This is a genomic window from Alcaligenes sp. HNGD-HTN06, assembly GCF_049932565.1.
GTDB lineage: Bacteria > Pseudomonadota > Gammaproteobacteria > Burkholderiales > Burkholderiaceae_B > Alcaligenes > Alcaligenes ammonioxydans.
On record NZ_CP187782.1, the window covers coordinates 283,056 to 340,376 of the forward strand.

Below are 57,321 nucleotides of genomic sequence, written 5' to 3' on the forward strand. Positions count from 1 at the left end.
AGACATGACTGAGCCAGTAGTTGGCAATCATTTTGCCGGAGCTGTTCAGAATCAACCCGCCCAGCGAATAGCCCTGGTTGGCATTGGCTTGTACGCGCCAGTCCTGGCGGTCCAGATACTCGGTAATGGAGCGGATGATGTCCAGCTGAGCAACGGGACGCGACGCGGTTTCCTGGGTAGCCATATTGTTCACCAAAACCTATATATAGTGATTTTTACGATTCACGACACTATATATGGTGGTTTTTGGTGGGGCTAGGTGATTGTTGTCCAGGCTTGATCTAGGTTAATTTTGTGCTCGGAGCGACAAGGTCAAGGGGTGGCGGAACGAAGTCTTTGGGCACACCTTACCCTTATCCTTCTTAGGTGGGGATTGTTGAAGGCGAGAGGGTCGTGTTGCCAGGCGTAAAGAGGGGCTATGCTCTGCTACGCAAGCACACTGTTTGCGTGCAGGTAGCGCAAGAGCGGCTTGGTTCCTGCCGGTGGAGTCGCGCAGTAGCGTGTTTAGTGGTCGAACCGGGCTTGCAGCGCAGTACGCAGTGCCTGCTGATACTCGCTGACTTGCTCAAGCAGGCGTGTCTCATGGGAAGCCCAGCCTTGTTTCTGTTCTTCCGTGCGAGGGGGGGCGGGTGACCAGGCAGAATCCGGAAAGAACGGATCGTCCTTCCAGCGAGGAATGAGGTGCCAATGCAGATGCGGAACCTGATTCCCGAATTGAGCCAGATTGATTTTGGCGACTCCCAGCTGTTCACGCTGGATTTGCTCCACCACATAGACCGCCGCCATGAGGTGCTGCCGCTGTGCTTCAGACAGGTCTGTCATTTCAGCCACATGCTCTTGCCAGATCACCCGTGTATAACCGGGAAAGGGGCTGTCTGTGACGGCCAGTACCTGCAGCCCTGCGCCCGACCAGAGCAGTTGATCGGGCGTCAAGGCGCACAGGGGGCAAGCGGGGGTGCTCATGCAGGCTGACCAAAGAACAGGTTCTGCAAGGCTACGCCTGGATCAGGTTCACGCATGAACGCCTCACCCACCAGGAAAGCCTGGACCTGGTTATCGCGCATCAGGGCGACATCCTCAAGGGTGTGGATGCCGCTTTCGGTGACAACGCGCTTTTCGCTGGGGATGAAGGGCAGCAGGTCCAGCGTGTTCTGGAGGTCGGTCTCGAAGGTACGCAGGTTGCGGTTGTTGATACCCAGCAGGCTGGTTTTCATTTGCAGAGCAATATCCAGTTCGGCGCGGTCATGTACTTCAACCAGAACATCCATACCCAGCTCGTGCGCCATGGCTTCAAATTCCATCAACTGATCTTGCTCCAGGGCTGCGACGATCAGCAAGATGCAGTCTGCGCCCATGGCTCGGGCGTGAATGATCTGGTAGGGGTCAATAATGAAATCTTTACGCAGTACGGGTAGCGCACACACGGCACGCGCCTGGCGCAGGTGATCGTAAGAGCCTTGGAAATACTGGATATCCGTCAGGACGGACAGGCAGGCCGCACCATGGGCGGCATAGCTGGCGGCGATTTCGGTGGGGTTGAAATCGGCACGGATCACACCCTTGGAGGGGGAGGCTTTTTTGACTTCCGCAATAATGGCTGGCTTGCCTTGGGCAATCTTGTCTTCAATGGCGCTGGCAAAGCCGCGCAGGTCGTTCCGGTTCTTCGCCTCGCGCAGCAGGTCGGACTCGCTGCGCAACTGGCGGGCGGTAACGACTTCAGCTCTTTTGGTGTCGAGGATCTTGGCCAGAATGTCGTTCATGGGTTTAACTTCCTTGTATAAGCGCGGAATTGTTCGAGTTTTTCGCGGGCGGCACCGCTGGCAATGGCCTCAAAAGCCATGCGCAGGCCTTGTTCAATGGAGTCGGCGTGGTTGGCAGCATAGATGGCCAGACCAGCATTGAGGCCAACAATATCACGAGCGGTGCCCTCTTGGTTATTGAGGGCTTCCATAATCATTACGGCGGATTCTTCTTTGCTGGAGACGCGAATGCTGCGGTTGGAGGTCATCGCCATTCCGAAGTCTTCGGGGTGAATCTCATACTCGCGCACTTGCCCGTCCTTGAGTTCGCCCACCAGGGTGGCCGCTCCCAGGGAGGCTTCATCCATGCCGTCCTTGCCGTGCACGATCAGCACGTGTTTGGCCCCCAGGCGTTGCATCACGCGAACCTGAATGCCTACCAGGTCGGGGTGGAACACGCCCATCAACTGGTTGGTGGCACCGGCCGGGTTGGTCAGAGGACCCAGAATATTGAAAATGGTACGTACCCCCAGCTCCTTACGCACGGCAGCGACATTTTTCATGGCGCCGTGGTGAGCGGGGGCGAACATGAAGCCGATATTGGTATCGGCAATACTTTGCGCCACTTGCTCGGGTGAAAAGGTCAGGCGCACGCCCAAGGCTTCCAGCACGTCTGCGCTGCCTGAGGAGGACGATGCGCTGCGGTTGCCGTGTTTGGCCACTTTGACTCCGACGGAGGCGGCTACAAACATGGCAGCGGTGGAAATATTGAAGGTATTGGAGCCGTCCCCGCCTGTACCGCACATATCCAGCAATTCGTCGGGGTTAGGGGTAATCACAGGGGTCGCAAATTCGCGCATGACCTGGGCAGCGGCGGAAATCTCACCGACGCTCTCTTTTTTGACACGCAGGCCCATCAACAAGGCGGCTGCGATCTGCGGTGACATTTCGCCACGCATCAGCATGCGCATCAGATGCAGCATTTCATCGTGGAAGATTTCCCGGTGTTCGATACAGCGCACCAGTGCTTCGGTAGGAGTGATGGTGTTCATGATATTAGAGGTCCAGAAAGTTCTTCAGTAAGGCGTGGCCATGCTCGCTGAGCACCGATTCGGGGTGAAACTGCACGCCATAGACGGGCAGGTCGCGGTGGCGTACGCCCATAATCTCGCCATCTTCGGTTTGGGCTGTCACTTCCAGGCAGTCGGGCAGGCTGTCGCGCTCGATGGCCAGGGAGTGATAGCGGGTGACATTAAAGGGCGAGGGCAAGTTGCGGAACACATCCGTGCCCTGGTGGGTGATGGGGGAGACTTTCCCATGCATGATCTGTTGCGCACGGATAATGCGCGCACCAAAAGCATGCCCGATGGCCTGATGCCCAAGACAAACGCCCAAAATAGGCAGTTTGCCGGCAAAGTGCTGGATCAGGGCGACAGACAGGCCTGCATCCGCAGGGGATTTGGGGCCGGGCGAGACGCACAGATGGCTGGGATTCAGGGTTTCAATCTCTTCCAGCGTGACCTGGTCGTTGCGTCGCACCACTACCTCCTGCCCCAGTTCTCCAAAGTACTGGACCAGGTTATAGGTAAACGAGTCATAGTTATCGAGCATGAACAGCATGGGAATACTCCGGCAAAAAGAAAGTGGCAGTGGGGCGATTAAATAGGCTCGTCCAGACCGAATTGCACTTGTTCGGCAGCGCGGATAACCGCCCGTGCCTTGGCTTCGGTCTCTTGCCATTCTTTTTCTGGATCGGAGTCGGCCACAACGCCGGCCGCGGCCTGCACATACAGCATGCCGTCCTTGATGACACCGGTGCGAATGGCAATAGCCAGATCCATTTCGCCCGAGTAGCTCAGGTAGCCTGCAGCGCCACCGTAAACACCACGGCGTACGGGTTCCAGTTCATCAATGACTTCCATGGCGCGTACCTTGGGAGCGCCCGTCAGGGTGCCCGCCGGAAAGGAAGCACGCAAGACGTCCATCTGACTCATGCCGTCTTGCAGTTCCCCGCAAACGTTGGAGACCAGATGCTGTACGTGCGAATACCGCTCGATGGCCATGGTGTCAGTGACCTGGACTGTGCCGGTTTTGGCGATGCGGCCAATGTCATTGCGGGCCAGATCGATCAGCATCAGGTGTTCGGCGCGTTCTTTGGGGTCAGCCTTGAGCTCGGCGGCCAGTGCTGCATCGGCCTCAGGGGTGGCGCCGCGTTTGCGGGTACCGGCCAAGGGACGAATGGTGACGCGTTCTATATTGCGCCCATCCTGACGGTGCTCTTCTTGCCGCACCAGAATTTCTGGCGATGCACCTACCACCTGGAAGTCGTCAAAGTTCCAGAAGTACATGTAGGGAGATGGGTTGAGCGAACGCAGGGCACGGTACAGGGACAAGGGGGAATCACGGAAAGGCTTGGTGATGACCTGGCCAATCTGCACTTGCATCAGGTCGCCAGCGGCAATGTAGTCCTTGGCGCGGGCGACGGCTTTCAGGTAATCCTCTTTGTCGAAATCGCGCTCGCATTCGGTCTGCATGCTGGCGTAGGCGTAGGGAATCACCACAGGCGAGCGCAGTTTTTCACGCAGCTCTTTCAGGCGGCGCTTGGCCAGCACGTAGGCCTCGGGTTGGGCGGGGTCGGCGTAGACCAGCAAATAGGTGCGTCCGGCCAGGTTGTCCACAATCACCAGTTCGTCCACCTGCAGTAGCATGATGTCGGGCACGCCCTCTTCCTGATCGGCGGGGAAGGGCTTGCGGTTGGCGCCCAAAGACGGTTCGATGTGGCGAACGGTGTCGTAACCGAAGTAACCGGCCAGGCCACCTGCGAAACGGGGCATGCCAGGACGCAGAGCGACTTTGAAGCGGGCCTGGAATTGTTCGATGAATTCCAGTGGATCGCCTTCGGCAGTCTCCACCGGCTTGCCATCGTGCAGCACTTGGGTGTGACGCCCGTAGCTGCGGATGACGGTACGGGCAGGCAAACCAATAAAGGAGTAGCGACCGAATTGTTCGCCGCCCACAACCGATTCCATCAGGCAGCTATAACGTCCACCTTCGGGTCCGTTGTGCGCCAGTTTCAAATAAATCGACAGGGGTGTATCCAGGTCGGCGTAGGTTTCCGCAATCAGGGGGATGCGGTTAAAACCTTCTGCTGCTAGGGCATTGAATTCTATTTCTGTCATTGGGATCTCGAGGGTCAGTGGGTACGACGAGCCGGACAGAAACAAAAAAAGCCCGGTCGTTGCGATTACCGGGCTTATTTCCTGGTGGCGCTACGCTGTGTACTACTTTGCAGGCGCGCCAGACTTCAAGGTTATATCTACCCGATACACGAACGCCACCAGCGCCAATAAGCGCCGTAGATGGTGGATGCGTGAGTGCGAGTAGACATGAATTTTATGACGTAAATATGGTGTTTCGTTGGTTGCGCAGCCAGATAGCCGCATCAGCAATAGAGGCAACTATACCATCGGAATCCAGGCTTTGCACATCCTTGCCTTCGTTATAGCCGTAAGGAACCAGCAAAACCGGGATGTGCGCCGCACGTGCCGCCTGGGCATCGTTCATGGAATCGCCGATGACCAAAGCCTGCTGGGGGCTGAGATTCATCTGTTCGCACGCATGCAGAAAGGGCAGGGGATCGGGCTTTTTGCGTGGGCAGGTATCGCCGCCCACAAGCAGTTCGAAATACGAGGCCAGCCCAGTCTGTTCCAGCAAGGGGCGGGCAAACTGTTCCGGTTTGTTGGTGACGACGGCCAGACGCAAGCCCTGATTTTTGAAATCTTCCAATCCCTCTAGTACCCCGGAATACAGGCGGCTGTGTTGGCCATTGCACAATTGGTAATGGTAATAAAATGATTCCAGTGCCTGAGAGGGGTCGGCCAGCGGTTCGGGCAGGTCCGTCAAGGCGCGCTGCACCAGATTTTCCGAGCCTTTGCCCACGAAGGTGGCGATGCGTTCCTCCGGGAGCACAGGCAGACCGAAGTCAATACGCATGGCATTACACGCGGAGGCCAGGTCCGGAATGGTATCGAGCAGCGTGCCATCCAGATCAAACAGTACAGAGAAAATATTCATCTTTTTGTAGCGAACTTGTGACAAAATATTGTCAAATTCCTGTTAAGGTCGAGCAGAAAAGTTTTCGGAACATCGGGTTTTCATTTCGTTTGATTCATCATGTTAAAGCTCCTTACTGCGCGCGGGCTTATCAATTTAGTGAGCAAACCGTATTTTGGTACAAGATTGGCTTTCGATAGTCCGTTCAGTCAGGTCCTAGGAGCGGAAAGATGATGCTCGATACATTTCATCAGATTCTCGTAGAAAAACAAGTTACGCCGGTTTTTCAACCCATTGTGGATTTACAGTCGGGCTTGATTCTGGGCTACGAAGGCTTGATTCGGGGGCCGAAAGACACCAGTTTTTATTCGCCGCTGGCCCTGTTTGATGCGGCCCGGCAGTGCGGGCGTTTATGGGATCTGGAGGAGCTGTGCTGCCATACCCTGGTCAGCAGTTTTAATCGGCAGGGTCTGGCGGGCAAACTGTTTTTGAACTCCAGCCCGGATGTGGTGATGCGCATGTTGCCTTCGGCCCGTCTGGAGCCGCGTACCGGCATGCCGCAACTGCATGGTATTGACTGGAGCCGGGTGGTGGTGGAGCTGACCGAGTCCGAGCGCACCGACAGTTACGATTATCTGAACCAGGCCCTGGAGCTGTATCGGCAGGAAGGGCTGCAGTTTGCCATTGATGATCTGGGCGAAGGCTATGCCTCGCTGCGTTTGTGGTCCGAGTTGCGACCCGAATACGTCAAGATCGATAAGTATTTTGTACGCGATATTGATACCGATGTGCTCAAGCAGCAATTGGTCCGTTCCATTTGCGATATCGCCAGCCACGCGCAATCCACGGTGATCGCCGAGGGCATTGAGACGGGGGCGGAGCTGCGCACCTTGCGCTATTTGGGCGTGACCTGTGGTCAGGGGTATTTGCTGTGTCGCCCCCAGCCCAATCCACCTCCTCAGTTGGAGCCTGCCCAGGCTGCTTTGTTTGGCCCGTCCAGCCTACAGGTTCAGCGGCATGTGCATGGCCGCAATTCCATGAGTGTTCGACGCTTGCTGCGTCCGGCGCCAGCCGTGCCGGACAATACGCCGACCAACCGCGTGTATGAACTGTTCCAAAGCCACCCCGATTTAAGTGCGGTGGCTTTGCTTCGAGGGGACAGGCCGACGGGTATTTTGCGTCGTAGCCAGCTCTACGACCAGCTTGCCCGGCCCTATCACCGGGAGCTGTATGGCAACAAGCCTTGCTCCCTGTTCATTGATACACCGCCGTTGATTGTCGATTGCGACACCAGCGTGCTGGAGTTGGGGACCTTGATGACACAAGGGGCGGGTGATGCGCTCAGTGATGGCTTCATTATTACGGGTGCGGGCGAATATTTGGGCCTGGGCTCCAGCGTGGAGCTGATGCGCGAGATTACGCAGATTCAGATCATGACCGCCCGGTATGCCAATCCCCTGACGCAATTGCCGGGCAACGTGCCGATCGACGAACATATCGATGGTTTATTGCGCAACCGGCAAAACTTTGCGGTCTGTTATGCCGATCTGGATCATTTCAAACCTTATAACGATCTATACGGTTATCGCAAAGGCGATGAGCTGCTTCGCTCGATGGCGGAACTGTTTACCCGCTATACCGTAGCGCGCATGGACTTTGTCGGCCATGTGGGCGGAGACGATTTTATTCTGGTGTTCACCAGTCCGGACTGGGCCGAGCGTTGCCAGGGCATTTTGGACGAGCTGGAAAAAGAGCTGGAGTCTCTCTATCGCCTGGAGCATCGGCAGGCAGGCGGTTATATGGCGGAGAACCGGCAGGGCGTGCTGGTATTTCATCCACTGGTGAGCCTGTCTTTGGGGGTAGTGACGGTTGATGAGCCCGAGTTGTACTCGGGCTCCTTGATTGCGGAGCTGGCCAGCTCCGCCAAAGCGCAGGCCAAGCGCGTGCAGGGCAATGCCTTGTTTGTGGAGCGTCGCCGCCCCGACAGCCTGGTACGGCAGGGCGGCTACAGCCGCAATGCGATGTTGCAATAAACGCGTGCTCGGCCCGTCCCTGAGCAGGCCGGGTGATCAGGCCTGTTCGGCCAAGGCGATTTGCGCACGCATGTCGCGGATGACCTGGGCGTAATCGGGCTGCCCGAAAATCGCAGATCCGGCGACAAAGGTGTCGGCACCGGCGGCACGGATGGCGCCGATATTGTCCACCTTCACGCCTCCGTCAATTTGCAGCAGGATGGGCTGGCCTCCTTGCGCGGTCCAGGCATCAATGCGGGCACGAGCCTGACGCAGCTTGTCCATGGCACTAGGGATGAAGGCCTGTCCGCCAAAGCCAGGGTTCACGGACATCAGCAGAACCAGGTCCAGCTTGTCCATCAGGTGATCCATCCAGTTCAAGGGGGTGGCCGGGTTGAACACCAGGCCGGCCTTGCAACCGTGGTCACGGATCAGCGCCAGCGTGCGATCGACATGGCGGGAGGCCTCGGGGTGAAAGCTGATGTAATCGGCGCCCGCTTTGGCAAACTGGGGAATCAGCGCGTCGACGGGCTCGACCATCAGGTGTACGTCAATGGGAGCGGTGGTGTGGGGGCGCAGCGCGGCACAGACCATGGGGCCGAATGTCAGGTTCGGGACAAAGTGGTTGTCCATGATGTCGCAGTGAACCCAGTCGGCACCGGCGGCAATCACATTGCGGACTTCCTCTCCCAAACGGGCAAAGTCGGCCGATAAAATACTGGGAGCGATACGAGTGGAGCTGGCTTGGGACATAATAGGTGCCGTAAAGATTAGACATCACGAAAATCGTGGCCATATGTCATCATTATAGTTTCAAGCCGGGGGGCCGTGCAGCGCCCCGTGTATGTACAGCCGTAACCTGGAATCCATCATGAAGCCTGACGATATTGAGGTGCAGATCACGCCCCAGTACCTGCCTGAGCAATCCGAGCCCGATAGCAATCAATACGTGTTTGCCTATACCGTCCGGATTACCAACCATGGACAACAGACGGCCCAGATTATCAGTCGTCACTGGATCATCACGGATGACAACCAGCAGGTTCAGGAAGTGCGCGGTCTGGGCGTCGTAGGCCAACAGCCGGTTCTGGCTCCAGGCGAAACCTTTGAGTACACCAGCGGCTGCCCCCTGAACACGCCGTTTGGCACCATGCGCGGTAGCTACCAATGTGTTGGTGAAAATGGTGTGCCCTTTGAGGTCGCCATTCAGGAGTTCATCCTTTCTTCTCCCCGTACCTTGCACTAAGGGTCACCCCCAGCCATGAAGATAAAGTATTGCGTGCCAGCCGTTCTGCTGGCCTTGGGCGCCTGTTCCACTACGCCTGTGGACCGGGGTGCTTCGCCAACGGCTCCGGGTACTGCCGAAAGCGGGCCGGATATTGCACTGCAGCCGTTGCGCGTGCCGTCCCTGTCTGCCTTGCCCGAGACCCCGGCGCGTGCGCTGGCCGGGCGCTATCAGGCCGTGAACTGGTCGAGCCTGCCGGGCTGGCAGGCAGACTCGCTGGATCATGTCTGGAAAGGGTTTATCAATAACTGCAAGGGCCTGATGCGTCCTGTCAGTGGTTCGCTGGCCATGCCTGCTCGCGCCAACCCGCGAGCCTGGCAGCCGGTATGTCAGGCGGCGGCGTCCGCTGGACTGGATGCCAATACCCGGGATACGGCCGCGGTGCGCAATTTTCTGCAACAGCACCTGCAACCCTGGCGCCTGCTGACCGGCGAGGGCCAGGTGGCACAAAACACGGTCACAGGCTACTACGAACCCTTGCTCAAAGCCGCGCGCTCCCGTAGCTCCGGCTACCAATGGCCGCTTTTTGCCGCGCCCGATGATTTGCTGACGATTGATCTGGGGAGCTTGTATCCCGAGCTGGCAGGCAAGCGTATTCGTGGCAAGCAGGTTGGCAAGCGCATCGTGCCCTACGACACGCGTGAGCAGATCATGGCCCAGCCGGAGCGGCAGCCGCCTGTGATTGTCTATGCACAAGACCCGGTAGAAGGCTTCTTTCTGCAGATTCAGGGCTCAGGCCGCGCTATCTTGCCCGATGGGAGTGCGGTTCGTCTGGCCTACGCAGACCATAATGGCCGTCCATATGCCTCGGTAGGCCAATGGCTGGCCAAGCAGGGCGAGATGCCTTTGGCACAAACTTCCATGCAAAATATCAAGGCCTGGGCCAAGCGCAACCCGCATCGTGTCCAGGAAATGATGAACGTCAATACCGCCATGGTCTTTTTTAGGGAAGAAGCCATTGTGGACCCGGATCTGGGCCCCAAGGGCGCTTATGGCATCCCCCTGATCGGCTTGCGTTCCGTGGCCATTGATCCGACCTATGTGCCTTTGGGCACGCCGGTGTATCTGGCGACCTCGCAACCTGCCAGCAGCCAGCCCTTGCAACGGCTGGTCTTTGCCCAGGATACGGGGGCTGCCATCAAAGGCCCTGCTCGAACGGATCTGTACTGGGGCACCGGCGATGAGGCGGGTGCGCAGGCCGGACGCATGAAGCAGCAGGGGCAAATGTGGCTGTTGTGGCCACGTCAGGCAGGAGCACCAAGCGCGCGATGAAGAAAGAACGAATTGTTGTGTGTGGTGGCGGCCTGGCCGGGATGGCCAGTGCTCTGGGGCTGCGCAAGGCCGGATTTGAGGTCAGTATTTTGTCTCCGGCCTATAAGCCCATGCCATTGGCGGCCGGACAGTACCACCCCCGCGTCTATGCTGTCTCCGTAGCCAGCCAGCGTTTTCTGGCGCAGCTGGGGGCCTGGAATCTGATGTCAGCCCAGCGCATCTCGCCAGTCCAGGCCATGGAAGTGCATGGGGACGGCGGCGGTTGCCTGAATCTGCACGCCTGGCAGGATGCTCAGGACTGTCTAGCCTGGATTGTGGAGTCGGGCCAGATGGAGCAGGCGCTGTATCAGGCATTGCAAGTGTTTGGAGTGCCCTGGATTGAAGATCGCTTTGAGCGCCTGGAAGGCACTACCATGGTGACCGCCGGACAAAAGCGCATCAGCGCCGAGTTGTTTGTGGGGGCTGATGGTGCCCGCTCGGGCCTGCGTGCTGCCGCCGGCATTGAGCATCAGGGGCGTGAATACGGGGACGCAGGTCTGGTGGCCCATTTCAATGTAGAGCGCCCGCATCAGCACGTCGCCTTGCAGTGGTTTACAGGTGATTCGATTCTGGCGCTGCTGCCTATGCCCGATGTGGATGGCAAACCGCAAGTGTCCATGGTCTGGTCTGTACCGCAAGCGCAGGCGGACAAGGTATTGGCCCTGCCGCCGCAAGAGCAGGCCCAGTATGTACAAAACAGCCTGTTCTCCTTATCCAACGGCCGTCTGGGAGCGCTCGAACTGCGCAGTCCTGTCTACGGCTTCCCCCTGACTTTTGAACGCAGCGGCATGGTGGCGCCCGGTGTGGCGCTGGTCGGTGACGCCGCGCATCGCGTACACCCCTTGGCCGGTCAAGGCCTGAATCTGGGGCTGGGCGATATCGAAACCCTTATCAAGGTCTTGTCCGAACGTAGCTCCTATTACTCGGTCGGAGATATGCGCGTGCTCAATCGTTACAAGCGGGCCCGCGCCGAACCCATTGCTGCCATGCGAGCCGCGACCGATGGCCTGTATCGCTTATTTGCTGCGCCAGGGGCGCCGGTCTCCATGCTGCGCAATGTAGGCATGCAGGTCGTGGATCATTTGCCGTGGGTAAAACGCCGCCTGATTGCGCATGCTGCCGGAGTCAGCCCCGGTGCCCTCCTGTTTTAAGACCGCCCGAGTTTTGTCGATTAGCAAAGGATGTACGTCATGAAGTTGCCCCTTCGTTCTGTCTTGGCTCTGGCGCTCTTGTCGCTTGGCAGCCTGGTCCAGGCTGCCGGCCCTGCCAAAATAGACGCCCGTTTTGAAACGACACGCCAAGCCTTTGAGGCGGCTTTTCCGGGCGTGACGGTCGATGGCATCCGGGCCACTCCCTTTCCCAATTTACTGGAGGTAGAGGTAGGGGGGACCTTGCTTTATACCGATCCCCAAGCCAGTTTTGTGATGCAGGGCTCTTTGCTCGATAGCAAAAGCCGGGTTGACCTGACCGAGCAGCGCATGCAGGAACTCAATCGTGTTTCTCTGGATGAGTTGCCCCTGGATAAGGCGATCAAGCTGGTGAAGGGTGACGGCAGTCGTCAAATGGTCGTTTTTGAAGATCCCAATTGTGGTTACTGCAAACGTCTGCATACGACGTTGCAGGAGATCGATAACGTTACGGTCTATAGCCTGATGTTTCCTATTCTTGGACCGGATAGTCGCCGTAAAGCGGAAGATATCTGGTGCGCTCAAAATCCCGCCAAGACCTTGAGTGATTGGATGGGAGGGGGAGTGCGGCCCGAGAAGGCCTCGTGTGAGCATCCCTTGGATCAATTATTGGCCGTGGGACAGAAATTGCGTGTTCAAGGCACCCCGGCGATTTATTTCGCGGATGGCAGCCGCGCCGATGGCTGGCTTCCTGCCGCGCAGTTGCAGTCTCGTCTGCAGGCGGCTGCCCAGTAATTATTTCGCCCCGTCTTGCGCTAGAACAACCCGCTCTTGAGCGGGTTTTTTTATGTCATAGTGTTATGAAAACTATAATTATTTATGAGGCACGATTTTAAAAGAACCTTGGCTGGAAAATAATCCTGTCGGGGTTTGCGGGGTAAGGCTGACGTTATTTTGAAGACAAAAAATTTCAAACGCCACATTTGACCATTCTTTACTTTGTGCTCTGTATTCTAGAAGTGATAATTCCAACTATTGATAAAAATAGTACTGTCGGCTCGCGCTGGGTGCGTCGCGAGACTGCTAATAATTAAATAGTAGGCGCTTATGGAACATGCACGCTGCGTGTTGATTGTTTTGGAAGAAGGCGAAGGCTTGCATTATTGGCTGGAGCAATTGCGGGTTTTCGGTACCAAAACAAGCGTTGTCAGATCTCTGGAAAAGGTGGCCGAAGCACGTCAGGCCCGGGCAGAGCTGTTGCTGTTCCCTGTTGAGGCCGGTTATGTCCCCTTGATGGTGGCCAAGCTGCGTAATGATTTTGGCTCCCTGGGGATTGTGGTGGTTCAGTCCGGCCTGTCTGCCAGTGCCCGCGTGCAGCTTTTGCTGACGGGGGCCGACGCCTGTCTGGCACTGGATGTGCAAGTGTCTGAGCTGATGGCCTGGTGCCATGCCGTGCGCCGCCGTAATGTGTACGCCGCTATTCATACTACCCAGACGGTGGAAGAGCCCCAGGACCCGGTCGGGCAGGAATGGACCTTGCGCGATAAAGGCTGGACCTTGGTGGCTCCTAATGGCGTGGGCCTGGAGCTGACCCATAGTGAACGCCAATTGATGGACGCCTTTGTCCGTCATGCCGACGCTCGTTTCAGCCGTGAGGATCTGATGCGCGACAAAGGCTTGGCCGCCAGCGACAGCCGGGCGGTGGACTCTCTGATCAGCCGTTTGCGCCGCAAGGCCAGTCGGGCCGGAATCGCCTTGCCGATCAAGTCGGTGCACGGTTGGGGCTACACCTTCACGGGCAAGCTCCTGGCCCAGCCCGAACCCCAGGACACGGAAGTCATGGAGTTTTACGCCCCGCGTGACGAGCAGGAAGCTGCTCAGCCTACCCCGGTGGAGTTGTTGCGTGCCCTGGAAACGCTGGATGTACTTGACCCGCGGGCCAGTGAAGCCTTGTCCTTCTCGTATCAGTTACGGGTGGCCACCAGCACGGGCCAGTACAGCGGGGTCGATGCCCAGGTGTTCTGGACCTCGCCCACCGGGCTGAGACTGTCGTCCGACCTGATTTTGCGCCATATGCCCGACTCGATACACCGCCAGGCCTTGTGCGAGTGGATGCTGCGCACCCTGATGGCAGATGTGCGCCGTTGGTGGCAGGACTATTCGCTGCGCGCCAGTCACATCGGTCTGAAGTTGCCCGTAGACATGCTCTTGCCTATTTACAAGCGCATACCTGGCCTGCTGCGGCAGTTTGAGCTGCAGCCGTGTTGTGTGGAGCTGGATTTATTCAGTGAAGACGAGCTGGAAGAGACACCGGAGCTGATCCAGGCCTTGCAGTATCTGAAAGACCATGAGATTCAGGTGTGGTTGACCAGTGCTGATATTGAAAACTACAAACTTAACCGTTTGCGCGGCTGGCCGCTTACTGGGGTCAAGCTGGAGGCCGACATCATTCAGCGCGCCTGCCGTGAGCCCACCTTTAAGGCCTTGCTGGAGACCGCTTGTCACTTGTTGAGCGAGCAGGGTTTCGAGCTGGTCATCAAGGGGGTGGACAATCTGGAGCAGCGCGATCTGGCCTTGAATCTGGAGCTGGGTCATTACCAGGGCCGTCTGACTTCGGAGCTGATGTCCGAGGACGGATTCCTGCTGACGTTGGCCAGTAGCGAACCCTCTTTCGGACAAGGTCCCGACTCGTCCCGACGGGTGAGTGGCAGCATTTTGTAAGCTGCCTTAGCATCCAGTCATCTCTATATGTAACTTTAATTAAGTATTCAAGCCCTAAGCCGTTACCCAGCTTGTCCGATGGGGCCTTCTCAACAGGCCGGCCGCCTTTCAGCGGTCGGTTTTTTGCGTATCTGGGACCTGTCTTTTCAGCGTTGCTCGGGGAATATGATGCGTTTGGGCTTGAAACAGAAGTTGTGGTTGCCATTGATCTTGGGGTTGATGGCATTGGTGGCGGTTTTTGTATTTGTGAACTATCAACTCTATCAGGCACAGATGGAGGAGCGAAAAAGCAGTTTGCAGCATATCGTCAATATCGCCGTGAGCATTACGCAGGACTACCAGCAGTTAGCCAGCAAGGGCTTACTGAGCAAAGAAGAGGCGCAAAAGCAGGCATTGCAGCGCATCAGCAGTATCCGCTTCGGACAGGAGGGCTATGTGTCGGTGTTGTCCTCCAGCGTTGTGTCCATTATGAACCCGACCCGCCCAGAGCTCGATGGTCAGGACGTCAGTGCAGTCGTCGACAGCAATGGAGTCCATCCGTTTACCGAGATGAGCCGCATCGGTCGCAATGGGGGCGAAGGTTTTCTGGAATATCACTGGCCCAAACTCAGCGACCAGAGCAATGCACCCAAGCTGGCCTTTGGCAAAGGCGTGCCCCAATGGGACTGGATACTGATCTCGGGTGTGTACATTGACAATATCAAGTCCCGCTTTCTGAGCAGCTTGCTGAACTCTTCAGTGGTGTTTGTCTTGATTGTCTTGCTGGTGTCGGCAGTGACGGTGTTTCTGGCACGCCAAATTCTTGCCGAACTGGGCGCCGAACCGAGCGTCTTGCATGAGGCGGCTCAGGCGATTGCTAATGGCGACCTGCGCGTTGCGCATTCCTTGCGCACGATTCCAGACAATAGCGTGATGGCCTCGCTGGAGCAGATGCGCTTGAAGCTGAATGATGTGTTGCGCACCCTGCAGCACAGTAGCGGCGTCATCGCGGACGATACCTCGCAACTGTCGGCGGGCAATCTTGAGCTGTCCAGCCGTACGACCCAGCAGGCGGCCGCCTTGCAGGAAACGGCCTCGGCCATGGAAGAGATGACGGGCACCGTGCGTATGAGCGAAGAAAACGCCCTGCGCGCTGAAGAGGTGTCCAGTCAGGTGCAGAAAACAGCCCAGCATGGCGGCCAGATGGTCAGTGAGCTGGTGGACCGGATGGGTGCCATTCGTGATACCAGCGGTAAGGTGGCCGATATCACCACCGTGATTAACTCGATTGCCTTTCAGACCAATATTCTGGCCTTGAATGCTGCCGTGGAAGCGGCGCGTGCCGGTGAGCAGGGGCGGGGGTTTGCGGTGGTGGCCGGCGAAGTGCGTGCGCTGGCACAACGCACGACGGCCTCTGCACAGGAAATTGCCCAGTTGGTGGAGGCCTCGTCCAACAGCACGCGTGAAGGGGTACTGCTGATGGGGCAGGTCGGTGAGGTTATCGAGGAGATGGTCACGGGCAGCTCGCAGGTAATGACGATTGTGCATGAGATCGCCGCCTCGACCCGTGAGCAGACGATTGGTATCGAGCAGATCAACGTGGCGGTCGGACAACTGGATTCGGCAACCCATCAGAACGCGGAGATGGTCAATCAGGTTGCCCACACCTCCAGTGAGCTGCAGGATCAGGTGCAGGAGCTGGACCGACTGATTCAAGCCTTCCGTCTGGTTTGATAAAAGGGCTATCTGGCGCCGGCCAAGGGGCAGTGTCGATTATTTTTGATCGTATACTGCTCTTTGGGACTGGGCCTGGCCTGCGGCAAACCGGCATTTAGGAGGATGTATGTTGCGCGCACCTGTTGTAGCGATATTGATGGTGGGAATCGTTGAGTCGGCATGGGCGGCGGCGCTGCCTTCGGCTCAGGGTGAAGTTCAGGCGCACGAACATCATGAACGCATAGTGAGTTTGCAGCAGAATGACCTCGTGCAAGGCAAATGGCAGCGCAATGGTGAGGTGGCGCTGGAGTTGTTTGGCCCTGATGGCACAGTCATTCGTCATTGGACGCATGCCCCGGAGCGGGGAAGCCCATTTGGCTTTGTTGCCGGGACGGCGGGCGAGTATCGCTTGCGCGTGTTGGGGCAGGGCCAATATCAGTGGCAGATCGAATCGGTGACGGCTGCGCAAGCGCCCGCCCAGGCCGAACCCTTGCAAGGGGATGTGATTCGCCAGTGGAGCATGCGTTTACGTGCTGGCGAGCCTTCGCAGGGATTCTGGGATTATGTGCAGCGTGTCGGTTCCCCCTTGGTGGAGCGTTACAGCGCGACTCATGATCGTGTCACCTTTGTGTGGCGGGGTGCGCAGCAAGAGGTGCGTCTGCATGGCGGGCCCTTCGCGTACAGCGATCGCATGCATCGTTTGGGGGAGTCGGATATCTGGTATATCACCTACGACTTGCCGCGTGATGCCCGTTTTACGTACCGCATGGCACCGGATGTGCCCTATGTCGGCCAAGACCTGGCGCGTGAGGTCTTGCGGGCCGCATTGCAACGGGACCCTCACAATGCTCGGACCTTGCCGGAGAGCAGCAGCAATGTGTTTGAGGGCGAGTCGGTCGTACGTTTGACTCAAGCGCCTGCAGAAGTGGTGGCCCTGGAGCCACAGCAGGCCGGCCAAGGACAGTGGCGCACGGAACGTCTGCCCAGTCAGACCTTGGGCCTGGAGCGCCAAGTGCAGATTTATCAGCCTGCTGGTACCCATGCGCAGGATATAGAACATACCTTGATTTTGTTTGATGGCCGGGATTATCGAGATCTGGCGCGTGCACCTGCCATGTTGGATACCTTGATTGCCCAGGGACGCGTGAAACCCATGTGGCTGGTGCTGGTGGACAATCCCGGTATGGCGGAGCGCGCTCGTGAGCTGCCGCCTAACGAGGCCTACCTCAAATTTCTTGATAAGGAGCTGATGCCTTGGCTGAAGGCGCAAGGGGTGCAGTCCTCGGCAGACAAGACAACGATTGGTGGTTCCAGCTATGGAGGCTCGGCCGCCATGAATGCGGCGTGGCGTCTGCCGCAGTGGTTTGGCAATGTCTTGAGCATGTCGGGGTCGTTCTGGTGGGCTCCTGCCGGTCAAGAGCGGGGGCAGTGGCTGACGCGCCAGATGGCGGATTCACCTGCTGTGCCGGTGAGGATTTATATGAGTGCCGGGGTGTTTGAGTCTTCCGGCTCCAGCCGGGATGTCAGCCTGGTGCAGGCGAATCGTCATCTGGATGATGTGCTGCGAGCACGGGGCTATGACGTGCGTTACGTGGAAAGTTCGACGGCGCATGATTTTGTGGCTTGGAGGGATGCTTTGGCTTCGGGGCTGGAGCATTTGTTCGGGATTGAGCAGGGTGAGGCTCCGGTCGAGGACAAGAAGTAGCGGTAGCTGGACTTAGGCTTTGAGGGACGGGCTATAGGCGGGCTCAGGAGGCTGTACCGGGGGGGGCTGCCCAGATCCGAACAGCATGGTGGCAGTGCTCTTGAGTGGGCCTGCCTTCAACGGTTGTTGGCGGGGGCGGTTGGAACCGCTGGAGCTGCCCGATCTAGTTCACAGACTGGACGGAATTAAGACGTAGCTGATAGGAGGCTACCTGCATTGAGCAGGTCTAATCTGATGCTGACCTGACCTGACCTGACCTGACCTGACCTGACCTGATTCGATCCGATTTGACCTGACTGAGTCTGTCTTCATTGAGCCACATTTACGATGTTTCGGTTCGCTCGTATTCTTCCTTGGCTTGGCAATAGGTGCTCAGTCCTTATCGGCACTGTCACTAGTAGGGATGTGCGTATGCTTTTGTCCGGACTCGTTCTAATGGGTAATTAAAAAAGGGCGGAATTTCCGCCCTTTTTTGCGTCTGGCTGTTTAGCCTTGGTCCAGTGTGGCACCGCCGTCCACGCGCAGGTCGGACAGGGTGATGTGGCTGGCGCGGTCCGAGAGCAGGAACAGGACGGCTTCGGCGATCTCTTTTGGGGTGGCGATTTTCTGCAAGGGGATGCCCAGCCGGTAGTTCTCTCCGGAGCCCGCGATGACGGTTTCACGCGAGCTGCCTTGTGCCCACATCGCTTGTTGCATGGGGGTGTCGGTGGAGCCGGGGGAGACGATGTTCACGCGGATGCCGTGTGGGGCCAGTTCCAGGCCCAGGCAGCGGCTCAGCTGGGTGACGGCGGCTTTGGAGGCGGCGTAGGCGCCCATGGCGATGCGAGGGGTGGCGGCGGAGTTGGAGCTGACGTTGACGATGGCGCCTTGTTGGCGCTCGATCATGCCTTTGGCCACGTTGCGGCAGACGTTAAAGACGCCGGTGGTGTTGATGGCAAAGGTGCGATCCCATTGTTCGTTGCTCAGCTCGGTGATGCGGCCCATTTGCAGGACGCCCGCGACACAGGCTAAACGCTGAATGAGGCCCAGTTTTTCCTGCCCTTGGGCCAGCGCGGCATCGACGGCATCGGCTTGGCTGATGTCGACCAGGTGGCAGGAAACCCGATCACTGTATTCGGATTGATTCAGTTGGGTCAGGCCTTCGGCGTCCAGGTCCAGGGCGATGACGCGGGCGCCTCGCTCCAGCAGTAGGTGGGTGACGGCAGCGCCAATGCCACGAGCCGCGCCCGTGACGGCGATGCATTCACCTGCAAATTCTTGTGCGCTAGTGCTCATGTGTGCTTCCTGTTTAGCTTTGCAGGCTGTCCTGGATTTCGGCGCAGGTCAGGCTGACGCCGCAGCGTTGCGAGACGTGGCGAATGGCCATGTGGTGTTCTTCCAGCGAAAAGTCGGCCACGCCGTCGATGGCCAGGAAGGGCTGTACGTCTTGCATGAAGGCTTCCAGGGCAGTGCTCATGCAGCCGATGTGGGCGTAAACGCCGGTGATGATCAACTGGTCGCGGCCCAGATTGCGCAGTTGCTCGCGCAGGTCGGAGCGCTGGAAGGCGCTGTAGCGCCATTTGGTCAGCATGATGTCCTGCTTGGCGGGTGTCAGCTCGGGCACGACGGCTTGCTGGCTGTGAAATTCGCTGGCGGTCAGGCCTGGACCCCAGAAGTCGTTCAGCAAGGCGCGGTCTTTCTCGGGTTGTTCGGTAGGTTGAGCCGTGTAGAACACGGGAATTCCCCGCTTGTGGCAGACGTCGCGCAGGGCAGCGATGCGTTCGATTAGCATGGGAATAGGGGCCAGGCTCATATCGTATTTCTGCAGAAAGTAGGTCTGCATGTCATGAATGAGCAAGGCGGCACGATTTGCCTGTGGACGCCAGTTGACGCGGTTGGTCACGGGAGCTTGAGGCAGCTCGTAACTGGGCAGCGCGTGTATGGTCATGGTTCGTGTCTCCGTTAAAGTGCAATGTTTTGCGCCAGACCCAGTGAGTTGATCAGGGTCATGAGTTTGTTGCCGGTTTCCTGGCGTTCCAGTGCCGGTACAGAGCCTTCCACAATGCCCGCGCCCGCCGATAAGGTCAGACCTTGCTGGGTGTAGTGGCCGCAACGGATGGCCACGGCCCATTCGCCGTTGCCTTCGTGGTCATTCCAGCCGATCGCACCCGCAAAGTAGCCGCGATCAAAGACTTCGGTGGCTTCGATGGCCTGCATGGCGGGCTGGGTCGGCAGACCGCATACGGCCGGGGTGGGGTGCATGGCCAGGGCCAGCTCCAGAGAGCTGACGCCAGGGTTGCGCAAGCGGCCGCTGATGCGGGTGGACAGGTGCCACAGGTTGGCGGTACTGGTCAGGCTGGGGCCCTCAGGCACGTCCAGGGTGTCGCAGAACCGGGACAGAATGCGCACCACATCCTGGATGACGTAGGCATGTTCACGCCGATCCTTGCTGGAGGCCATCAGGGTCTGGGCGCTGGCCTGATCGCGTTGTAGATCGGCAAAACGTGGGGCCGTGCCCGCCAATGGGTTGACAGTAACCAGGTCGCCTTGGCGACGCACCAACAATTCAGGACTGGCCCCGAAAAAGAGATCTGGGTCGTGCGCTGCTCCGCCCGGCAGGGGCAGGGCATAGGTGTAGCCGGCTGGATTGCTGTGGAGCATATTGCTCAACACGGTCTGACGGTCCAGGGCTTCATTCAGTGTGATGGTTACGGTACGAGCCATCACGGTTTTGGAGATGTTCTGTTCACGCATCGTGGCCAGAATGTGGCTGACGCTGTCTTCGTAGCCTTGGCCGTCGGGCAATAGCTGCTGGCTGGCGATTGTGTTGCGGGAGCGGGCCAGGGGTGGGCGCTGGACCGGGCGCCGCAATACGGGATCGCGCTGGTATGTGGTGGGCACACGCATATAAGCGTTGCGGGCAGGGTTAAAGGGAATCACGCCCAGCAAAAGCGGGGCGTGCAGTCCTTGCTGCGCAGCCTCTGACAACAAACCTTGGGCATCGCTGAGCAATTGTCCCTGAGCATTATGGGTATGCCGCTCCAGTGCCGTGCCGTGTGCCATCAAACTGACGGTGGGAGAGGCAAAGACGCTGCTGTCGGCCTGGTAATGCTGTAACCATTCTTCAATGGTGGCGGGGCGGACGTGGTCGGCTATACGGCTGTTCATAGGAGTCCTTTTTGAGGGCAGGGGGCAGTGGCGTCCCTTTTTGTGAAAGGGACGCCTCAGGGGCTTATTTCAGATGAATGCGCGTGATGCGGTCAGCCGTCGGGTCATCCTTGCCTTTGGATTTGTTGACCAGGTAGGCATTGCCTTCACCGTCCACCGAGACATGGTTGGGGAAGCTGCCACCGTCCAGGTTGGCAACAATCTCACCGTTGCCGTTGACGGCAGTGACCGTGCCGGCACCGCGTGAGGCGACATAGGCCAGTGTCGTTTTGGGATCGAAGACCACATTCAGGGCGCCAGCCCCGATTTGGATGTCGTGCTGCACGGAGCCATCCTTGGCGTCCACGATCAGCAAGTTGTCGCTGCCCTGGGAGGCCACATAAATCTGGCCGTTTTTGCTATCCACCGCCACACCGGCAGCGCCTCGTGCGCCGGGCAGCGCGTAGACGGTCTGGGCATTGCCGTTGTTCAGGTCGACAATAATTAGCTCATTGGTGCTGGCGCTGACGGTGTACAGGCGACCGTTTTCGGCATCCAGAGCCAGACTCATGGGGCTGAGCGGATTGCGGGTCTTGGATTCCAGCTCAATCGGCTCCAGCGCAGTCAGTTTCTTAGTGTCAAAGACGGAAATTAGTTTGGAACCGGGCGACGAGACATAGGCACGCTGGGCTTGCTGGTCCACCACGACGTCACGGGCGTGGCTGGCGGCCCCTTGCTCAAACTGCTTGACCAGTTTCAGGTCTTTCTGACGGTAGACCGAGACCGTGTTGCTGCGGGTATTGCTGACCCAGACATTGCCTTGGGCGTCGTCCACGGCTACGCCGTATACCGCTTGTACCTGACCATCAGTCCGACCCTCCTGGGCCGCCGGGGTGACGCTGGCTTCGATTTTCAGGGTCTTGGGATTGACTTTGAGCAGTTGCGATTGCTTGACCGGCGGGCGGCCGACGGCCGAGGTCACAAACAGAGCCTGGCTTTTGGGACTGTAGGCGCTTTGATACAAGCCGGGAACCAGATGCTGCGATTGCAGTTCAAACTTGTCCTGACCGCTGAGCTCCACCTTAGGGGATACCTTCAGGTTGAAGATGCTGGCGGTCGAAGGTTTGCTCACTTGCATGACGACCGGATGCAGGCCCGTGGCCGCATCGGCCGGGATGGCCACTGTCGCACGCAGATTGCCGTCCTTGTCGGCGACCAGGGCTTCAGGCGTCAGCGTATGTCCGTTTTGCAGCAGGATGACTTCCTGGCCTGGTGTGAAACCGCGACCTGACAGTTGGGCTTCGCTGCCGGCATAGACCACGCCAGCAGCGTTCAAGGAGCCACGGAAATCTGCATCAGGCTGGTCAAAAGCAGGGGCGGCAAAGGCGTTGGCTAAAGACAGCGACAAAACCGCTGCGCTTAGGCCGGCTTTGCGTAGCAAGGCGGCAGGAGTACGACGAATGCAATTGACATTGATTAGCATTTTTTAATCCTAGATAAAGGTTCGGTCGACAAGACGGTCCATGCGGGAAGTCTTTCTACAGGCGTGCGGCAGACGTGGGTAGAGCAGAATCGGGGTCTCAGGCATGGGGCGGCCCATCCTGATTGCGGACCGAGCGCAGGCCCTGATTGAGCACGCCGAAACCACAGGCGACGGCGGCGCAGGCCAGTCCGCCAGCCGCGACGGCCACGGCTGGCCCCAGCAGGCGTGCCAGATAGCCCATCTGCAGATTGCCCAGTGCCTGACCCAGGGAGTATTGCGTCATCCACAGGCTGGAGACGCGGCCCAGCAGGTAGTCAGGGGTGTGGTGCTGCACCAGTGCCATGCGCATGATTTTGGAAATCGTATCGGCCGCGCCCATGATGGCCAGGCAAACCAGCGCCCATCCCAGGGACGCTTGCAGGGACAGGGCGGCAACGGCCAGACCCCACACCAGAACGGCGATCACAATGGCCGCGCCTGGGCGCGAGACCTGTCGGCACCAGCCGCTGGACAGCGCAGCCAGCGTTGCCCCCACCGCAGGAGCGGCGTAAAGGTAGCCGGTTGCCGTCGCTCCCATTTGCAAAATGGAGTCGCCCCACTCGGGCATCAGGGCAAGGGGAGTCGCCAGAATCAGGGCGGCTAGATCAATGAGCAGCAGAGCACGCAGCAGGGGGTGGGCGGCGACAAATGTCAGGCCGTCACGCAGGGATTGAAGTGCATTTTTCTGGGGCTGTTTGCCCGCTTGCGGCGGCAGCGGGGGCAGAGCGCGCAAGAGCAGGGGGGTGACGATGACCCCGCACAGCACAATCACATAGCAGAAAACCAGGCCGGGGCCAGAGATCAGGACGCCAGCCAGCGCGGGCCCAATAATGCCGCCCAGCTGCATAGCCAATCCGGAAAGAGCTGCCGCTGCCGCCAGTTTGTCACGACCGACCAGCGCCGGAGTGGCGGACATCATGGCCGGCACGCTGATGCCACCCGCGGCGCCGCCAATAGCGGCGGCTACGTAAATCAGCCAGATCTGGGGAGTGGGCAAGAGGGTGTTGAGCAAAAACAGCACGACGCTGATGATGTAGACACTGCGCGACCAGACCATCAGGCTGCGTCTGTCCAGACGGTCGGACAGAACTCCGCCGGCAATTAAGGCCAGCACCATGGGAGTGGCCATGGACACGGTCAGAAAGGCGACGGCGACACTGGATTTGCTCAGATCATAGAGCTGAACGCTGGCGGCCACCATCAACATTCCGGTTACCAGCACGGTGGCGGCACGGGCGAAGTAGGCAAAGCGAAATGCCCGGCTTTCGATCAGGGGTGAGATATCCAGAAAAAAACGTCTTACAGACATGGTTTATATATTGAGTTCAGGTTGGGCTTGTGCGTGTTCGGCACTTGCCATGGCCGTGTCCATTAGCGGAGCCATGACGGCCACGGCTTCAGTACCGGTCAAATGGGCGTGTAGGCAGGCGATGTCGTGGACCTCCAGCTGTTCTGCGTAAGGCTTCCACAAACCGGGATGCAATTGTGTGCCTGCGTGATCCAGCGCCGCGCGGAAATACAGCAGGGGGCCGTCATAGATGCGATGCTCGTGCAGGCGCACCAGGCGGTTATTGTTTTCCACCACCTGAAATACGCTGTCCAGACGCGTGTCGGGCAGCTCGGCCAGCGGGTGACCGCTGCGCTTGAGGAAATCCACCACACCCTGACGCGTCAGGGAAACGTCGGGCAAGCTGTCCGGATCATGGCCCGCAATATGTAGCAGCGCCTTGTAGATGGCGTTGGGCTCGGGCGCCGGCTCGTTACGCCACGCATCGCTGGGGTAGGCGTCCAGCAAGGACAACATGCCTACCAGTTGGCCGCGACGACGCAGCTCCACGGCCATGGCCTGAGCAATAATGCCGCCCACGGACCAGCCTGCCAGATGGTAGGGGCCCCTAGGCTGAACGTGCTCGATACGATCTACATATACCTTGGCCATGGCGTCCAGGCTGCCATCCAGGTCCAACGAGGAGTCAGACAGCACGCTAGCCTGTAAACCATAAACAGCACGGCCTGGGGGCAGATGACGCGCCAGCGCGCCATAGCACCAGGACAAGCCACCGGCCGGGTGAATCACAAACAGTGCGGGCTGATCGTTCTGCCCCGGACGCAAGGTGATGAGAGGACCAAAACCATCGGCGGTTGCATTGCCTGACTGATCCAGATGTCTGGCCAGGCGCGCAATGGTGGGGTATTCAAAAATAGTGCCAATCGACACGGCCTGACCGCGTGCTTCACGCAGCAGCAAGGCCAGCTTGGCGGCCAGTAAGGAGTGCCCGCCCAGGGCGAAGAAGTCGTCGTCGGCGTAAAAGGCCTCGCTGCTTTCCAGCACGCTGGCGAAAGCGGCGGCGATCTGGTGTTGAGTGGCACCTTCCAGCGGCAAACCGGCTGCACGCACTTGCAGCGCAGGCACCGGCAGGGCCTTGCGGTCCAGCTTGCCGTTGGCCGTCACCGGCAAGGCATCCAGGCTGATCCAGGCGCTGGGCACCATGTAGGACGGCAAGTGCTCGCCTACATAAGCGGCCAGTGTCTTGTCCGTGCATGGGCTGTCTGCTTGCGGCACCCAGTACGCCACAATGGCCATGTGTCCGGGTACATCTTCACGAGCGATAACGGCAACGTGGGCCACAGCGGGGTGACGGGCCAGCAGAGCTTCAATTTCTCCCAGCTCGATACGTTGACCACGCAGCTTGATCTGGTGATCGGAACGACCCAGGAAAACCACGGCACCATCCTCACGCCAGCGGGCTACATCGCCGGTGGCGTACATGCGTTGCCCATGCAGGGCATAGGGGTCGGGTACAAAGCGTTCTTCTGTCAGATCCGGGCGGCCCCAGTAGCCTTGTGCCAGCTGACGGCCAGCCAGGTACAGATGACCAGCCACACCGGGCGGTACAGGTCGCAACTGCTCGTCCAGGATGTACAGGGCCGTGTTCCACACGGGAAAGCCGATCGGAACAGGCTGGGAGTGGTCTTCACGCGAAGCGGGCCAGTAGGACACGTCCACGGCGGCTTCGGTGGGGCCATACAGATTGTGCAGTTCGGCATTCAGCAGAGAGTGGAAGCGGTCGCGGGTAGCGGCCGACAGCTCTTCTCCGCTGCAAAACACCAGACGCGGCGCCAGTCCACGAGCAACAGGCTCATCCAGAAAAGCATTGAGCATGGAGGGCACAAAATGCAGCACCGTGATGTGTTGTTCGCGGATCAGGCGGGCGATATGGGCCGGGTCGCGGTGTGCTTGCGGGGGCGCCACGACCAAGGTCGCGCCCGACAGGAAAGGCAGAAAGAACTCCCACACCGACACGTCAAAGGTGGCGGGGGTCTTTTGCAAAATGCGATCACCGGCACCCATGCCGTAATGGGTTTGCATCCACACCAAACGGTTGACGATGGCGTCGTGGTTGACCAGCACGCCTTTGGGTGTGCCGGTAGAGCCGGAGGTGTAGATCAGGTAAGAGGGATCGTGCGGGCCTGCGGCGGTCCAGGCTTTTGCACTGCAAGCCTGTTCAGGCTGAGGAACCAGCAGGGAGGCGTTCAGCGTGCAATCGGGCTGGCCGACCAGCAGGCGCGGTTGAGCTGCCTGCAAGATGGTGTTCAGACGATCGGCAGGCTGGTCCAGATCCAGTGGCAAGTAGGCGGCCCCCGCGCGATGGATTGCGAGCAAGGACAGCACCAGCTCCATAGATCGGGGCAGGGCCACGGCCACGATATCGCCAGTTTGTACGCCTGCCAGACGCAGTTGCGCGGCCAGATTGGCCGTTTGCTCGTTGATCTGGGCGTAGCTCAGCTTCTTGCCTTCAAACTCCAGACCGGTTCGTTCCGGGTGGGCGACAAGCTGGGCCTGGATCAAGGCCCACAGCGTGGTTTCAGGAACCGGGTGAGCCGTCTGGTTGACGGCCTCAATCCAGTGATGATGTTCAGCATCGGTCAGGGTTGGTACGGCAGACAGGGTATCGGCCTGCAAAGCACGCAACAGGAATTGTTCCAGACGGACAAGATGGGTTTGAATCTGCTCGTCGGTGTACAAACGGGGGTTGGCTTCCACTTCCAAGCGCAGACCGCTGGCATCGGGTTGAGCGCGGAATGTGAAATTCAGATCTTCTACGGGCCCGGCGCACAGCACTGACTGGCTGGCACTCAGGCCCGCCTGCTCGTAGGGGGCGTCAAAGGGCAGCACGTTGATGATGGGGCCGTGCAGGCGGCGCATGCCGCCCAGCAAGCCCAGATCACGGCGCAGTTGCTCACTGCGATAACGACCATGACGACGTGCCTGGCGCAGTGCTTTGGCGACCTGGATCAGATACTGGTTTACAGGCAGGGATTCATCGATCTGCAGACGCAACGGGGCCACGTTCATGACCGTCGAAACAATGCGGGCGCTGATATGGCCCAGACGGCCCATCCAGGGCACGCCCACCGTGCATTCGTCCTGGCGGGTGTGACGGCGCACATAGGCGGCGGTCAGTCCCGTCAGAATGTCTGGCCAGCTGATGTCGCTGCTTTGTGCCAATGCTTGCAGGCTGGCCGTCAGCTCCGGTGTGACGGCGCTGCGTGCCAGCAGGAAATGATGGTCGCTCAAGGCCTGGGATTCGCTCAGGCTTTGTGCGGGTTGCGCATCGCTTAAGGTGTCCAGCCAGAACTGCCTGTCCTTGCTGCGGCGTTCGCTATCCCGATAGATTTGATCGTCATCTTGCAATAGAGTGAACGACTCCAGCTCATGCCCATGATCTTCACGGCCACTGAGCAAGGCCTGGTAGCGCTTGACCACACGCGTCTCGATCAATGCCATGCCATAGCCGTCCGCGGCCAGATGATGGATACGCTGATACCAAAGATGGTGCTTGGGCCCCAGCACAAACAGGATGTGTCGTGCCAGTGGTGCAACGGTCGGGTCCAGCGGAGTGCGCAGGTCGGCCATCAACAGGGTTTGGGCTTGTTCTGCACCATCGGCATGCGAGGACAGATCAACAACCTCCAGCTGAATCGGCTCTTGCGGGCGCAGATACTGGGCTGGGCCGTCGGGCGTATCGACCATGCGCAAGGTCAAGGCGTCGGCTTCTGCCAGCGTCAGATTGATGGCTCGGGCAAACAGCGCCGTGTCCAGCGCCGAATGAATATGCGTGCAGTGCCCGGTATTGAAAATCGGGTTAAGCGGGTCCAAACGCTGGGCGTACCAGAGACCTTCTTGTGCTTCGGTCAGGGGGCGCAATGGCAGTTCGGAAGGGGAGCTAAACATAAGCGTGTTGCAGTAAGAAAATCAGCGACCGTTTTGTTGGGCACGCTCGATCAGCGACCACCATTGGCCCAGAGTGACCACGGAGGCCATTTCGGAAAATTCAATCGGCGCGCCCGCCTCGCGCCAGCGGGTGGCCAGGGTCATGACGCGCATGGAGTCCAGGCCCAGGTCGATCAGGTTGTCATCATCCAGAATGTCCTGGGGATCTTCGTGCAGCATGGTGGCAATATCGGCCCGCATGCGTTCCAGGGTAAGTGCTGTGCTCATGATTGCTCTTGTGTCGTGTTCTCGAGTTGTTCGCGCAGTTGGGCGCGCAGTTCCTTGCGGCTGATTTTCAAGGCCGCAGTTTCCATGAAACGATCCACAAACACGATCTGGTCCGGCACTTTGAAGTCGGCCAGACCGCGGCTGCGTATCCATTTCTTCAGTTCAATCGCGCGTGGTTTGTCATCCTTGGGGATGATGAAGGCACAGCTGCGCTCGCCCAGGAATTCGTCGGGCACCGATACCACGGCGGCGTCAAAGACTTGCGGGTGGGCCAGCAGATGATCTTCAATTTCCTCGGCGGAGATTTTTTCGCCCGCACGGTTGATATGGTCGGTGGCACGGCCCTGAACGATCAAATAGCCCTCTGGCGTCATGCGCACCACGTCGCCGGTGCGGTAAAAGCCGTCCTCGGTGAAGGAGCGGGCATTGGCCGACGGATTGTTGTAGTAAGCCCGGATCGTGTAGGGGCCACGAGTCAGCAGATAGCCAGGCTGGCCCGGGGCGACCGGATTGCCGTTGTCATCCACGATCAGTATTTCATCGTCCGGGCTGATAGGACGGCCCTGGGTGTTGATGATGATGTCCTGCGGATCGTCCAGGCGGGTGTAGTTCACCAGACCTTCGGCCATGCCAAACACCTGCTGCAAGGTCACGCCCAGCGTAGGGCGTACGCGTTTGGCCGCCTCGGCATTCAACTTGGCGCCGCCAACCTGAATGACCTTCAGCGAGTCCAGCCTGGCGTGGGTCTTGGTGGCCGCATCCATCCACAGCATCAGCAGCGGGGGAACCAGACTGGTGTCGGTCACGCCTTCGCGCTCGATCAGCTCAAAGCAAACGTCCGGGCTGGGGGCAGGACTGAGTACCACTTTGGCACCCGCATAGAGCGCACCCAGAAAGCCGGGCGAACTCATGGGGAAATTGTGTGCAATCGGCAAGGCGCCCAGGAACACACTGTTCTCGGTCAGACCGGCAATCTTGGCACTTTCGCGCAAGGTGTAGATGTAGTCGTCGTGCGTGCGGGGAATCAGCTTGGACAAGCCCGTGCTACCGCCCGAAATTTGCAGGAAAGCCACTTCGGAAGGCTGGGCCGCCGAGTCGGGCACGTCCACATCGGCCGCATGGCGTTGCAGTTGTTCCAGCGCGACAAATTCCTGAGCTTGGCCCACGATGTACACCTGCTCTACCTGAGGACAGCGCTCGCGCAGCTCGCGCACCAAAGGCAGATAATCAAAACCGGCATGCGTATCCACACCGATATAGGCGCGCGCCTGGGCAGTGTTGGCAAAGTGCTCGACTTCGGTAATGCGGTGTGCCGGCAAGACGTACACGGGCAGGAGACCTGCACGGAACAAGCCAAAGATAACGCTGACGAATTCAGGAATGTTGGGCAAGTGAACCAGAACCCGGTCGCCCTTGCGCAAACCGGCTTGCAGCAGGCCCGCCGCGATCTGGCTGGCGTACTGATCCAGCGCGCCGTACGTCCAGCGCTGGGTGCCGCCCACAATGGCTTCCCGCTCGGGGTGGCGTTGTGCTCGTGTGCGCAGCAAGGCGCCAAAGGTTTCCCCTTGCCAATGTCCTGCATCGCGGTATCGCTGGGCAAAGGCGTCAGGCCAAATTTGTTTAACAGGAATAGATGTCATCATGGTAATGAGAACTATTACATAAATAAGCAGGCTTGTCAGGTTTAGTCGTAGTCAGTCAGCTGGCTGTCAGGCAGTTGAGCGCTGTCCAGAAAGCGGATTGTCCAGGATGGAAAGGGAGTATTCAGGCAGACCGCAGCCGTGTAATTGGCGGCTGGCCGGCTGCTGTGTACGACCAGTCCCTGCAAGATGGGATGGGTGGATTGTACGGTGCAACCGCCCTGCGGGTGGGCGTTCAACCATAATTCTTGAGGCGGAATATGAAAGCCTGTTCCCGCATGCTTCAAGGCAGCTTCTTTGCCGCACCAGAGCGCGTAAAAGTCCAGATCGTTTTTTAGCCATGCACGTTCGGCGTGGACGCTGCAATGTTCTACCAGCCCGGCTCGCACGGGCAGCCGCATGGCTTCAATATCGACGCCTATGCTTTGATCGGCGATGCCCAACAACACGCGATCGCCGCTGTGCGACAGGCTAAAGTGCAGATCGGGGTTATCCAGATCCAGCACGGGCTTGCCATGCTCCAGGTTTTTGACAGGAACAGCGTGTGGCGCGCAGCCCAGCAGGGGAGCCAGAAAATGGCGCAAGGCACCGTGAGCCAGCAGGCTCAAGTGCTGGTCGGACTGGCGCTGGCGGCGGGCGATGGTGGCTCGCAGGCTGCCGGGAACCTGGTCCTGTAACCAGGATTCCAGGCCAGGGGCCAGGGGCAAGGACAGGCTATACACCGAGAACATGTCAAAGGCCCAAATGGCGTTGCAGCAGTGCGGCATCCTGACGCAACTGGGCCGCAGGGCCGTCGTAGACCAGATGGCCGTGGCCCAGCAGCAAGGCACGATCGGCCAGCTCCAGGGCCAGGCTCAGATTCTGCTCGGCAATCAGCACGGTAATGCCTTGTTGGTTCAAGGATTGCAGTTGGGGCAGCAAGGTATCTTGAATGGTCATGGGGGCCAGGCCCTCGCTAGGTTCGTCCAGAATAATCAGGGAAGACTGCGTCAGCAGGGCACGGGCCAGGGCCAATAACTGACGCTCGCCTCCGCTGAGCGCAGAGCAGGAGGATTGGCGACGCTCGTACAGCCGCGGCATGCCGTCGTAAATGCGTTCCAACGTCCAGCGGTCCTTGGTTTGCGGACGATGGGCCAGGCCAGCCAGACGTAGACTTTCCTGCACGCTCAACGTCGGGAAGCGCCCCCGCCCCTGCGGCACCAGGGCCATGCCCAGCAGGGCGATGCGGTACGTGGGCATGCCTTCAATGTCCTGACCCAGCACCTCAATCTGACCTTGCCACATGGGGCCCATATTGAACAAACAGTGCAGCAGGCTGGTCTTGCCCGCGCCATTGCGGCCCAGCAAGGCCACGCTTTGCCCGACGGGAATGGACAGATTGATGTCGTGGAGGATGTCTGCCCGATCGTAATGGGCCGTCAGGCCGGAGATGCTCAGTGCGTTTTTCATACCGTCTCCAACGCCAGTTCGCCTAAATAGGCCTGTCGCGCACCCGCGTGCTGGCGCACGGCCTCGGGCGTATCGCAGGTCAGCAACATGCCGCCGGACAGCACGGCAATACGGTCACATTCTTGAAAAACAATATCAATATCGTGGCTGATCAGCAGCACGGCACATTGACCCCGCCTGGCATGGACCAGTGCCATGACGTCACGAGACTCGGATTCGGACAGGCCGGCGGTAGGCTCATCCAGCAAGAGTACGCTGGGTTGCTGAGCCAGGGCAATCAGTACATCCAGAATGCGCTGTTCACCATAAGACAGTGCGCTGGCCAGTTGATGGCCGCGGCCGGCCAGCGCGCTGTGTTCCAGCAGCGCCTGGGCTGCGTGCTGGCTGGCGGCACGGGCCGCTTTGCGTCCCCACCACTGGTAGCCACAGTCTTTCTTGATGCGTACTGCCAGGCTCAGGTTTTGCAGCAAGGTCAGCTCGGGGAAGATCCGGCTGGTCTGAAAGCTGCGCACCAGACCGTGACGAGCCCGCTCAATGGGGCCCAGGCTGCGCAGATCCTGGCCTTGTAGCAACACCTGGCCGCCTGTGGGGCGGGTAAGCCCGCTGATGATGTTGAACAGCGTGGTTTTACCCGCGCCATTTGGGCCAATCAAACCCAGCGTTTCGCCGGCGCGTAGTTCCAGACTGACGTCAGTCAGAATAGAGAGGCCGCCTACCTGCAGGGCCAGTTCGCGAGTGCTCAGTAAAACGCTCATGCAGACCTCTTGCGTCGTTCCGCCAGCCCATGGGGCATGAACAGAACCGTCAGCACAAAGATCAAACCCACCAGCAACTGCCACCGATCGGTATAGGAGCTCAGGTAGGTCTGGGCAAACAGATAGAACGTAGCGCCGATGAATGCGCCGCGCCAGGTACGTATGCCACCGATCACGCCCATGATGATCAGCGTGGCCGAGAAGCTCCAATGCACCTGCTGCGGGCTGACGTACTGATTCGCAAAGGGATACAGCCCGCCAGCGGCACCGGCTATCGCACCTGCAATCATGAAGGTGTAGAGGCGGATACGCCATGCCTGATAACCCAGGGCGGCCATCCGCAAAGGCTGGTCGCGCAGACCAGTCAAGGCCAGACCGATAGGAGCGCGGCTAAATGAGCGCAGCAACAACCAGCAGATGATAGCCAGCAGCAGGGCCAGAACCATCAAGGTATAGGGGGCGCTCAAGGGCAGTTCGCCCAGGCTCAGACGCGGGAAACCGCGCAGGCCATCGGCGCCGCCGGTGACATCCCGCCAGCGAAACGCCACTTCCCAAATCAGTTGACCGGTAACGAGCGTGGCTACCATGAAGAACAGTTCGGAGCTGCGCAGGCTGATCAGTGCCATCAATATGGACAGCAAAGTGCCTGCCGCCATGCCGACCAGAAGCATCAGGGGCAGGGATGCGCCCCAATACTGACTGCTGATGGCCGTGGCGTAGGCAGCAAAGCCAAAAACGGCGCCATGTCCCAGAGAGACCAGTCCCCCATAACCGATCAGCAGATTGATGCTGAGCACGGCGCAGCCGATCAATAGGGCTTCGGTGCCAAAGCGCCATAGAAACGGGTCGCCCCAGGCATGGCTGCTGAGTACGAACAGGCAGGCCAGGGCGGGCCAAAGTCCAGTGCGCAGCCGGTGAATGTTGAGCGTGTTCATTTAAACCTGTCGGGTAGCGGACTTGCTCAGGCCGTTGGGCCAGCACAGCAATAGACCCAGCATCACGGCCAAGGTGGCGGCGTTGGCAAAGGCGGGGACCCAGACGCGTGCGAAGGTGGTGACAAAGCCCAGGATCAGCGCGCATAGCAAGGTGCCGCGCACTGAGTTCAGGCCACCAATGACCACAACCAGCAAGGCCAGCAACAGGATTTCTTCATCCAGACCGGGGTAGACCGACAGCATGCCTGCCCCCAACGCCCCGCCCAAGCCCGCCAGAGCGGCAGACAGGGCCATGCCGATGGCGAACAGGCGGCGCGAGTTCAAGCCCAGGGTTTCGACGATCTGCGCATCGTGCACACAAGCGCGAATGGCCGCGCCCCAGAGGGTGCGATCCAGCAGAAACCAGAACAGCAAGGCCAGCGTCAGGCCTGTGACGATCAGAAACAGGCGGTAGGTGGGAAAAGGCAGTCCCAAGATCCACACTCCGCCCCGCAGCACGTGTGGCAGCATGGGCGATAGCGTGTCGGCGCTGAAACCCCAGCGCATCAGGTCCGCCAGAATGACGGACAGGCCGTAAGTCAGCAGCACCTGCATCAAGTGGGTGCGCTGATAAAAGCGGCGAAAGGGGAAGCGATCCAGCAAGAAACCCATCAGGCCGCACAGGGCAAAGGCTGCGGGAAAAGCCAGCCACCAGGGCGCGCCCGAAGCCAGCCACTGGACGCTGATATAGCCGCCCAGCAAAAAAAAGGAGCCATGCGTCAGGTTGATGAAGTTCATCAGGCTGAGCACCAAGGACAGGCCCAGCCCTGCCAGCATCAGCAGGGCTGAAAAAGACAGGGCATTGAGGATTTGGAGCAGAAAGTAAGACAAGGCGGAGCTCAAGAACGTGGGCCGGGGTCCTGGATGCGCTGGTAAGTGTGAACCACGGTGTTAAACGGGCGGCCCTGGTCGTCTTGTTCAACCCGGTTGACGTAAATGTCCAGAATTGACTGGTTGTTGCGCGGGTCAAACGCCATGGGGCCAAAGGCGGTGTGGATTGGCTGATCCAGCAGGGCTTGTTTGAAGGCGGCCTTGTTGGACAGATCGCCCTTGACCGCTTCCAGCCCTGCCTGGATGACCTGGCCGGTGACGTAACCGGCGGTGCTGGCCTCGCCGGGCAAGCGTCCCCGGCTGGCCTGGTAGGCGGCCACAAATTCCTGGGCCGCTGCCGCGCCTGGCGATTGGTGAAACGTGCTGACTCCTCCCAGGGCGGCCTTGCCGACCGTGGCAATTACGTCTTCTTGGTCATACAAGGCACCGGGGCCGACAATCTGGATTTTGCCGTGCAGCTGATAGTCCTGCATTTGCTGATGGAAGCGAACCGCATCAGCACCGGCCAGAAAGGTGTATACGAAGCGGGGGTTGCTGGCGGCCAGATTCATCAGGATAGGCGCGAAGTCCGGCGTACCCAAGGGGGTCCAGATGCGCTCCCCCAGGGTGCCACCCTGCTCCTGGTAGGTCTTGGCAAAATCTTCAATGTATTCGCGGCCTGCGGTGTAGTCCGAGCCCAGGGTGATGCCGCCGGATTTCTCGATCTGCTCAAAGGTCCACAAGGCGCCGGTGTGACCCAGCATCCAACTGGTTTTGGTGGGACGAAAGACGTAAGGGCTGGCTGCCCCCCGGGCCAGATCATTGGCTGCCGCATTGGAGATGAAGGTTGGCAGTTGGGCATCATGCACGATGTCACGAATGGCCAGCGCGATATTGGCGCTGATCACCCCGCCCAGAATATCGATCTGGTCGCGCTCGATCAGCTTGCGTACTTTACGGATGGCTTCGTCCGGCTTGCCGTGGTCATCTTCGACCAGCAATTGAACCTGACGTCCGCCCATTTCGTAATTGCACTGTTTCAGCAACAACTCCAGGCCAGCCCGCATGCTTTCTCCCAAGGAGGCAAAGGGGCCGGACAAAGAGGTCAGCAAGGCAATTTTCAAGGGGCCGTCTTGCGCGCGAAGCAGGCGAGGGACGCCAAAGAGCAAAGGACCGGCCGCCGCGGCCAGCAATAGCCGACGACGTTCAGCGCGCGTAGGGGAAAGAGTCACGAGATCTTGTTTCCGTAAGAGAGCCACGGTTGCCTGGCAGGACATCTCAGGCGGGTGACTGCGATACTAAATGTTAATCATTATCATTTTATGGGCTTTTTACCGGTAAATAAAGGCTCCTTCAGGATGAAGGACGATTTCAAGTCTGGTTCACCGGCCGGACATGGCCTGTTTTTGAAGAAGGCGCAGTAGCCTGGGCATAAAAAAAGCGTCTACCTGGACGCTGGGGTGAAGCAAGGCAAGCACTGACCTTAGGGCGTCGCCCCGTTGATATTGGCGCGAATGCGGTTGAGAAATTGGCGCAGTAGGGCGAGCTCCTCAACCGAAAAGCCTTGAATGGCACGGTGATGAATGTCCAGCGCGGCAGGCAGGACGCGCAGAAAATGCTGTCGACCCTGTTCATGCAGATGGATGAGCACGCGACGCTGATCCAGCGGATCAGCCTGGCGCGACAGGTGACCGGCGTTTTCCATAACGACCAGGGCGCGTGACAACGTGGTTTGATCCACGTCGGTGTATTGCGCCAGGGTGCTGACGCCCAAGCCATCGGTTTCATTCAGAAAAGCCAGTACCCGCCAATGCAGCAGAGTCAGGTCATGGCTGCGCAGCAAGGTCTGAAAGTCGGCATTCAAGGCCGAGGTGCTGCGATTGAGCAGATAGGGGATGAAGGTATCGTGCCCGGTATAGGCGTCGGTCAGAGGGCGGCTGGCCATAGTGAAGCGGCTTCCTTGAGGCAAAAAAAAGCAGGCTACCCGTTCTGAGTGATTGAGTCAGCCTGCGAAAACCCGGCCAGCGCTGCAAGGTGGCCGGGCAAGTGGTCAGTTCAGTCTTGATGGGTTAGTTCGTATGATCCACTTTGCGCTGTAAAGCGGCAATGGTCAGGTTCAGTGCGAAGCCCAGCACGCAGATCCAGACCAGGGGGACAAACATATCAATCGTGCGGTAGCTGCGTGCAGCGGCGGTCAGCATATGGCCCAGCCCGTCGGTAGAGGCAATCATCTCGGCCAGAAAGACCACCACGCAGGCAATGACACCGGCTACTCGCACGCCGGCCAGCACGGTCGGGCTGATGGCAGGCAAAATGATTTTCCACAAACAGGCACTGCGGGATGTCCCCGCGGCACGGGCAGACCAGATCAGCTTGCGGTCCACCGTCTGCGCTGCCACCCAACTGGCCATCAGCACTGGGAAAATCGCATCCGAGACCACCAGTGCGATTTTCGATGAGCTTTCAAACCCCATGATGAGAATCAGCGCCGGATAAAGGGCGATTTTGGGAATAGGGGCCAGCAGACGGATCAGGGCATCGAGCAGAAAGGAGCTCCAGCGCGTCAGTTGAGCTGTCAGCGCCAGGCTTACACCGACCACGCAGGCGATCAGCAAACCACTGAGCAGGCGGTAGATCGTCATGCTCAGGTTGTGCCAGAAGTCGGCCTGAGCGGCCAGCTCCAGCACCCGCAAAAAAATGGCGGAGGGGGCTGGCAACAACTGCGGGCTGACCCAGCCCGAGCGAGTGCACAGTTCCCAGACTATCAGCATCAAGGCCGGACTGATGCACAAAGACAGTCCGGACCAGTCCCGGCGTTTGGCCGGGCGGCTTGGAGTAGAACGCCTAGCGTGTTCCGCTGAGGCAAGGGTTTTAGTGGTCATGGCGTCATCCTTTGTCCATCAGGCTTTGGGTGGAGTCATGCCAACGCGTGCAGCGTTTGCGAACAAACTCGAACAGGGCGTCGCAGGCAATGCCCAGTACGGCAAGCAGCATGATGACGGCATACACGGTGGAGTACTGCGCCATATCCATGGAGGTGAACAGCAGATTGCCTATGCCTTCCTGGCGCGCGATCATCTCGGAGGACACCATCACGATCAGCGCCATGACCACCCCCACGCGGCAGCCAATCATGACTTCAGGCAAGGAGGCGGGCAGCACGATCTTGCCCAGCCGCGCCAGCGGCCCCATGCCCATGGATTGGGCCACCCAGATCAGCTTGGGCTCGATACGGCTTGCGCCGTGATAGCTGTGATAGAGCAAGGGCAAGGACACCCCCAGCGCGATGACCAGAATTTTGGAAAAGTCACTCAGCCCGAACCACAGCATCAAAATCGGCATCAAGGCCGCTTTAGGCATGGGGTAGGCCAAGGCTACCAAGGGATAGAAGGCGGTATAGACCAGGCGACTGCGGCCCATGGCCAGACCCAGCGGTACTGCTACCAGCAGCGCCAGGGCGTAACCGGCAAACATGCGGCCTATCGATTGCAGGATAGCCGACCAGGCCATCGGGTCGCTGATCAGGGCCGGTACCTCATGCAGGGCTGCCCAGGGGCTGGGGAAAGAGTCCAGCCCCACCCAGCGGGCCAAGCCCGCCCAGACCAGCAGCACCAGGATGGCCGCCATGACCAGGCAGGCCCAGCGATGTTCATACCAGTGCTGGGGCGTCATGGATGGGCCTCCGCCATCAGGGATTGCTCCAGACGGATAATGGTTTCCTGATAGACCGGATTGCGTAGCAGTTCACTGCGGATACGGGGGCGGGGCAAGTCGATCTCCACCACCTCCTTGATGCGGCCGGGCGAGCCCGTCATGACAATGACGGTGTCGGACAGAAATACTGCCTCGTCCACGCCGTGCGTCACGAATACCACGGTATTGCGCAACTGCTCCCACAGACTGAGCAGTTCCGTTTGCAGGGTGACGCGGGTGTGGGCATCCAGTGCCCCGAAGGGCTCATCCATCAGCAGGATATCCGGCTCATAGGCCAGGGTGCGGGCGATGGCTGCGCGCTGACGCATGCCGCCGGACAGCTCACGCGGATAAAAGGAGGCGTATGGCCCCAGCTTGACTTTGTCCAGCCATTCGCTGGCACGCTGTTCGGCCTGCGCCTTGGGCATGCCTTGCTCACGCATGCCGTAGGCCACGTTTCCCAGGACGGTTTTCCAGGGAAACAGCGCGTACTCCTGAAACACCGGGCCGCGGTCCGGGCCCGGGCCGGTAATGGGCTTGCCCTTGACGCGAATCTGTCCGCTGGAGCAGGACTCAAAGCCCCCCAACATATAGAGCAGAGTGCTTTTGCCACAACCGCTGGGGCCCAGAATAGACACAAAACGCCCTGCCGGAATGCTCAGGGCGATGTCCTGCAGGGCGGTGTGGCTGCGGCCCTGCCGGGTGTTGAAGGTTTTGCCGACACCATCCAGTTCAATCATGGTGTTGCCTCGCGTAAATCAGCCCGGTAGAAGTCCCGCACGTTCAGCGCTTTTTTCAGGAAGCCGGCCTGGTGATAGCGATCGTAGGTCCCCTGAATCGATTCCAGATTGGGCTGCATGTCCGGGACACGTGCAAAGTCCTGGTCGGTGAACAGGTACTGTGCCAGCAAGTCCTTGGGCGCACGGGTGATCTGGGCGGTTACATCCACCGCCAGTGAGGGGTCTTTGCTGAGCATGCCCATGGCCGCTTTCAAATCCTGCACGTAGGCACGTACCACTTCGGGGTTGGCGTCGCTATAGGCTTTGCTGCAGGCTTCGAAAATCTGTACGGATGGGCTGGCCACTTCGGACAGGGAAAACAGCTTGCGCAAGCCACCTTTCTTCTCGTTCAGCAGGGCAAAGGGCTGGGCCATGGGACCGGCATCAATGCGGCCGCTGCGAATGGCGTCGGCGGCAGGCGGAAAGCCCGTTTCAACGATTTTCACGTCCTTGTCCGGGTCAATGCCGTTCTGACGCAGCCACAGCAGCATGTCGAAGTACACCCCGGCACCATAGGCATTGGTGCCGATGACCTTGCCTTTCAGGTCCGCCGCGGTCTTGATCGGGCTGTCTTCCTTCACGGCCCAGTAGACGGAGAAATGATCATCGTCCGAGTGCACGTGCTGGGCCACGATATAGGCTTCCAGACCGCTTTCAATCGCACCATTGGCCAGCGACATGGGGGCCATGGTGGAACATTCCAGCACACCGGCCCGCATGGCTTGCACCATGGGGGAGGTGCCCTGGAACTGTGTCCACTGGATCTGGTATTTTTTGCCTAATTGTGGAAACAGCTCGGGGCGCTTGGCCATCAGATACTTGGCTTCCTCGCCCGGAATGGTCCAGCCTACCCGTAGGGTGGGGACTTCCTGAGCCTGGCTCAGACCATGACAGCTCATCAGGGCAAACAGCAAGGCAGCGGTTTTTTTCATCGTCGGGCTGCCCCAGGATGAAAAGCGCCCTCCTGGAGGGCAGCAAGCCGAAGGCGCAGCGTGGGAGTCTTTTTTCATTCCTGTGTCTCCTTGGCAAAGTGCTCGGCGTGGGCGGGGGCCAGGCCGATGTGATCCAGCATGCCCAGTACGCGGGCCAGCACGTCGCGTCGATAGGCGGGCTGCTGGTCCACTGGGTACTCGTGAAAGCCCTGTCCGCTGCGCAGACCGTTGCGTCCACTTTCCATATAACGGGTGATGATGTCGGGAACGGCGTAGCGCTCCGGGTCCAGGTTCTGCGACAGGTACTGGCCGGCGTGGTACAGAATGTCGTTGCCGCCATAGTCGATGAATTCGAGCACGCCGATGCTGGCAAAGCGGAAACCCAGACCGTAGCGGGTGGCTTTATCAATATCGGCGGCGCTGGCCACGCCTTCCTCAACCATGCGGGCCGCCTCATTCATGATGAGGGTCTGCAGGCGTGGCACGATGAAGCCGGGATGGCAGCCGCAGACCACGGGGACTTTCCCGATGGACTCCAGATTGCTTTGCAGACGGCTCAAGGTCTGTTCGCTGGTGCCGGGGTGGGCACTGATTTCCACCAGAGGAATCAGGAATGCCGGGTTGAGCCAGTGGGCATTGAGAAAACGCTCGGGGTGACTGAGCATGGGGGCCAGGTCGGAGGCCAGCATGGTGGAGGTCGTGGAGGCGATCAGCGCCTCGGGCCGGGCCAGTTCGCCAATGCGGCCCAGTGCGTCAGCCTTGGCCTCGCGGGTTTCGGGCACGCCTTCGTAAATCAGGTCTGCCTGGCCCAGCACCTGGGCCGCGTCGTTTAACGGGGCGATGCTGATGCAGGCCAGATAGTCGTCAATCTGCTGGGCTGCGAACATGCCCAGCTCGGCCAACTGCTCCAGCGTGGCGCCTAACTCCTGGCGTATGTCGGCTTCCAGACGGGTGCGATCAGCAGGCTGACGGGGTTTGAAGTCCAGCAAGGTCACGGCGTGGCCGCGCAGCGCATAGGCCAGGGCAATGCCCCGCCCCATGCGACCTGCGCCCACCGCAACGATACTTTTGATCGGGGCGGGCGCGTTCATCAGGCTCTCCCGGCGTGCAGCATGGCTTGCAGTTGTTCGCGGTTCATCGTGTCCAGACCCAGGCTGGCCAGGGTGCGCCGGCCTTGACGCAGGTCTTCGCCCACGATGGCTCCGGCAATGGCCAGCAAGCCTTTGGTGACGGGGGCGTCCACACCGGCCCAATCGGCGACGGACGCAAAGAACGCCAGGCCCAGCATGGTGTCTTCCCGCATGTAGCGGTGCTCTTGCAGGTCGATCTTCTCGCGCCAGTCGCCGCTTTTCACCAGCTTGGAGTGCGAGGAACGGTCGCCATACATCCACTGATCGTTCTCGTAATGGTCAGACAGAGGGAAATGCGGGGCACCGTAGCCCAGCGCTTCACGAATGCGCATGCGCTCATTGTCCAGTTGCGTTGTTACCGCGCGCACCGAGGGCTGGGTGCCTTCGTTGTGGATATCCCAGGCCGGGAAATGCTCCAGCGGGCCGGCATTCATCATGATCAGTGGCGGGTGGATGATGGGGCCGGCATTCATCAGCGCGCCGGACAGGGCATCTTCGCAGCGCTCCACGCTGGGGAACACCTTGCCAATCACCGCCAGGGCGTGGTCGGTATTGCGGGCTGGGTAGACGCCGGTAGGCAAGCGGGTGGCGCGGGTAGTGATGTTGATGACGGTATCGCCATGCTTGCGGGCCAGCCAGGGCAGCGTGCCGGTTTCCGCCCAGCTGACATCGGCCTTGTTGCCGGTGCCGCGCACGATCTCGCTCATGATGAAAGAGCCAAACGTGCCGGGGGGCAGGAACACCACCTGGCCGTCTGTCAGGTGCGGAGCCATGGCGCGGGCAATATCTTCCTGGGCGATCGCAGGTGACGGGATCAGCACCAGATCGGCACCGGCGATGGCCTCGCCAATATCGGCGCAGATCTTGGCAATGGGGATTTCACGCTCGCCTGCTTCGTCTTTCAGCGTCATGACCGGACGGTCCAGCAAGGGCTGCAACTGAGCCGTATCCCGACGCCACAAACGGACCTCGTGACCCTGTTCGCTCAAGTCGGCTGCTGCCGCGTAACAACCGTGTCCGCCACCTAATACCGCTACCTTCATAATCTGTCTCCCATCTCTTTTGTAATTTCTATGCACTTGCATATAAATACAGACTAAAAGAAGTTGAGGCCTAAAACAAGGGGAGAAATGGGGGGAGTTACCCTAGGGCGGGAAAACTTGGATATGAAGTGAAAACGCGCGTCATGCGCGCCGGGAGAACACGGCTAAGCCGCGCCACAAGCCAGTTCCAGGGCTCGCAAGGTGGCTTGTGCCAGAACGTGGCCGTGGCCGGCGCCGGGCAGAACATGCAGATTCGCCTGCATGCCTTGGGCTTGCAAGTGCGCTTGGAGTTGTCGCATGGTGGGCAGGGTAGGTACACCATTTTTGCGTCCTTCCGGGCCCGCTGCCTGAGCGCTCAGCGGATACCAGGCCTCGGAGGCACCGGCCAGAATATCCACCTGTACCGGCTTGCCCAATTGCTCCAGCAAAGTCCAGATCAGGGGATCGCGCCACCACAAGGACGGACTGGCGCACAGATAATGATGGATGGGCAGGCTCTGTTGACTAAGGGCGTACAGCACGAACAGACCCGCGTAGGAGTGGCCGTACAGGCTGATACGGGCACGGGTCAGTGCGGGCGCTACTCCTTGGGCCAAGGCCAGAGCCCTGCGCACTTGTTCGATCATGGCGGGTGCGCCACCGGCTTGCCACTCGGGAACGCGCGGATCTTCCCATAAGCCGCCGTCCGGGCCGGGCGGGGTGTAGTCCAGTGCGCGGTAACGGGTGATCTGGTCGCGATCGCCTTGATAGCCCAGCGACAGAATCGCGCAGCGCTGCAAGGCGGGGTGGCCGCTTTCTTCCAGCAGTGGCAAGGTCCACTGACCATCAAGCAGGCACAGCACAGGCAGAGGGCCTTGTGCAGGCTTTCCGTCCGGCAGGCGCAACAGGACGTGATGGGGATGGCCGCCCGTGGGGGGCAGCTCCAGTGGAATCAGGCGCGACATGAAGGTTTAGGACGCGGGCTTTAGATCAATCATGTAAGTGCCTTCCATGGGCACGGTCAGAAAGCGCTGGTTTACTTCTTCCAGCGTTTTCAGGGCCGACACCCCTTCAAAGCGATCTGGATGAATCCAGCCTGCCAAGGCTTCGATGAAAATCATATGCAAGGGGGAGTCGTTGAAAGCGTGCCAGATACCGTGGCTGTTGCCGCTGCGCACGGCTGGCAAGGCCTGCAGACGGTTGCCGTCAATGATGGCCTGCAGGCTTTGACGCGCCTGATCTTCACTGACGCCCGTGCCAATGGTCAGCCCGCCGGAGGTGCTGCGCTTGCCGGCGCCTGTGCCGGTGGCCACATAAACCATCGGGGCGCGGGAGTGGATGTATTCAAAGTTCAGTTTGCCGGTAGCGCTTTTGAGTATATCCGCGCCAATATTATGGCCGCCTGCATAGCGGATCATGTCGTTGAAGGTGCCGGCGCCAGGCGAGTTGCAGCAGTCCGTGCTGCCGGCATGCGCATGCACGAAAACGGGCGGGTGATCGTCTTGGGGCAGATCCGTCAGTCGCTGGGCAACACCCTGCATGTGTTCTTCGTAAAACTGGATGAATTCCTCAGTGCGCTCCTTCTCACCAACGGCGTAACCCAGGGCGCGCAGGCTGGGCACGGTGTTCTCCAGCGGATTGACAAAGAAGTCGATGACAATGACGGGGACCTGGGCGGCGGTCAGACGCTGGATCAGGGCCGAGTCGCGCGTGTCCTGGCCGGGCGTCAGGCCGGCAAAGGCAGCGGTCAGCACCACCAGGTCGGGGCGCAGGGCCAGGGCTTGCTCTACCGAGAAGGTATCAGCCGTATGGCGTCCCACAACGGGGATGTTGGCCAGTTGCGGGTAGTGCTTCAGATAACGTTCGTATTCGTTGGAAAAAGAGGTCTTGAACTCGTCCGACCAGCCCGCAATCAGCGTGGCCGGTTCGGGGTGAACCAGCGCCAGCACCGGAAAGTGTCGGGCCTGAGTCAGCACAATCCGTTTGGCCGGTCCGGGCAGGGTAACGGTACGGCCCATGACATCGGTGACTTCGATGGGCTGTGCGTTCACCCCCAAGGGCAGGAGCAGGCACAGCGACAGCAGCAGGTGGCGCAGGATGTTCATGGATTCTCCGAAGTCACAGCACAGGCTCTTGCAGCCCGTCGATAATGATTTGCAAGGTACCTTGCGAGCAACTTTCCACGCGGGCGCGCACGCCATAGGCCTGGGCCAGCGAGTGGGGGGTAATCACCTTGGAAGGCTCACCTTGCGCCAGCAGACCGCCGCCTTCAATCATCAGCGCGTAGTCGCTGTGGCGCAGGGCCACGTTCAGGTCATGCAGCACGATCAGGGTGATCAGATTGTTGTCGTGGGTTTCCTGGGCCAGCAGGTCCATGACATGGAACTGATAGTTCAAGTCCAGGGCGGACAGTGGCTCATCGAGCAGCAGCAAGGTGGGCTTGCGGATCAGGGCTTGCGCCAGACCGACCAGTTGTTTCTGGCCACCCGAGAGTTGGTCCAGATAGTGCATGGACAGGTGCGCAATACCCAGGCGCTGCAGGATGTGCAGGATGTGTTCATGGTCCACGTCCCGTGCATGGCCACCGGGAGCCGAGGCATTGGCAGCCACCAGTACCGATTCAAAGACGCGCAGGTGAACCGACGCGGGCAAGGACTGGGGCAGGTACACCACTTTTTGGGCCCGCTGCTCAAAGCTGACACCGCTCAGTTCCTGGCCATCGAGCAAGACCTCGCCCGTGGTGGGCTTGAGCAGTCCTGCCAAGGACTTGAGCAGGGTGGATTTGCCGCTGCCGTTAGGACCGAGCAGGGCCACAAGCTGACCAGCTTGCAAGGGCTTGATGGTCAGCCGGGATAGAATTTCGCGTTTGCCGTAGGATAGGCTCAGATCGTGGACTTCAAGCATGGTTCACTTTATTTGGCGGCGCAGCACCACGCCCAGAAAGAAGGGCACACCCACCAGGGAGGTGACAATGCCGACCGGAATAATGATGCCGGGCACCATGTTTTTCGAGGCAATCGAGGCCAACGACAGAATCACTCCGCCCACCAGCGCGCTGCCGGGCAAGTAAAAACGGTGATCTTCACCAAACAGGCGGCGGGCAATATGCGGGGCAATCAGTCCCACAAAGCCGATGGTGCCTACAAAGGACACGGCCAGCGCGGCCAGCAGACTGATGCGCAGCAGGGACACCAGACGCAGGCGCGAGACATTGATACCAAAGCTGGCGGCGCGGTCCTCTCCCAGACGTAGGGCGGTCAGTTTCCAGGTATCGCGCAGAGACAGCGGCAAAATCAGCGCAAACACCGCCAGCATGATACCGACCTTGCCCCAGGAGGAGCGCGACAGGCTGCCCATGGTCCAGAACACCAGCCCTTGCAGGGCTTCGGCGCTGGCCACAAACTGCACCAGCGAGACCAGCGCATTGAATGAGAACACCAGCGCAATCCCAAACAACACCAGATTGGCAGTGCTCATCGCCCCCCAGCGCGCCACCGCGTCAAGCAGCAAGGCCGAAAACAGGGCAAAGACAAAAGCGTTGGCCGCAATGGTCCAGGCCTGGGGAACACCGGGCAGCGACAGGTCCAGCACGATGGCCAAGGAGGCGCCAAAGGCAGCCGCCGAGGAAATGCCCAGCGTGAAGGGACTGGCCAAGGGATTATTCAGAATGGTCTGCATTTCCGCGCCTGACAGGCCCAGGGCCAGGCCAATGGCCATGGCCATGAGTGCATAAGGCAGGCGGATTTCCCAGACAATGACACGTGTGGTCGGATCGGACTGTTCCGGCTTGAACAGCGCGTGGCTGAGTTCGCCCAGGCTCAGGCCCGAGGGACCGAGCATGAAATCGGCCACAATCGAGGCCATGATGATCAGGATCAGGGCGCCCACCAGCAGCCAGCGCCGCTTGAGGATGTGTTGATAGTCGGCCAGCGCCGTGGCCGGAACAGCAGATGTGGACATTAAGTTTCTGAATGAGAACCGTTTACGCAGAAAGAAAGTATAGTTCATCGGCTACGCTTTGGCGTCATCACCGCGACTCTTTTATGCAGCTTGAACACCTAGACTATCTTTCGCCTTTGGGGCGTCATTATCGCCTGACCCTGGCCGTCCCCCTGGGCTCGGCCCCGGAAAGCGGCTGGCCGCTGGCCTGCGTGCTGGACCAGGCGCAGTTTCAGGCGGTGCTGGCCGCCGTACCCGGTGCGGCGCCTCTGTGCGGTGCGGTGCTGGGCGTGGGCTATGTCCAGGAAAATTGGCGCGAACAGGATTACACGCCCGGACCCGAGGGCGAAGCCGGGCGTGCCGATGATTTCCGGGTCTTGCTGCGCGATGTGTTTCTGCCCTGGGCGCACGGCAGGGCGCAACTGGATCCGCAACGCCGCTTGTTGTGTGGCCATTCGCTGGCCGGTTTGTTTGCCTTGCATGCGTTGGTGCACGAACCAGGCCTGTTCCAGGCCATGGCGGTATCCAGCCCTTCGGTGTGGTGGGGGGACGCCTATCTGGCCCGATTGCTGGCGCAGCCCCTGCCGCCGGCGGCCTTGACCGTCCCGGTGTCGATCACGGTCGGCGAATACGAACAGCGCCTGGGACCGGCCGAAGAGTCCCTGCCGGAACCGGCCCGCGAGCAGCGGCGTCAGCGTCTGCTGGAGCGCCGCATGGTCGATGGCGCGCGCGAGCTGGCGCAGGAGCTGGCTCAGCATCAGGGTGGGGAACCGCGCTTTCGCATGATACCGGGCTGCAATCACAGTCAGTCCGGTTGGGTCGCCTTGCCGCAAGGCTGTCTGGAATGGCTGGCTGATGTGTGGCCTCGCTGATCTTGTTTAGCTGAGCCGCTGTTTTGCTGCTGCGCTTGGCGAGGGCGCCGTGCTTGATGCCTTGTGCAAGCCGTCGTTCCCACGCGAAGGAAGGCAGTGTGACGGTTTCCTCGAGGCGGACCGCGTATGTGATTGGCTCTGCGCCATCCGCTGCGAGCCCAGTTTACTTTCTTTGCCTGCTTTGACTCGTTTGCTTGATGATTGTGGGCGGGGATTGTCCTATGTTTTCTTGCCCTCAATGACGTTTATTACGGTGATTGCCTGTATTCTCTGAACGTCCTAGAGCAGACCCGTATAATGCTGCTCATGCTTGCTGGAACCGGCTTTTCTGCCTTTCTCGTTCTCTTCTTCCCGTATTTTCAGGTCCCCGCCCTATGGCTGCGCGTCGCGCTTCGTCCGTTTCCGATTCTCCCGTCCCCACTCAAGCGGGCATGCTGCTCCATCCTCAATGGCTGGACTACCCGCGCCTGGAAGGCGTGGCTCGTCAGGTCGCCAAGAAAGCGCGTTATCAGGACCGGTCAGGCATACGGCGGATATGGCTGAAAGCCTGGCGCCTGCCGCAGGATGCCGCTTTTTTCAATCAGATCATCGCTGCCGAACTGGGTTTGAAGGATGCGGACCAGCGTCTGGCGTCCCAAGGGGTGCCCGAGCTTGTGATTGGCATCTTGCGCTTGCTCTATCAGATGAGCGTGGACAAGCTGGAAGCGGATGCGTATGAAGCCTTGCGTGAGCAACTGCTTGAACAGCGCGGCCGCTTGGCCGGGGCGATCGCGTCCCAGTCTTTGCCCTTGAGCGAGAACTGGCCGGAAGCTGAGCGTGGACCACGTTTGCAAGCGCTGCTGCAGGCCTGGCAGAGCTTGCCCTTGGCACAAACCTATTTGTGGCAGTTACAGGCTGAACAGCGCGACCGCGAGCAGCGTAGTCAGCGCTGGGAGCAGGCCCAGAAAGAACGTGAACAGGCGCGGCAAAAAGAACAAAGCGACAAGCAGCGCAAGTTCGATCACGCACAGGAGCGTTTGACGGCATGGTTAAAAGAGCAGGGTTGCGAGCCGCAACGCATTACCCTGGAGGCTTTTGAGGGCCTGCAAGCCGGTGAGCCTGCTCATTGGTTCCTGACGGTGTATGGCCGTAATGCCAGCGCCGCTGTGTTGACCCAGGAATTCAAGCTGGATGCCCAGCAGCAGGAGTTTCTGTTGCAGGCACAAGCCCAGCGTCAGGAACGTCAGCGTGAGCAGCGCCAGCAACGTTGGGCTTGGGAGCAGGAGTGTATCGGTTCCGAAGAAACCATGGCCTTGCTGGGGATTACCCGTCAGGAGTATGAGCTGTGGCTGGCGGACCGCCGTTTGCCCAGTACCAAGCTGGAAGTGCGCAGCGCAGCCGCTGGAGGGCGTGACCGCGTCGCCCATCATCCGGATTTACTGGCTGCGATAGATCAAAGCCAGATTGAGCAATGGCGAGAACAGCACGCCAGTACCCTGAGCAATCGTGAACGAGCGCAGTATCAGCGAGCCGCTGACCGCGCCCGCACGCAATGGCGTCAGCAACAAGTACTGAACCGGATCAGGACGCAGGAAGCGTGCGATTACGAGCTCGACCCGGAAGATCCGTTACGTCTGTGGTGGCACAAGGATGTGTGGCTGGCGGTGAATGTGCCCGTAGCGGGCGAGCGTCAGCATTGGCGCGCCAATGTACGCATGCAGGCGGCTGTGCCTTTGCCGCGTACCGGCTCGGAGCTGGATCGTCTGCCGGCGCGCGTGGCGGTCCTGTTCAATACGGCGGCTCAAAACCGTCTCTCCCAGCGTCTGGAAGATTCGCTGGATGCGTTTTTGCAAACCCAGCGCCCCCTGATTGATGGCTCGTCGTTTCTGGAACTGGCCAAGGCCTTGCGCATGGCCTTGGAAGAGGGCATCGAGCAAAAGGAAATCGAGGCCGGAGATTTTGAGAAGCGTCTGCTCAATGGCCCGGTGCGCCGCATTCTGGAGAGTGTGGAGCAGCAGCGTGCCCAGGACTTGATGCGTCTGGGCGATTTCCCGGAAATGTTCAGTCTGGCTCGTGGCATACGACGTCACCTGGTGTTTCGTTTGGGGCCGACCAATTCGGGCAAGACTCACGAGGCCCTGGAAGCGTTGATGGAGGCCCGCTCGGGGGTTTACCTTGCGCCCTTGCGCCTGCTGGCCATGGAAGTGCGCGATCGCTTGATGAATGCGGGCATCCCCTGCAATCTGGTGACGGGCGAGGAGCGCGTGATGGTGCCCGGCGCCCAGCACACCGCCTGCACGGTCGAGATGATGGACCCCACGATGGAAGTGCGCGTGGCCGTCCTGGACGAGATTCAAATGCTGCAAGACGAGCAGCGTGGCTGGGCCTGGACGGCCGCCCTGGTCGGTGTTCCGGCCCGTACCCTGTTTGTGTGTGGCGATGCCTCGGTGTTGCGCCCTTGTGAGCGGCTGGTGCGCTCCATGGAAGAGACCATGGAGCTGGAATTTACCGAACGCAAGACGCCACTGGAAGTGATGCCTTATCCGGTTGAGCCACCGCCCGCCACGGGCAGACAAGGGCGTCAACCTGCCGCCTGGCGTGGCCGCAAGGATCGTCAGCGTGAAGCGCAGGGAGTGTCCAAGGGCGATGCGGTGGTGGCCTTCACCCGTAAAGATGTGTTGACCTTGAGTGCCCGCTACCGCGCCCAAGGCTGGAAAGTGGCCACGATCTATGGTGCGCTGGCTCCGGAAGTGCGCCGTACCGAGTCCGAGCGCTTTTCCCAAGGCGAGGCCGATGTGCTGGTGGCGACCGATGCGATCGGCATGGGTCTGAACCTGCCGATTCGCCGTGTGCTGTTCTCCACGGTGCACAAGTTTGATGGCCGCTCCATGCGCGTCCTGAACGCCACCGAAATCCGCCAGATTGCCGGCCGTGCCGGCCGCTACGGTCTGTACCCCAAAGGGTATGTGGGGGCGATGGATAAGCAGGACTTGAACCACATCCGTACGCAACTGCAAACTGAGGCACCCAGTGTGGATCTGCGTTTGCCCATCGCGCCCAGCCCCGAGCATGTCCAGGCGCTGGCGGCTTTGCTGGATAACAACAATATTGGCGCGGTGTTGCAGTATTTTGCCCAGAAGGTGGCCTCAGACAGTCCTTTGTTCCAGACGGCCGGCCTGAAAGATGCCATCGAGCTGGGTTTTTGGGTGGACCGCCTGGCACCGAAACTGGAGTTGCGCGAGAAGTTCACCTTTGCCTGTGCGCCGGTCTCGGTGGATAAAGATACCGAGCTGGATTATTTCAAACGTTGCCTGTCGGCCTATGTGGCGCAACGGCCGATGGCCCTGCCCCCGGCGCCCTCCTGGCTGAAGTCGGCCAGTCCCTCGCGTCTGGAGGATGCCGAATTGTTGAGCAAGCAGATCAGTCTGTACGCCTGGTTCAGCATGAAGTTTCCACAGGTGTTCGACCAAGGGCCCTGGCTGCCGGAAGTGCGCTCTCAAGTCAGCCGCTTTATTGAACGCAGTCTTTTGCACCAAAGCGGCTTTGGGCAGACCAGCCGCGAGGCGTTTGGAACACCCTCGCCCGGCAAGCGCTGAACCGGTTGTTAATCCCGGTGTCAGCGCGTTGGCCCGGGCGCCTCCCAGGGATTCGGTCCTGTCTGGGGCGTTTGATACACTATGCTCCGTACGGAGGTGTCCGTACGGTCCGGTTAAGGGGTACCATGCCCCTATCCCTGCGCTGTTGTCTGGCGCCCTCCCTGTTTTCCAAAGCTATCTATGAATTACCGCAAGCTGACCTTGGTGTTGGCGGCGTTGGCGATGCTGGGGCCTTTTGCTACCGATGCCTATCTGCCGTCCTTTCACCGCATTGGTGTCGAATTTTCTGTTGACCAGTCAATGGTTCAGCAGACCTTAAGTCTGTATCTGTTCGGTTTTGCTTTCATGAGCCTGTTCTGGGGCATGTTGTCTGACAGTTTTGGACGTCGCCCCGTGATTTTGGCCTCCCTGATCCTGTTTCTGATCGGTTCGATTGGCTCTGCACTGGCCCCCAGTTTTTCCTGGCTGCTGTTTTTCCGTATGGTGCAAGGCTGTTCAGCAGGAGCGGGCCGGGTGGTAGGCCAGGCCCTGGCACGAGACTGTGTGCAGGGCGTCACGGCCCAGCGTTTGTTTGCCCATATCACGATGGTGTTCAGCCTGGCTCCGGCGATTGCTCCCGTGTTGGGCGGCTACTTAAGCAGCTACTCGGGCTGGCGCTCGGTATTTTGGATGCTCACGGTGCTGAGCGTCGCGCTGATCGCCGTGTGTTGGCGCCAGTTGCCTGAAACCTTGCCCGTGGCCTCCCGTCAGCCCTTGAAGTTGGGGGTTATTCTGGCTAATTACGTGCGCGCTTTGAGCAATGGCCGCTTTGTGTTGGCGATCTCGGCGATTGCCTTCGCATTTGGCGGTTTTGCCTTGTACATTTCGTCGGCAGCCAGCTTTGTGATTGGCGTATTGGGACTGACGGAGACGGCATTTGCCTGGCTGTTTCTGCCCTTTATTGGTGGCATGCTGGGTGGCTCGATAATCAATGCGCGTTTTGCCGAGAAGCTCGCCCCGGCGCGCATGATCCGCCTGGGCCTGGGCTTGATGCTGGGAGGGGCGGCATTTAACACGGTGTACAACCTGCTGTTTCAGGCAGAGGTGCCCTGGGCGGTGATGCCGATTTTTGTCTATGCCTTTGGCATGTCCATGGCCTTGCCAGGCATGACCGTGGTGACGTTGGGGACATTTCCCAGCATGCGCGGCCTGGCCTCCTCGGTACAAAGTGCCTGGCAAATGCTCTTGTTTGCTACCGTGTCCGGCGTAGTGGCCCCGCTCCTGTTTGAGAGCGGTTTGTTGCTGGCGCTGGGCATGCTGGCGGCAGCGGCCTTGTCAGCCGGTTTTTGGTGGTGCAGCCAGTTCCGTTCTCAGTGCAAGCGGGCCTGAGTCGGCTTCAGGCGCGGGGCGGCGTGTTGGTTGGCGACTCTCGGGCTATCGCCTGATTCTCTGGCAGAGCTTCGCCGTGCTCGGCTGTGGCGTCTGGGCCCGAGGCCTTGCCGGTGGGTGCCGAGGGGGTAAACCATTGCACCAGTCCCATTCCGGCCAGAATCAGCAGCACGCCCAGGATGCGGCCCATAGGTACGGGACGGGGATTCAAACCCATCAGGCCATAGTGGTCGATCAGCATGGAGCTGAGCATTTGCCCGGCCACGACGCACACAATAAAGCTGGCCGCGCCCATTCGTGGGGTCAGGATCAAGGCCGCGCTGATGTAGATCACCCCGCCAATTCCGCCCGTCCAAACCCACCAGGGCGCCTGGGACAATTGTGCGGTCACCGGTGCGGGGGCGCGCATCAGCCAAAGCGTGGGCAGGACCAAGGCGGCGCTGATGGACAGGGACACGAGCGTGGCCCAGAGTGGGTGACCTAGCATTTTTCCCAGGACGGCATTGCTGGCAGCCTGGAACGGCACCACCGTTCCCGCAAAAACAGCCACGAACAGGCTTATCAAAGCGGTACCGGACATAGACAACTCTCCATAGAAGCTAAAACCTTATCTTGCACTATTCGTGAAACTTATTGAAATTGATAGTGCGCACAGTCATTATTCGTTCTATGGATGAGCTACGTCGTATAGACCTGAATCTGATGCTAAGCCTGCATGCCTTGTTGACGGAGCAGCATGTGACGCGTGCTGCCCATCGACTGCATAAAAGCCAACCTGCGGTCAGTCACGCCTTGGCGCACTTGCGCCAGGTGTTTAACGATCCCTTGCTGATACGTCGAGGCTCGCGGCTGGAGCTGACAGCGATGGCGCTGCAATTGCAGCGTCCCTTGGAACAGGCTTTGCAGCAGCTCAATGCTTTGCTGGATACGGGTGGCTTTGACCCGGTCAGCGAGCAACGTGAATTTCGTCTGGCCATGTCTGATTACGGTGCGCAAATCGTACTGCCGCCCCTGATGCGACGTTTACGACAGCAGGCACCGGGGATTCGGCTGGCGGTAAGCCAGGCCAGCCGCGAGGCCATGCTGGCCCAGCTCAGTGATGGTGAGATTGATCTGGCCTTTGGCGTGTTCTCGGAAATGGCGGCCAGCTTGCGGGCGCAGACTTTGTTTGATGAGCATTTGATCTGCATCGCCGATCAAGCCAGCCTGAGCGGCGGGCAGCCCCCGGGCCTGGACGAGTGGCTGCAGCGTCCACATGTGTTGCTGGCCATGCGCCCCGGCGGCGAGAGCGAGGTCGACAAGGCCTTGAGCCAGCATGGCCTGCACCGGCAGATTGTGCTTTCCTTGCCGCACTGGAGTGCAGCGGCCCAGGTGCTGGAGGGCACGGACTTGATCCTGACAGTCTCCAGTCGTAGTGCCGAGCATTTACGCGATCAGGCCAGACTGGTGTTTTTCCAGCCCCCCCTGCCCATTCCCCCCGTCTTGTTTCAGCAAGTCTGGCATCGTCGCCGCCACACTGACCCAGCCCACGCCTGGTTGCGCCAGCAGGTGATGCAGTGCTGCCAAACCTAGGCTTTACCCTTTATGACGGCCTATCGCTTGACGATAGGGCCTGCAGTTTCCGACAATTTACGCTTACCGTTGAATTTCGCTTTTTATCCGTTTAAACGACGGGATAAAACGTTTGGATGACGCTCTGCGACCGGTGTGTCGCGTTTTTTTACTCATTGTTGATGAACCCCGCTACTGCCTTGAATCTGGATGAAGACACCTTGCACAAAGAGGCACGAGCTTGGGTCAGCCGCCTGAAAACGTCCTCGCTGACCTCTCGTCAGGCTCGGGAGCTGCGCCGCTGGTGTGGCCGCAGCCCGTCCCATGCGTCCGCCTTTGCTCATGCTCGTGAACTGTGGGATGCCATGCCACAGCATCGCGAAGACTGGCTACGTGAGGCCAAGCTGACCCAAAAACGTGGCCATCGGCCTTTGCGCCGTGCCTTGCTGGGTGGCCTGCTGCTGGGTGGCGGTTTATACCTGGTCGCCAGGCCACCGTTGCAACTGTGGCCCTCGCTGGCAGATTTGCGTGCCGATTACCGTACCGGTGCGGGTGAGCAGCGGCGCGTGCAGTTGCTCGATCATGTCTGGCTGGACATGAATACGCGCAGTCGTTTGAATGTCAGCGATGATCCACATCTGGGCCGGGTCGTGGCCTTGCTTGAGGGCGAAGTGGAAGTGCGCCAGTCCGAACGTTCGGCATCGGTCTGTACCGTGTTTGCTGGTGCCGGGTCCATTCAGACTTTTAACGGCCGCAGCAATATTCGTTATGTGAATGGCGAAACCGAGGTGACGTGTTTGTCAGGCAGCGCCCAGGTGGATTTCGGTGGACAGGGTTATCGTCTGGCGGCCGGCGAGAGGCTGGTCTACGGACGCCACACCATCAGCGCGGTGCAAACCGTTCTAGAGAAGGATTTTCCTGCCTGGCGCCAGGGCCGGCTGGTCTTTCATGAACAGCCCTTGTCCCAGGTGGTGGCCGAGCTGAACCGATATTGGGCCGGGCACGTGATTCTACGGGACGCGTCCTTGGGTTCTATCCTGGTCAGCTTCGGGGTCAGTCTGGATAATTTGTCGGAGGCGCTGGACATCTTGCAGCAGCTCTACGGTCTGGATGCAATGCGTCTTCCCGGCGGGATTGCTCTGCTAAGTCGCGCCTGATTTTGGTACGCCCCCCTTGTCCTCGTCACAACAGGGCAGCGAATGCCGGTCGCCACCGGCATTCGTGAACAACAAGAGCTACATACAGCGCAGAGGATGCCTGTCATAGGTAACAAGGCCAGGGTAATACCCTGGCCTTGTTTGCTTGCGACCTGGAGGCGTTCCTGCAGACCCGCTCCAGTACGGCCGCTGTGTAGCGTGGTCGCCCTTATTCCTGCGCTTGCTCCGCTACGTGCAAGCGGCTGACGTGTACCGTGGCGATACGACGCTGGCTGACTTCGGTAATTTCAAAGCGCAGGCCCTCAGCTTCAACGACTGTGCCCACGGTGGGCAGGGAGTCCAGACGCTCCAGCAGGAAACCGGCGACCGAGTTGAAGCTGTTGTCTTTCAGGAGCAGATCGTCTGCTTCGACCGCCTGGGCCAGCAAGAGCAGATCTATGCTGCCGTCCACCTGCCACAGGTTGGGGCCGATCTGCTGGATGGCAGGCTGCTCGTCCTCGTCCGGGAACTCGCCGGCAATCGCTTCCAGAATGTCGATGGGTGTCAGCAAGCCCTCAATGGCGCCGTACTCGTCAGTGACCAGCACGAATTGGCCGTTGGACTGCTTTAGCATGGCAATCGCGCTCAGCACATCGGTGTGCTCGTGCACGATGATGGGTTCACGCAGATCCGGCCACAGCTTGACCTGTGGATACTCGTCCAGATCCGCCAGCAGGTCCTTGGCGCGCGCTACACCGACGACCTGGTCCAGATCTCCCTGACAGACGGGCAAAAAGCTGTGGGGGGTCGCGCGCAACTGTTGACGCAAGGTGTCGGTGGTGTCTTCGATGTTCAGCCAGGTGATTTCCTGGCGAGGGGTCATCAGCGAGCGGATGGGGCGTTCGGCCAGACTGAGTACACCGCTGACCATATTGCGCTCTTCGGTGCGGAAGGTCTGTTCATCCAGATCCGGCTGGCCCTCGCTGCCACTTTCATCCTTGTCTTCATGCTTGCGGTTGCTGAGCATGCGCAGCACGGCCTCGGCGGTACGGTCACGCAAAGGGCGGCGCGACTCCGAACGCAGCAGGCTGCGGCGGGCAATCTGGTTGAAGAACTCGATCAGGATGGAAAAGCCAATAGCGGCGTACAGATAACCTTTCGGGATCTTGAAGCCCAGGCCTTCGGCGGTCAGCGTCAGACCAATCATCAGCAAGAAGCTCAAGCACAGCACCACCACGGTGGGGTGATTGTTCACGAAGGTGGTCAGTGGTTTGGAGGCCCAGATCATCAAACCGATGGAGATGATAACGGCCGTCATCATGACAGGCAGTTCGTCCACCATACCCACGGCGGTAATCACCGCATCCAGGGAGAACACGGCATCCAGCACCACAATTTGCGCCACCACCACACCAAAGCTGGCGTAAGCCTTGTTGGTGCTGGCGTGGTGACTGCCGCCTTCCAGACGCTCATGCAGCTCGCTGGTGGCCTTGAACAGCAGGAACAGGCCACCCAGCAGCAAGATCAGGTCGCGCCCCGAGAAACTGAGCGGGCCAATGGAGAACAGCGGCGTGGTCAGGGTAACCAGCCAGGAGACGATGGTCAGCAGACCCAGACGCATGATCAGCGCCAGAGACAGGCCGATCAGGCGAGCACGGTCACGCTGATGCGGGGGAAGTTTATCGGCCAGAATCGCGATAAAGATCAGGTTGTCGATGCCGAGAACAATCTCCAGCACCACCAGAGTTAATAAGCCGACCCATATGCTGGGATCGAGTAGCCATTCCATGATGTTGTCCTGTTAGACAGAGAAATAAGTGCAAAAACGCAAAACAAGCAGGGCGCAGGGGCGCGTCAGGAGTCAGACTCGTGGTGGACGATGCTCGGGGGCGAATTCGCAGCAAATAGCGGGCAGGGAATAAGGCGGGCAAGCCGAAGGCCAGGCATGCAGCCAGAACGACTGAACCGGGCAGGGCAAAGGGGTATCCGCATGGTCAGCGTACTGTTGCATGGGCGTATGCGCCAAAATGGCGCTGAGCTGCTGCAAAGGATGCTTTCCGGATTTGACTCGGTGGTCCACAGGCTCGGCCGCATCCGATTCGTGTTGAGCGAATAAGGCGGACTGACCACCTTGCACGGTTGCGTGGTAGTGAGAGCTGTAAGCCTGCAGGGGTAGGATGAGAAGTAAGACGACGACGAACCAACGTCTCATGGTGTCTAGGGAAAGTCTGTGACGACTCAGTATATCGTATGCGGACAAGTTCAAGGCAAGCGCAAGATCAAGTTCTGCTGTGTTGTGTATTCCTCACACAGGCGCCCTGGGTGAGTACCGGCTTCTCAATGGCACTGCCACGGAGCAAAAGTACACGGCTGTTGTTCCCGCGCCGGGCTGCTGCAAATCGGCCTGGCGTGGGCCGCCTGGACGGCGGCAAGCAATTAGTAACTAAATTAACAAACGTGATTTTTCTGACCGCGCTAGCATTAGCACATTTTGTTACGTAGAGAGTGGAATGGGGCAGGCTTTTCAGGCCTTGAGCGTCTGGCAGGTAATGGGCGTGGGCTTATTGTTTTTCGGCGGCATCTACCTGCTGTTTGCACTGGTAACCCTGGCGCTGACACGATGGCTCTTGCCGGCTGTGGGCTGGGGGCGTCCTCTCGATACGCGTCCGTTGCGGCCCGGTCAACTGCGCCGGGAACTGAAGCAGTCGGGATCGGCCATTCTGATTTTCGGCCTGGGCATGGTGTTCCCCTGGGGGCTGCTGCAATTGGGCTGGGCGCGGTTGACGCCGGACGCCAGCGCCACCCGCATTGCCTTGGAAATCCTGGCCCTGATGATCTGGAACGATGTGCATTTCTGGGTGAATCACCGTTTGCTGCACACGCGGTGGTTGCGTCGTTATCATGGCCCGCATCATTCTTCTGTGGTGGTGACGCCGTTTTCCACCTACAGCTTTCACCCGCTTGAATCTCTGATGCTGGGCAATGTGATTCTGTTGCCGATGGTTGTGCATGATTTCAGCTTCTGGTCGCTCTTGTCGGTGCCCCTGTTCAGCCTGTTTTTCAATTGCATAGGCCACTCCAATTACGATTTTTTCCCCCATGTCTCCAGCCGGAACTGGTTGGCCGCCAGTCGTCGTCACCAGCGTCATCATGCCCAGTACAACGGGAACTATGGGTTTCAGTTCAGTTTCATGGACCGCCTGTTTGGCACGCGCCTGCCTGATCGCCCCGAGGAGGCGCGGGGATGAGTGCTGCGTGGCGTTTACGTCACCCGCGTGACTGGCAAAGCCTGCTGTACCTGATTGTCTACCCGGTCGTGGTGGTCGCTTTGTGGCGGGGTGGCTTCTCCTGGATTCTGTATGGCTTGCTGCTGTTTTTGACACTGGGTATGGGTGTCATCAACCACAATCATCATCATGTGCGCATGTGGCGAGGCCGTCTGCCCAATCGCCTGACGGATTTCTGGCTGACCCTGTTACAGGGCCATCCCGCTTGCGTGTTCTGGCCGGCGCATGGCTGCAATCATCATCGCTATAAACATGGACAAAAAGACGTGGCTCGTACCTACCGCTTCTGGCGTGGCGATACCAACGACGCGCTGGGCTGGTTGATGCACCCCTTTGAAGCCGTGCTTGCGCTGTATCCGGCAATTTATGCCTGGCTGGGCCGCCTGCGCCGACACTGGCCGGGTGTCTGGGGCTATTGCCTGGCGCAGTACGGACTGTGGCTGGGGAGTTGGACGCTTGCCCTGGCCCTGGACCCAGTCAAGGGTTTTTTATACGTCATCGTGCCGCAGCTGCATGGTTTGCACTGGCTCTTGACCACCAATTATCTACAGCATGCCCATGCCGATGGCAGTCATCAGGCCCATCAGGGCGGTCAATTGAGCTACGCGCG

At 59.6% G+C, this 57,321-nt stretch carries 51 protein-coding genes (2 of these 51 running past the window's edge); 15 read left to right on the forward strand and 36 right to left on the reverse strand.

The window, feature by feature from the left end; all coding sequences use genetic code 11:
• From ACOZ42_RS01275 to ACOZ42_RS01305, 7 genes are all read right to left on the reverse strand, one after another.
• Positions 1–184, reverse strand: the 5' end (the start) of a protein-coding gene (locus ACOZ42_RS01275; RefSeq protein WP_426345446.1) for a ribonucleoside triphosphate reductase. It extends 1,703 nt beyond the left edge of the window; the window shows 184 of its 1,887 coding nt (coding positions 1–184); the start codon lies at positions 182–184; the stop codon falls past the left edge of the window.
• A gap of 320 nt (positions 185–504) precedes the next feature.
• A complete protein-coding gene (locus tag ACOZ42_RS01280; RefSeq protein ID WP_426345447.1) occupies positions 505–963 on the reverse strand; it encodes an HIT family protein in 459 nt (152 codons plus the stop codon).
• Positions 960–1,760 carry an indole-3-glycerol phosphate synthase TrpC gene (gene trpC, locus ACOZ42_RS01285; protein WP_426345448.1) on the reverse strand — a complete coding sequence of 267 codons (801 nt, stop codon included), beginning with the start codon at positions 1,758–1,760 and terminating at the stop codon, positions 960–962. Before trpC ends, ACOZ42_RS01280 begins: the two co-directional genes overlap by 4 nt.
• Positions 1,757–2,791: an anthranilate phosphoribosyltransferase gene (gene trpD, locus ACOZ42_RS01290; protein ID WP_003804497.1), complete on the reverse strand. Its 1,035-nt coding sequence runs from the start codon at positions 2,789–2,791 to the stop codon at positions 1,757–1,759. Before trpD ends, trpC begins: the two co-directional genes overlap by 4 nt.
• A 4-nt stretch (positions 2,792–2,795) precedes the next feature.
• Complete coding sequence (locus tag ACOZ42_RS01295; protein WP_131071185.1) at positions 2,796–3,359, reverse strand: anthranilate synthase component II; 564 nt, start codon at positions 3,357–3,359, stop codon at positions 2,796–2,798.
• Between the two features lie 38 nt (positions 3,360–3,397).
• Positions 3,398–4,918: an anthranilate synthase component I gene (trpE, locus tag ACOZ42_RS01300; RefSeq protein WP_003804493.1), complete on the reverse strand. Its 1,521-nt coding sequence runs from the start codon at positions 4,916–4,918 to the stop codon at positions 3,398–3,400.
• Positions 4,919–5,132: 214 nt separating this feature from the next.
• Positions 5,133–5,813, reverse strand: coding sequence for a phosphoglycolate phosphatase (locus tag ACOZ42_RS01305; RefSeq protein WP_207307393.1), 681 nt, complete (start codon positions 5,811–5,813; stop codon positions 5,133–5,135).
• A 209-nt stretch (positions 5,814–6,022) separates the two neighbouring features.
• Here ACOZ42_RS01305 and ACOZ42_RS01310 point away from each other — a divergent pair, with 209 nt between their 5' ends.
• Positions 6,023–7,825 carry a GGDEF domain-containing protein gene (locus ACOZ42_RS01310; protein WP_003804489.1) on the forward strand — a complete coding sequence of 601 codons (1,803 nt, stop codon included), beginning with the start codon at positions 6,023–6,025 and terminating at the stop codon, positions 7,823–7,825.
• A 36-nt stretch (positions 7,826–7,861) separates the two neighbouring features.
• Here the strand turns inward: ACOZ42_RS01310 and rpe are convergent, their stop codons facing one another.
• The gene (gene rpe, locus ACOZ42_RS01315) at positions 7,862–8,557 is read right to left on the reverse strand and encodes a ribulose-phosphate 3-epimerase (RefSeq protein ID WP_003804487.1); all 696 of its coding nucleotides are present in this window, start codon (positions 8,555–8,557) and stop codon (positions 7,862–7,864) included.
• Between the two features lie 118 nt (positions 8,558–8,675).
• Between rpe and apaG the strand changes: the two genes are divergently transcribed.
• The 7 genes from apaG to ACOZ42_RS01350 all read left to right on the forward strand — a co-directional run bounded on the left by apaG (position 8,676) and on the right by ACOZ42_RS01350 (position 17,648).
• Positions 8,676–9,050 carry a Co2+/Mg2+ efflux protein ApaG gene (gene apaG, locus ACOZ42_RS01320; RefSeq protein ID WP_039943828.1) on the forward strand — a complete coding sequence of 125 codons (375 nt, stop codon included), beginning with the start codon at positions 8,676–8,678 and terminating at the stop codon, positions 9,048–9,050.
• Between the two features lie 15 nt (positions 9,051–9,065).
• Positions 9,066–10,361, forward strand: coding sequence for a murein transglycosylase A (gene mltA / locus ACOZ42_RS01325; RefSeq protein ID WP_039943827.1), 1,296 nt, complete (start codon positions 9,066–9,068; stop codon positions 10,359–10,361).
• The gene (locus tag ACOZ42_RS01330) at positions 10,358–11,551 is read left to right on the forward strand and encodes an FAD-dependent monooxygenase (protein WP_059318457.1); all 1,194 of its coding nucleotides are present in this window, start codon (positions 10,358–10,360) and stop codon (positions 11,549–11,551) included. The genes mltA and ACOZ42_RS01330 overlap by 4 nt, the downstream gene beginning before the upstream one ends.
• A 39-nt stretch (positions 11,552–11,590) precedes the next feature.
• Entirely contained in the window at positions 11,591–12,322 is a 732-nt protein-coding gene (locus tag ACOZ42_RS01335; protein ID WP_059318458.1) for a DsbC family protein, read from the forward strand.
• A 312-nt stretch (positions 12,323–12,634) separates the two neighbouring features.
• The gene (locus ACOZ42_RS01340; protein WP_059318459.1) at positions 12,635–14,248 is read left to right on the forward strand and encodes an EAL domain-containing protein; all 1,614 of its coding nucleotides are present in this window, start codon (positions 12,635–12,637) and stop codon (positions 14,246–14,248) included.
• Between the two features lie 78 nt (positions 14,249–14,326).
• Complete coding sequence (locus tag ACOZ42_RS01345) at positions 14,327–15,961, forward strand: methyl-accepting chemotaxis protein (protein WP_426345449.1); 1,635 nt, start codon at positions 14,327–14,329, stop codon at positions 15,959–15,961.
• A gap of 109 nt (positions 15,962–16,070) precedes the next feature.
• Positions 16,071–17,648 (forward strand): alpha/beta hydrolase-fold protein, encoded by a 1,578-nt coding sequence (locus tag ACOZ42_RS01350; protein WP_426345450.1) that lies wholly within the window; start codon positions 16,071–16,073, stop codon positions 17,646–17,648.
• A 486-nt stretch (positions 17,649–18,134) separates the two neighbouring features.
• On the opposite strand, the gene ACOZ42_RS01355 is transcribed toward ACOZ42_RS01350, so the two are convergent.
• The 25 genes from ACOZ42_RS01355 to ACOZ42_RS01475 all read right to left on the reverse strand — a co-directional run bounded on the left by ACOZ42_RS01355 (position 18,135) and on the right by ACOZ42_RS01475 (position 44,943).
• Positions 18,135–18,923: a 2,3-dihydro-2,3-dihydroxybenzoate dehydrogenase gene (locus ACOZ42_RS01355; protein WP_240208859.1), complete on the reverse strand. Its 789-nt coding sequence runs from the start codon at positions 18,921–18,923 to the stop codon at positions 18,135–18,137.
• Positions 18,924–18,936: 13 nt separating this feature from the next.
• Entirely contained in the window at positions 18,937–19,575 is a 639-nt protein-coding gene (locus ACOZ42_RS01360; protein ID WP_003804470.1) for an isochorismatase family protein, read from the reverse strand.
• 14 nt (positions 19,576–19,589) lie between these two features.
• Complete coding sequence (locus tag ACOZ42_RS01365) at positions 19,590–20,795, reverse strand: isochorismate synthase (RefSeq protein ID WP_415302057.1); 1,206 nt, start codon at positions 20,793–20,795, stop codon at positions 19,590–19,592.
• Positions 20,796–20,859: 64 nt separating this feature from the next.
• A complete protein-coding gene (locus ACOZ42_RS01370; protein WP_131071192.1) occupies positions 20,860–22,257 on the reverse strand; it encodes an ATP-binding protein in 1,398 nt (465 codons plus the stop codon).
• Positions 22,258–22,354: 97 nt separating this feature from the next.
• Entirely contained in the window at positions 22,355–23,605 is a 1,251-nt protein-coding gene (gene entS / locus ACOZ42_RS01375) for an enterobactin transporter EntS (protein ID WP_219235469.1), read from the reverse strand.
• Positions 23,606–23,608: 3 nt separating this feature from the next.
• The gene (locus ACOZ42_RS01380) at positions 23,609–27,532 is read right to left on the reverse strand and encodes an amino acid adenylation domain-containing protein (protein WP_426345451.1); all 3,924 of its coding nucleotides are present in this window, start codon (positions 27,530–27,532) and stop codon (positions 23,609–23,611) included.
• 21 nt (positions 27,533–27,553) lie between these two features.
• Complete coding sequence (locus ACOZ42_RS01385) at positions 27,554–27,799, reverse strand: phosphopantetheine-binding protein (RefSeq protein WP_426345452.1); 246 nt, start codon at positions 27,797–27,799, stop codon at positions 27,554–27,556.
• On the reverse strand, positions 27,796–29,442 hold the full coding sequence (locus ACOZ42_RS01390) for a (2,3-dihydroxybenzoyl)adenylate synthase (protein WP_003804457.1): 1,647 nt from the start codon (positions 29,440–29,442) through the stop codon (positions 27,796–27,798). The genes ACOZ42_RS01385 and ACOZ42_RS01390 overlap by 4 nt, the downstream gene beginning before the upstream one ends.
• Positions 29,443–29,483: 41 nt before the next feature.
• Positions 29,484–30,170 carry a 4'-phosphopantetheinyl transferase family protein gene (locus ACOZ42_RS01395; RefSeq protein WP_230406232.1) on the reverse strand — a complete coding sequence of 229 codons (687 nt, stop codon included), beginning with the start codon at positions 30,168–30,170 and terminating at the stop codon, positions 29,484–29,486.
• 1 nt (position 30,171) lies between these two features.
• A complete protein-coding gene (locus ACOZ42_RS01400) occupies positions 30,172–30,888 on the reverse strand; it encodes an ABC transporter ATP-binding protein (RefSeq protein WP_240208865.1) in 717 nt (238 codons plus the stop codon).
• On the reverse strand, positions 30,885–31,643 hold the full coding sequence (locus tag ACOZ42_RS01405; RefSeq protein ID WP_426345453.1) for an ABC transporter ATP-binding protein: 759 nt from the start codon (positions 31,641–31,643) through the stop codon (positions 30,885–30,887). The genes ACOZ42_RS01400 and ACOZ42_RS01405 overlap by 4 nt, the downstream gene beginning before the upstream one ends.
• Positions 31,640–32,578, reverse strand: coding sequence for a branched-chain amino acid ABC transporter permease (locus tag ACOZ42_RS01410; RefSeq protein WP_003804450.1), 939 nt, complete (start codon positions 32,576–32,578; stop codon positions 31,640–31,642). Before ACOZ42_RS01410 ends, ACOZ42_RS01405 begins: the two co-directional genes overlap by 4 nt.
• Positions 32,579–33,448 (reverse strand): branched-chain amino acid ABC transporter permease, encoded by an 870-nt coding sequence (locus ACOZ42_RS01415; protein ID WP_039943940.1) that lies wholly within the window; start codon positions 33,446–33,448, stop codon positions 32,579–32,581.
• An 8-nt stretch (positions 33,449–33,456) separates the two neighbouring features.
• On the reverse strand, positions 33,457–34,659 hold the full coding sequence (locus tag ACOZ42_RS01420; RefSeq protein ID WP_230406233.1) for an ABC transporter substrate-binding protein: 1,203 nt from the start codon (positions 34,657–34,659) through the stop codon (positions 33,457–33,459).
• Between the two features lie 251 nt (positions 34,660–34,910).
• Complete coding sequence (locus ACOZ42_RS01425; protein WP_059318470.1) at positions 34,911–35,372, reverse strand: MarR family winged helix-turn-helix transcriptional regulator; 462 nt, start codon at positions 35,370–35,372, stop codon at positions 34,911–34,913.
• Between the two features lie 124 nt (positions 35,373–35,496).
• Positions 35,497–36,309, reverse strand: a complete 813-nt coding sequence (locus ACOZ42_RS01430; protein WP_426345454.1) for an ABC transporter permease — start codon at positions 36,307–36,309, stop codon at positions 35,497–35,499.
• Positions 36,310–36,313: 4 nt separating this feature from the next.
• Positions 36,314–37,099 (reverse strand): ABC transporter permease, encoded by a 786-nt coding sequence (locus ACOZ42_RS01435; protein ID WP_426345455.1) that lies wholly within the window; start codon positions 37,097–37,099, stop codon positions 36,314–36,316.
• The gene (locus ACOZ42_RS01440) at positions 37,096–37,860 is read right to left on the reverse strand and encodes an ABC transporter ATP-binding protein (protein ID WP_003804437.1); all 765 of its coding nucleotides are present in this window, start codon (positions 37,858–37,860) and stop codon (positions 37,096–37,098) included. Before ACOZ42_RS01440 ends, ACOZ42_RS01435 begins: the two co-directional genes overlap by 4 nt.
• A complete protein-coding gene (locus ACOZ42_RS01445) occupies positions 37,857–38,909 on the reverse strand; it encodes an ABC transporter substrate-binding protein (protein ID WP_201024865.1) in 1,053 nt (350 codons plus the stop codon). The genes ACOZ42_RS01440 and ACOZ42_RS01445 overlap by 4 nt, the downstream gene beginning before the upstream one ends.
• Positions 38,906–39,922 (reverse strand): 3-hydroxybutyryl-CoA dehydrogenase, encoded by a 1,017-nt coding sequence (locus ACOZ42_RS01450; protein ID WP_219235477.1) that lies wholly within the window; start codon positions 39,920–39,922, stop codon positions 38,906–38,908. Before ACOZ42_RS01450 ends, ACOZ42_RS01445 begins: the two co-directional genes overlap by 4 nt.
• The gene (locus ACOZ42_RS01455) at positions 39,922–41,004 is read right to left on the reverse strand and encodes an NAD/NADP-dependent octopine/nopaline dehydrogenase family protein (RefSeq protein WP_003804431.1); all 1,083 of its coding nucleotides are present in this window, start codon (positions 41,002–41,004) and stop codon (positions 39,922–39,924) included. The genes ACOZ42_RS01450 and ACOZ42_RS01455 overlap by 1 nt, the downstream gene beginning before the upstream one ends.
• A gap of 164 nt (positions 41,005–41,168) precedes the next feature.
• Positions 41,169–41,948 carry an alpha/beta hydrolase gene (locus tag ACOZ42_RS01460; RefSeq protein ID WP_003804428.1) on the reverse strand — a complete coding sequence of 260 codons (780 nt, stop codon included), beginning with the start codon at positions 41,946–41,948 and terminating at the stop codon, positions 41,169–41,171.
• Between the two features lie 6 nt (positions 41,949–41,954).
• A complete protein-coding gene (locus ACOZ42_RS01465; protein WP_426345456.1) occupies positions 41,955–43,088 on the reverse strand; it encodes an ABC transporter substrate-binding protein in 1,134 nt (377 codons plus the stop codon).
• 13 nt (positions 43,089–43,101) lie between these two features.
• Entirely contained in the window at positions 43,102–43,887 is a 786-nt protein-coding gene (locus ACOZ42_RS01470; RefSeq protein WP_131071200.1) for an ABC transporter ATP-binding protein, read from the reverse strand.
• A 3-nt stretch (positions 43,888–43,890) separates the two neighbouring features.
• Positions 43,891–44,943, reverse strand: a complete 1,053-nt coding sequence (locus ACOZ42_RS01475) for a FecCD family ABC transporter permease (protein ID WP_003804421.1) — start codon at positions 44,941–44,943, stop codon at positions 43,891–43,893.
• A gap of 83 nt (positions 44,944–45,026) precedes the next feature.
• Here ACOZ42_RS01475 and ACOZ42_RS01480 point away from each other — a divergent pair, with 83 nt between their 5' ends.
• The 3 genes from ACOZ42_RS01480 (at position 45,027) to ACOZ42_RS01490 (ending at position 50,737) form a co-directional block, all read left to right on the forward strand.
• The gene (locus ACOZ42_RS01480) at positions 45,027–45,794 is read left to right on the forward strand and encodes an alpha/beta hydrolase (RefSeq protein ID WP_426345457.1); all 768 of its coding nucleotides are present in this window, start codon (positions 45,027–45,029) and stop codon (positions 45,792–45,794) included.
• A 374-nt stretch (positions 45,795–46,168) separates the two neighbouring features.
• Positions 46,169–49,369 carry an SUV3 family DEAD/DEAH box RNA helicase gene (locus tag ACOZ42_RS01485; protein ID WP_003804417.1) on the forward strand — a complete coding sequence of 1,067 codons (3,201 nt, stop codon included), beginning with the start codon at positions 46,169–46,171 and terminating at the stop codon, positions 49,367–49,369.
• A 180-nt stretch (positions 49,370–49,549) separates the two neighbouring features.
• Entirely contained in the window at positions 49,550–50,737 is a 1,188-nt protein-coding gene (locus tag ACOZ42_RS01490; protein WP_003804414.1) for a multidrug effflux MFS transporter, read from the forward strand.
• A 7-nt stretch (positions 50,738–50,744) separates the two neighbouring features.
• On the opposite strand, the gene ACOZ42_RS01495 is transcribed toward ACOZ42_RS01490, so the two are convergent.
• On the reverse strand, positions 50,745–51,317 hold the full coding sequence (locus ACOZ42_RS01495) for a DMT family transporter (RefSeq protein ID WP_240208872.1): 573 nt from the start codon (positions 51,315–51,317) through the stop codon (positions 50,745–50,747).
• 89 nt (positions 51,318–51,406) lie between these two features.
• Between ACOZ42_RS01495 and ACOZ42_RS01500 the strand changes: the two genes are divergently transcribed.
• A complete protein-coding gene (locus tag ACOZ42_RS01500) occupies positions 51,407–52,309 on the forward strand; it encodes a LysR family transcriptional regulator (RefSeq protein ID WP_003804410.1) in 903 nt (300 codons plus the stop codon).
• Positions 52,310–52,470: 161 nt separating this feature from the next.
• Positions 52,471–53,445, forward strand: a complete 975-nt coding sequence (locus ACOZ42_RS01505) for a FecR family protein (RefSeq protein ID WP_230406236.1) — start codon at positions 52,471–52,473, stop codon at positions 53,443–53,445.
• Positions 53,446–53,653: 208 nt separating this feature from the next.
• Here ACOZ42_RS01505 and ACOZ42_RS01510 read toward each other — a convergent pair whose 3' ends face one another.
• Both ACOZ42_RS01510 and ACOZ42_RS01515 read right to left on the reverse strand, forming a co-directional pair.
• Entirely contained in the window at positions 53,654–55,213 is a 1,560-nt protein-coding gene (locus tag ACOZ42_RS01510) for a TerC family protein (protein ID WP_059318481.1), read from the reverse strand.
• 72 nt (positions 55,214–55,285) lie between these two features.
• Positions 55,286–55,636 (reverse strand): hypothetical protein, encoded by a 351-nt coding sequence (locus ACOZ42_RS01515; protein WP_131071202.1) that lies wholly within the window; start codon positions 55,634–55,636, stop codon positions 55,286–55,288.
• Between the two features lie 298 nt (positions 55,637–55,934).
• On the opposite strand from ACOZ42_RS01515, the gene ACOZ42_RS01520 reads away from it, so the two are divergent.
• Both ACOZ42_RS01520 and ACOZ42_RS01525 read left to right on the forward strand, forming a co-directional pair.
• A complete protein-coding gene (locus tag ACOZ42_RS01520) occupies positions 55,935–56,672 on the forward strand; it encodes a sterol desaturase family protein (protein WP_003804387.1) in 738 nt (245 codons plus the stop codon).
• Positions 56,669–57,321, forward strand: the 5' portion of a protein-coding gene (locus ACOZ42_RS01525) for a fatty acid desaturase (RefSeq protein ID WP_426345458.1). The gene runs 262 nt beyond the window's last position; the window shows 653 of its 915 coding nt (coding positions 1–653); its start codon is at positions 56,669–56,671; its stop codon lies off the right edge, out of view. Before ACOZ42_RS01520 ends, ACOZ42_RS01525 begins: the two co-directional genes overlap by 4 nt.

Coding starts and splice junctions, on each gene's coding strand:
- ACOZ42_RS01410 (WP_003804450.1), bottom strand. CDS start 32,578: ATGAACACGCTCAACATTCACCGGCTGCGCACTGGACTTTGGCCCGCC.
- ACOZ42_RS01445 (WP_201024865.1), bottom strand. CDS start 38,909: ATGAAAAAAGACTCCCACGCTGCGCCTTCGGCTTGCTGCCCTCCAGGA.
- ACOZ42_RS01340 (WP_059318459.1), top strand. CDS start 12,635: ATGGAACATGCACGCTGCGTGTTGATTGTTTTGGAAGAAGGCGAAGGC.
- mltA (WP_039943827.1), top strand. CDS start 9,066: ATGAAGATAAAGTATTGCGTGCCAGCCGTTCTGCTGGCCTTGGGCGCC.
- trpD (WP_003804497.1), bottom strand. CDS start 2,791: ATGAACACCATCACTCCTACCGAAGCACTGGTGCGCTGTATCGAACAC.
- ACOZ42_RS01405 (WP_426345453.1), bottom strand. CDS start 31,643: ATGAGCGTTTTACTGAGCACTCGCGAACTGGCCCTGCAGGTAGGCGGC.
- ACOZ42_RS01485 (WP_003804417.1), top strand. CDS start 46,169: ATGGCTGCGCGTCGCGCTTCGTCCGTTTCCGATTCTCCCGTCCCCACT.
- ACOZ42_RS01355 (WP_240208859.1), bottom strand. CDS start 18,923: ATGAGCACTAGCGCACAAGAATTTGCAGGTGAATGCATCGCCGTCACG.
- ACOZ42_RS01430 (WP_426345454.1), bottom strand. CDS start 36,309: ATGACCACTAAAACCCTTGCCTCAGCGGAACACGCTAGGCGTTCTACT.
- ACOZ42_RS01390 (WP_003804457.1), bottom strand. CDS start 29,442: ATGATGACATCTATTCCTGTTAAACAAATTTGGCCTGACGCCTTTGCC.
- ACOZ42_RS01345 (WP_426345449.1), top strand. CDS start 14,327: ATGGGGCCTTCTCAACAGGCCGGCCGCCTTTCAGCGGTCGGTTTTTTG.
- ACOZ42_RS01350 (WP_426345450.1), top strand. CDS start 16,071: ATGTTGCGCGCACCTGTTGTAGCGATATTGATGGTGGGAATCGTTGAG.
- ACOZ42_RS01400 (WP_240208865.1), bottom strand. CDS start 30,888: ATGAAAAACGCACTGAGCATCTCCGGCCTGACGGCCCATTACGATCGG.
- ACOZ42_RS01360 (WP_003804470.1), bottom strand. CDS start 19,575: ATGACCATACACGCGCTGCCCAGTTACGAGCTGCCTCAAGCTCCCGTG.
- rpe (WP_003804487.1), bottom strand. CDS start 8,557: ATGTCCCAAGCCAGCTCCACTCGTATCGCTCCCAGTATTTTATCGGCC.
- ACOZ42_RS01450 (WP_219235477.1), bottom strand. CDS start 39,922: ATGAACGCGCCCGCCCCGATCAAAAGTATCGTTGCGGTGGGCGCAGGT.
- ACOZ42_RS01440 (WP_003804437.1), bottom strand. CDS start 37,860: ATGATTGAACTGGATGGTGTCGGCAAAACCTTCAACACCCGGCAGGGC.
- ACOZ42_RS01385 (WP_426345452.1), bottom strand. CDS start 27,799: ATGAGCACAGCACTTACCCTGGAACGCATGCGGGCCGATATTGCCACC.
- ACOZ42_RS01475 (WP_003804421.1), bottom strand. CDS start 44,943: ATGTCCACATCTGCTGTTCCGGCCACGGCGCTGGCCGACTATCAACAC.
- ACOZ42_RS01460 (WP_003804428.1), bottom strand. CDS start 41,948: ATGTCGCGCCTGATTCCACTGGAGCTGCCCCCCACGGGCGGCCATCCC.
- ACOZ42_RS01480 (WP_426345457.1), top strand. CDS start 45,027: ATGCAGCTTGAACACCTAGACTATCTTTCGCCTTTGGGGCGTCATTAT.
- ACOZ42_RS01305 (WP_207307393.1), bottom strand. CDS start 5,813: ATGAATATTTTCTCTGTACTGTTTGATCTGGATGGCACGCTGCTCGAT.
- ACOZ42_RS01365 (WP_415302057.1), bottom strand. CDS start 20,795: ATGAACAGCCGTATAGCCGACCACGTCCGCCCCGCCACCATTGAAGAA.
- ACOZ42_RS01370 (WP_131071192.1), bottom strand. CDS start 22,257: ATGCTAATCAATGTCAATTGCATTCGTCGTACTCCTGCCGCCTTGCTA.
- ACOZ42_RS01465 (WP_426345456.1), bottom strand. CDS start 43,088: ATGAACATCCTGCGCCACCTGCTGCTGTCGCTGTGCCTGCTCCTGCCC.
- ACOZ42_RS01395 (WP_230406232.1), bottom strand. CDS start 30,170: ATGTTCTCGGTGTATAGCCTGTCCTTGCCCCTGGCCCCTGGCCTGGAA.
- trpE (WP_003804493.1), bottom strand. CDS start 4,918: ATGACAGAAATAGAATTCAATGCCCTAGCAGCAGAAGGTTTTAACCGC.
- ACOZ42_RS01515 (WP_131071202.1), bottom strand. CDS start 55,636: ATGAGACGTTGGTTCGTCGTCGTCTTACTTCTCATCCTACCCCTGCAG.
- ACOZ42_RS01435 (WP_426345455.1), bottom strand. CDS start 37,099: ATGACGCCCCAGCACTGGTATGAACATCGCTGGGCCTGCCTGGTCATG.
- ACOZ42_RS01520 (WP_003804387.1), top strand. CDS start 55,935: ATGGGGCAGGCTTTTCAGGCCTTGAGCGTCTGGCAGGTAATGGGCGTG.
- ACOZ42_RS01335 (WP_059318458.1), top strand. CDS start 11,591: ATGAAGTTGCCCCTTCGTTCTGTCTTGGCTCTGGCGCTCTTGTCGCTT.
- ACOZ42_RS01310 (WP_003804489.1), top strand. CDS start 6,023: ATGATGCTCGATACATTTCATCAGATTCTCGTAGAAAAACAAGTTACG.
- ACOZ42_RS01280 (WP_426345447.1), bottom strand. CDS start 963: ATGAGCACCCCCGCTTGCCCCCTGTGCGCCTTGACGCCCGATCAACTG.
- ACOZ42_RS01330 (WP_059318457.1), top strand. CDS start 10,358: ATGAAGAAAGAACGAATTGTTGTGTGTGGTGGCGGCCTGGCCGGGATG.
- ACOZ42_RS01455 (WP_003804431.1), bottom strand. CDS start 41,004: ATGAAGGTAGCGGTATTAGGTGGCGGACACGGTTGTTACGCGGCAGCA.
- entS (WP_219235469.1), bottom strand. CDS start 23,605: ATGTCTGTAAGACGTTTTTTTCTGGATATCTCACCCCTGATCGAAAGC.
- ACOZ42_RS01490 (WP_003804414.1), top strand. CDS start 49,550: ATGAATTACCGCAAGCTGACCTTGGTGTTGGCGGCGTTGGCGATGCTG.
- ACOZ42_RS01425 (WP_059318470.1), bottom strand. CDS start 35,372: ATGGCCAGCCGCCCTCTGACCGACGCCTATACCGGGCACGATACCTTC.
- ACOZ42_RS01500 (WP_003804410.1), top strand. CDS start 51,407: ATGGATGAGCTACGTCGTATAGACCTGAATCTGATGCTAAGCCTGCAT.
- ACOZ42_RS01510 (WP_059318481.1), bottom strand. CDS start 55,213: ATGGAATGGCTACTCGATCCCAGCATATGGGTCGGCTTATTAACTCTG.
- ACOZ42_RS01470 (WP_131071200.1), bottom strand. CDS start 43,887: ATGCTTGAAGTCCACGATCTGAGCCTATCCTACGGCAAACGCGAAATT.
- ACOZ42_RS01380 (WP_426345451.1), bottom strand. CDS start 27,532: ATGTTTAGCTCCCCTTCCGAACTGCCATTGCGCCCCCTGACCGAAGCA.
- trpC (WP_426345448.1), bottom strand. CDS start 1,760: ATGAACGACATTCTGGCCAAGATCCTCGACACCAAAAGAGCTGAAGTC.
- apaG (WP_039943828.1), top strand. CDS start 8,676: ATGAAGCCTGACGATATTGAGGTGCAGATCACGCCCCAGTACCTGCCT.
- ACOZ42_RS01505 (WP_230406236.1), top strand. CDS start 52,471: ATGAACCCCGCTACTGCCTTGAATCTGGATGAAGACACCTTGCACAAA.
- ACOZ42_RS01495 (WP_240208872.1), bottom strand. CDS start 51,317: ATGTCCGGTACCGCTTTGATAAGCCTGTTCGTGGCTGTTTTTGCGGGA.
- ACOZ42_RS01295 (WP_131071185.1), bottom strand. CDS start 3,359: ATGCTGTTCATGCTCGATAACTATGACTCGTTTACCTATAACCTGGTC.